The sequence below is a fragment of the Brasilonema sp. UFV-L1 genome, from assembly GCF_012912105.1.
Lineage (GTDB): Bacteria > Cyanobacteriota > Cyanobacteriia > Cyanobacteriales > Nostocaceae > Brasilonema.
This window is the reverse complement of record NZ_QMEA01000012.1, coordinates 1-57,671: the sequence shown is the minus strand read 5'-3', so window position 1 is coordinate 57,671 and position 57,671 is coordinate 1. Positions and strand designations below refer to the sequence as shown.

Below are 57,671 nucleotides of genomic sequence, written 5' to 3'. Positions count from 1 at the left end.
TCTTTATTTAGTATATCCTGGATATTTTATAATGGCTACTGGAAAAGGTCAAAAAAGAGTTAGGAATTCACCAGCTTTTTACGATGAGTTGAAAAAAGTTCATGAATTAATGTTCACTCCTACGGCATGGCAGAAATTACAGAATAAGGCTAAACAGCAAGGTGTTAGCGTGAGTGAGTTGATTGAAATATGGGCAAGAGGTTTTGACGCTGAATAAATTCAGCAAGACTTACGCAAAGTCGATAATGTCTACTGTAGACACTTTGCGGCTTCACGCAGGGTGCGAAACGGAGTGTAGCGTCGTTTTTTTTGTTGATCGCTTTTGGCGACTCCGTAAGCGCAAAGCGCAGGCGCAGCCAACGCGCAGCGTCTCCAGTAGGAGAAGGAGTATCGCGAGTTAAAAACGCTTGTTCGTAAGTTACAAACAAGTGTTCGTGAGTTACAAACACTTGTTCGTAAGTTACAAACACTTGTTCGTAAGTTAAAAACGCTTGTTCGTAAGTTACAAACACTTGTTCGTGAGTTAAAAACGCTTGTTCGTAAGTTACAAACACTTGTTCGTGAGTTACAAACGCTTGTTCGTGAGTTACAAACGCTTGTTCGTAAGTTAAAAACACTTGTTCGTAAGTTAAAAACACTTGTTCGTGAGTAAAATCTTTTGCTGTCATCTCTCAATACGCTTGGTGATAAGCACCCGAACAGAAACCCGGTTTTTCCTAGAAACCGGGTTTCTAAGCACCGAACTACCCTTAACCAAACCGTATTGGGTACACTCTATAACTATTGACACTCTTTCATTTTCCGTAGCGTAGAGTGTCAATTGTGTGAATGAACGCAAATGATAAGTGGCCTAAGATCCACAATCAATCTCGGGAGCGCAAGAATAAGTTTAGGCTCTATGAACTAAAACCACGCTCCCTTTTGACTTGCTTAGAAACCGATATTTTAAGACACGTTGCAGCGGGTCGGTCTATCGGTAGCATACAAGACTGCATGAGACACGTTGCGACTTTGCACAGGATCAGCGCTTTTGTGATTTGGCTCTGATTTGGCTATTGTTACTCAACTGTTGATGTTGTTGAAGCACCTTCGGTGGATTGAGGTAAGGTGGGCAACTCCAAGCAGTAACCCGCACCGTATACCGTTTTAATGTAGCGGGGATGGCGCGGGTCTGGTTCTAGTTTGGTTCTCAGGTGACGGATGTGTACGCGAATGGTTTCGATATCATCATCTGGATCATAACCCCAGACTTCCCTGAGAATTTCACTTGGGGAAACTGTCTGACCGTGGCGTTGAAGTAAGCAGTGCAGAAGTTCAAACTCTAGATGAGTCAGTTTCACAGTCTGAGTGAACCATATCGCCTCAAACCGTTCTGGAACCAAAGTCATTGGTCCGTAGTTTAGAATCTCACTGTGCTTTGCAGCTTGAGGAATTCGGTCGGTACGTCGCAAGAGTGCCCGCACTCGTGCCAGCATTTCTTCAACTTCAAAGGGTTTGGTGAGATAATCATCCGCCCCAGCGTTAAAGCCTTCGACTTTATCCTGAGTTTGACTCAAAGCCGTTAACATCAACACGGGAATCTCGGCAGTACGCTCATCTCTCCGCAGCCGTTGGCAAACAGTAAATCCATTTACCCTAGGCAGCATCAAGTCGAGCATAATCAAATCTGGCTGTAGCTGGAGAGCAAGCGCCTGACCTTTGATGCCATCTTCAGCTTGGCTGACATCATAACCAGCCATTTCTAGGTTGACGGCAACGAGTTCTGAAATTGCGGCGTCATCGTCTATGACAAGAATCCTCGGCATTATTAAAAGTTTATTACTACTTATTAAGGATAAATAAGAACCTTTGGTAGATACAAAGATTGCTGTATTGATTATAAAAAATATTTTAAATCTAACATAAAGATTAAAATTGAAGGATTGTAGGACTAAACCCAAACTATACTAAATATCGGTCTGAATGTGTTACCCCTCTTACAGTCCACCGTGGTTTTTGCAAAACGGCATCGTCCAGACTGTCTACACCGCTTTGTGGGCTAGTCGTCATTGGGAACGTACAACACAAAACCCTGAGCCGCCTTACAAGGAGCAAATCTTTACGGGTGCCAAAGGGGTTCCTATTTTTGCTTTGGTAGCCATCCCTAAGGATGCTCATGGCACAATTGTCGGCACTTACGGCATTACAGGCGATTTGGACAACCAATGGTACCTCAGGCTGCTGGGACGTAAAGCATATGCTCAAGGCTATGCTGTGGTTCTGTTTGATTGGCGTGCCCACGGTAAAACAGCTCAGCTCTCACCAACGTTAACAAGTGATGGACTGTACGAGGGAGAAGATTTTGTTCGCATTGCAGCAAGTGCTAAAGCAATAGGATGCCCAGGGAAGTTTTGGTTTACAGGGTATTCTCTGGGTGGACAATTGGCGCTATGGGCTTTAAAAGCTGCAGTGGAAGTCACAACAGAGGATGCGGATTTAGGACTAGAAGATAGTGAGATCGGCGGTAGTGCTGTCATTTGTCCGAGTTTGGACTCCCGGCGATCGCTCCAGTTTCTAGTCACACATCCTGTGGGAAAATATTTTGAGAAGGCGATCGCACGGCAGTTGAAAAAACTCGCCTGGCAAATTCATGATGCTCATCCTGGAACTATTGATCCTGAAGCGATTGAAAGAGCGAACAGTATCTGGGGTTTTGATGATGAACTCGTGATTTCACGCTTGGGTTTTCCCACAGTGGAAGCTTACTACGACGTCAGTAGCGCTTTATCGCTGTTGCCTAGTCTTTCTAAACCAACTTTGCTTATCTACGCTGAAGACGACCCATTTTTTGATCCCGCTATTATACCTGATTTACAAGCTGCCTGTGCAAAAAATCCCGCGATAGACTTGTTACTGACTCATGATGGCGGTCATGTTGGCTATATCAGTGGTCAAAACTGTCAGCGTCAAGCACAAGATCCCGATCAGTGGTGGGCGTGGAATCGGATTTTAGATTGGATTGATCAACAACACCGAAAGTGTACTGATAACTGATAACTGACAACTGATGCAAGTCAATCAGCCGACTTTAGAATTAAATGTATCAAAGCATCAATCAGGCGATCGCTCTCCATTGGTATCATTTCCTTTGCGCCCATCATTTCCTGAGTCATCACAAAATGAACCAATGACCCAACAATAATTCGCGCCGTTGCCTCAGGATCTGGTATCTTTAGTTCAGGATGAAACGCCAGGTACTGGCCTAAAGTTTCAATTGTCGGCTTTACTAAGGAAATTGTACAAAGCCGGGCTAACTCAGGAAAACGACCAGACTCTCCAATGATGACTCGCTTAAACGCATGAAACTCTTCATCTTTGAGCATCTGATTCAATGCTTTGGTTAACAATCGGCGTAGTACTCTTTTCGGGTCTCCCTCAAGCCGTTCTGTTCCAAAGATAGAGTGAAACCGTTGTTGAGCTAGTTTTTCTATCAGTGCTTTAAAAAGACCTTGTTTGTCTTGAAAGTGGCTGTATACCGTGGCTTTTGAAACCCCAGCACACACTGCTATCCTATCCATGCTAGTACCAGCGTAGCCATGAAGGAGAAATTCATGCATCGCTCCTTGCAGGATTTGTTCAACCTTATCTAATGAACTGTCACGCTCAATCTCAGTAACTCTTTGATTTACCATTTTTTTAAACACTTTTTTAAAAAACAATGTCCGATAAACAATCCTAATAAATACACAACTTACGCAAAGTCATGAAAAAACGTTCGTCTGATTCCTGCGCTCTACGCTTAAGCTGTTTGTTTTCCATAAATTAATTTTGGGTACGGGGGACAACGGCGTGAACAATGCTTATATTTGTATCATTAGTTGCTTCTTATTACGAGTAAATACTTAGTAAAGAGTGGCTGAGTTCTTTCTTCGGACAAAGTTTTTCACTTATTTTTCAGATAATCTATATTTCCATTGTGTATTCAGAATAAGCAGTTTCTCATTTGATCACAATTTGAAAAATCAGGAGCACAAGCTTGTTGTGCGTTGATATATACAAAGAAAAACTGCTAGGAGCAAAACTAAACTAATCGGTTTAGTTTAGATTTATTATAAGACTAAACGGTTTAGTTTGACGCAGAATGGAAGCATACTATGTTAGAACACTCCCATCTAGAAGGTTCATCTCCCCTAAAACCGATATTTCGTCCACCTTTTCTGATCGTGATACTGGCAACTGTCATATCAGGTGGCATCGGTCTATACACGATAAAAAAAATTCAGAGTCAGGCAGCAGCGACAAAAGAGCAGGTGGCCCCAGTCGTACAAGTAAAAACAGTGACAGCTTTGGGGCGATTAGAACCCAAGGGAGAAATTGTTAAACTTTCTGCACCATCATCAGCAGAAGGGAGTCGGGTGGAACAATTGCTTGTTCGGGAAGGAACTCAGGTGAAGGAAGGGCAATTGGTTGCGATTTTAGATAGTCGCGATCGCCTAACAGCAGCACTAGCAGAAGCACAAGAAGAGGTACGAGTCGCCCAAGCAAATCTTGGCAAGATAAAAGCGGGTGCAAAAAAAGGTGAAATAGACGCGCAAAAAGCAGCGATCGCTCGCCTGCAAGCAGAACAAGACACAGAAATTCAAGCACAACAAGCAACGATTGCCCGTTTAGAGGTAGAAAAGAATACGGAAGCAGAAGCACAACAAGCTACTATAGCTCGTTTAGAGGCACAAGTAAACAACGCCGAAGCGGAATACCAACGCTATGACAAACTGTATCAACAAGGGGCGATCGCCATATCATCACTGGATAGCAAGCGCTTAACTCTTGCGACTGCACAGCAACAACAAGCCGAAGCAAAAGCAAACCTCAGACGCATTCAAGCATCCAAAGACCAACAACTCACAGAAGCAAAAGCAAACCTCAGACGCATTCAAGCATCCAAAGACCAACAACTCAAAGAAGGTAGAGCAACCTTAGATAAAATAGCAGAAGTTCGCTCTGTAGATGTTGCAGCAGCACAAGCAGAAGTTAATCGTGCTATAGCATCTGTCAAAAAAGCAGAGGCAAATTTAAGACAAGCTTTCGTGCGATCGCCCCAAAAAGGCGAAATCTTCAAAATTCATACCCGTCCTGGAGAGTTAGTGTCTGATAATGGTATCGTCGAGATTGGGCAAAACAGTCAGATGTATGCTGTCGCAGAAGTTTACCAAAGTGATATCAACAAAGTACGTTTAGGACAACGAGTGCGGCTAATGAGTGATTCCATAAGTGGTGAATTATTCGGAACTGTGGATCGCCTTGACTCGCAAGTGCAACGGCAGAATATCCTCAACAGCGATCCCACAAGCAATATAGACTCCAGAATCGTGGAAGTCCATGTACGACTTAATGTACCATCTAGCCAGAAAGCTGCTAAATTCTCTAACTTGCAAGTCAAGGCGGTGATTGAACTGTGATTGGACTCATAACCCAACAACTACGCCGGCGAACACCACTCGGATGGCTACAACTAAGTCATCAAAAGGGACGCTTTTTAGTCGCATTAGCAGGAATTGCCTTTGCCGATGTTCTCATGTTTTTGCAACTGGGGTTTCAAGCTGCCCTGTTCAATAGTAATACTAGACTGCATATTGCTATGCAGGCAGACATTTTTTTAGTCAGTCCCCAAGCACGTAACCTGGCATATTTGACAACATTTCCTCGGCGGCGACTATTTCAGGCGATGGATATACCAGGGGTAAAGTCAGCGGAGGGAATGTATATTGGCATTATCGACTGGAAGAATCCCCAAACGTCTAAGAAGACTGGACTACTCGTGATTGGAATTAACCCTAATCAGCCAGCCTTTGATTTACCAGAGGTTAACCGTCAATTAAATGTTGTGAAGCTACCAGATACAGTTTTATTTGATCGTGGTTCTCAAGGAGATTACGCCAAGATCATAGCCCAAATTGACGAAGGCAAATCTGTTACCACCGAAATAGAACGAAGAACAATCACTGTAAGTGGTTTATATAAAGTCGGGGCTTCCTTTATTGCTGATGGTAGTTTGATAACCAGCGACCAGAATTTTTTGCGACTATTTCCTAGACAACAAGCAAATAGCGTGAATCTTGGTTTAATTCAGTTACAACCAGGTTCTGATCCACAGAAAGTGTCAAATCTTTTAAAATCTTATTTAGGAAACAATCAGGATGTCAAAGTCTTTACAAAAGAAGAATTTATTCAATTTGAGAAAGACCACTGGCAAAAAAGTACTCCCATCGGTTTTATCTTTAGCTTAGGTGCAGCAATGGGATTTATGGTGGGGGTGATTATTGTCTATCAAGTCCTTTCCACCGATGTGAATGCACATATGAAAGAATACGCCACATTCAAAGCAATGGGGTATAGAAACGCCTACTTGCTGGGAGTGGTGTTTGAAGAAGCAATCATTATGGCAGTGTTAGGTTTTCTACCTGGTATAGGTGTATCTGTAGGCCTTTATGCTCTTACTCGGAACGCCACTAGTTTACCACTGTTCATGACAATAGCACGAGCTATTCAAGTACAGATACTGACCATCATCATGTGTATAATTTCTGGGACGATCGCCACTCGTAAAGTCCAATCTGCTGATCCTGCTGACATGTTTTAAATTCACGCATTCACGCATTTACGCATTCAAAAGTTTTTACTCATGATCATGATGAATGAGCCTGTTATCTCTATTCAAAATCTCAACCACTACTTTGGTAAAGGTCAACTCCGCAAACAAGTGCTACATGACATCAACTTAGAGATTAACGCCGGTGAAATTATCATTATGACCGGTCCCTCTGGTTCTGGGAAAACCACACTTCTGACCTTAGTAGGTGGGCTGCGTTCTGCCCAGGAAGGTCATTTGCGAGTTTTAGGACGAGAACTCTGTGGTGCGAGTGCAGAACAACTCACACTAGCGCGACGCAGTAACGGCTATATTTTCCAAGCACACAACCTGCATGGTAGCTTAAGCGCACTGCAAAACGTCAGGATGGGCTTGGAACTCCACAAAGGTATAACTCCAGCAGAAATGAAAAGACGTTCAGCCGAGATGCTAGAGGTGGTAGGATTAGGGAAGCGTCTGAATTACTACCCAGATGATTTGTCAGGGGGACAAAAACAACGGGTTGCGATCGCCCGTGCGCTGGTGGGTCACCCCAAAATTGTTCTCGCAGACGAACCGACTGCTGCTCTTGATAGTAAGTCAGGTCGAGATGTGGTGAACTTGATGCATAATTTGGCGAAAGAGCAATTTTGTACGATTTTGTTGGTGACTCATGATAATCGGATCTTAGATATAGCCGATCGCATTGTTTACATGGAAGACGGTAAGTTAGCAAAAGCCCCTGCTAGTGTTGGATAATAAATACATTCACAAGTAAAAAGTCAAAAATAAAAAGAGAATCCCCATAAATAAATTCAGGTGCTATTGCTTCAATTAACCTACGGTCAAGACCTTGGATAATTAGCGCATTACGAAATCTCACCAATGTTGCTTGAGAAAATGGTGCCTGTTCACAATCAAGACAATCAACTACCAATTGCCAACGTCTATCCATTATTAATGCTTCTATTGCCTCTGCATCTGATGCTCCTGTATAAGCTTGTAATATCGTTGTATAGATTTTCATAAAAAAACCACAGATGCACACAGATAAATGCCATTTGTGTTTATCTTTGTTCATCTATAGTTTTAATTGTCATGTCTAACTGCACTTTCGTGCCATTTACTTAATATAAGGTCAGATAAAACACTCAAGCTCACAAAAATCAGAACACCTAAGCCTGTTGTGAGAAATAGTGCGGCAAACATCCGGGGAATTTGTAAATTGTAACTGGAGATGAGAATGCGATAGGCAATTCCCGCTTTTGCCCCACCTGTACCAGCAACAAATTCAGCCACGACTGCACCAATTAATGCTAAGCCACCGCTGATTTTTAATCCACCTAGAAAATAGGGCATGGCACTGGGTAAGCGAAGATACAGAAGTGTTTGCCAGCGTGAAGCTTTGTAAAGTTGAAACACATCAAGCAAGTTGCGGTCAACGCTATTGAGTCCTAGTGTGGTGTTAGAAATGATGGGAAACAAGGCAACTATCCAAGCACAAACGACTAGGGCGGCGAAAGTATTATTTTTTAGCCATATGATAATGAGAGGGGCGATCGCCACAATTGGTGTTGTTTGTAAAATCACTGCGTAAGGGAATAAACTTCTCTCAATCCACTTGCTTTGTGCGAATAAAATTGCAATCAGTAAGCCAGAAATGGCGGCAGCAATGAAGGCAACAACAGTAATTTGCAGTGTAATGAGTAAAGAGGAAAAAAGCTCATTCCAATCAGTAATTAGGGTTTGAAATACTAATATTGGACCAGGAAGAATATATGGAGGCAAATTTATGAGCCGTACAAAGATATCCCACAGAAGCAGTGCCAATAAGCCAACAACTACTGGTGCTAAAACATCAATAGAAATTAATTTTACGAGTTTTTTTTGTATCTGAAAGCGACGGATAAATAGCATAAGCAATTGAAAATTCAAATGAAAATTCAAAACTGTAAGATTGAATTTTTGGGGTTGCCCATCGCTGCTGCTAAATGTTTAGCCACTAGGCGGCAATATTCGTTGTATGCTAACGACATCCGAAACGCTTCACTACGCGGGTATGGTGCATCAATCATAATATCTGCCACAATTCGCCCGGGACTGGTTCCCATAACAAGTACTCTATTTGATAGATAGACTGCTTCATAAATATTGTGAGTCACAAAAAGGACTGTCCAATTGTACAGAGACCACAAATCTAATAAGTCGCGGTTGAGTTTGCTGCGGGTGATTTCATCTAATGCCCCAAATGGTTCATCCAGTAGTAGGATATTCGGCTGAGTGACTAATGCCCTCGCAATTGAAACTCGCATTTTCATTCCACCCGATAACTCGCGGGGATAGCTTTTTTCAAATCCTTCTAACCCAACCAGTGCAAGCGTGTTCTGCACCAGAGACATTGCATCTTTCTTGGGTATTCCTGCTAATTTCAACGGTAGGCGTACATTTTCTCTAACATTTGCCCAAGCCATAAGTGAGGCGTCTTGAAACACAAAGGCTAGTTTTCGTGCTTGCTGAGGGATACCCCAATCAAAATGACCAGAACTCACACGCCCTAGTCCTGCAATAAGCCGTAACACGGTACTTTTACCGCACCCAGAGGGACCAACGATGCTGACGAACTGTGACTGGTGGATAACGACGTTTACATCTTGCAAGGCAAGGGTGCCATTGGCATAGACCTTACTAACATGACTTAAAGTAATAGCAGGGGGGTTATTCATGTGGCATTTTGGATCTATGTCTGATAGTGCTTATGACTTGTAATATTCAACCCCTTTATTGACGAATTGCAAGGTGAAGGCGTCTTTATAGTTAAGGTTAGCATCGTAAACACCTGTTTTGACCAAATTGTCGAACAACAATTGCCATCGTTCGTGCGACATTGCACCGATGCCCAGCTGTTGTGCATCACCTCCAGTGATTATGACATTTTCTTTGAGCTTCTTAAGCGTAAAGCTTAATTGCTCATCAGTCATGTCTGGATTATCTTTTTTAATGAGATTATTACCCGGAATTGGTTCTTCAAGGTAGCTATACCAGCCTTTAATTGAAGCATCCACAAATCTTTGTACCAAATCCGGGTTTGTTTCTACCAGTTTTTTTGTCGTTTCAATCGTAAAAGAATAGGCATTATAACCATAATCTGCTAACAGCAGAACTACTGGGTCAAACCCTCCTTTCTTTTTTATCTCGAAGGGTTCAGCTGTTAAAAGACCTTGTTGAATTATGTTTTTATCTTTAAGGAATGGTTGAACGTTAAAGTTGTAAGGGCGCTTTTGGTCATCTGTAAAACCGTACTTCGCCTTCAAAAATGGCCAGTATGTGGCTTCGCCGCCAGAACCAACAAGAATCGGCTTTCCTTTAAGTTTTTCTATAGAGTCGTAGCCCTTACCTGGGTGAGTGATTAAAACTTGAGGGTCTTTTTGGAAAATAGCAGCGACTGTAATCATGGGAACACCATCTCTGATGGCTCCAATGGCATCACCACTATGCCCCATGATTAAATCAACAGATCCCCCCATCAATAATAAAGTGTAATTTCCCCTTGGTCCACCCGGTTTGATGATCACATCCAAGCCATGATCTCTATAAATGCCTGTGGCAACAGCTTGATAAAATCCACCATACTCTGCTTCTGCCACCCAGTGGATGCTAAAAGTGACTTTATCTAAATTAGTGTTGGTTTTGGAGTTAGAAGCGGAAGTTACGGTTGATTGTTTATTATTATTTGTACAAGCTACCAGCATTCCAGTACCAACTGACATTGAGCTATATTTAATGAATTTACGGCGATTCATGCCATTTACGCTTTCAGATACATGTTGCTTACTCATCTAAGCCTTCTCACTCTGGTTGTTGAGAGTATTTCAATATACATAGGTTTTTATTGATTATATTCTAGGATTTTTATACATATCTGCTAATATTTTTTCTATGTTTCCTCTGTGTGGTTAATATTTTACTGAAGAGATGATCACTTAAATAATGTGTTATTTGACTTATATTTTCTTGTATTAAAAATTAACATTTAAAATACTATGAGTCTCTGTATCAATCGCCACTGCTCAAACCCCTCAAATGCTGACACTCAATTATTTTGTCAGAATTGTGGTTCTGAATTGCTGTTGGAAGGGCGTTATCGAGTAGTTCGCCTTTTGGGGGGTGGCGGCTTTGCAAAGACTTACGAGGTGATTGAACGCAACGGTACAGTAAAAGTTTTGAAGGTTCTCCATCTCGATTTGCCCAAGGCAGTATCCCTGTTTCAGCAAGAAGCCCAAGTCTTGAGTCAGCTGGATCATCCAGGAATTCCCAGGGGAAATGGATACTTCACCTTTTTGCCAAATAACAGTCAGGAGCCTTTACACTGCCTGATTATGGAGAAAATTGAGGGACTGAATCTAGAGCAATATCTCCAACAGCGCAGCTATCGCCCCATTAATCAAGACTTAGCACTTGAATGGTTGACCCAATTGATGACTATTCTGCATCAAGTGCATCAGCAGAACTTTTTTCATCGGGATATCAAACCATCCAATATTATGCTTAAGGCGGATGGGCAACTGGTATTAATTGACTTTGGGACGGCAAGGGGAGTTACCCCAACTTACATAGCAAAGCAGCCTTTAGGGCAGGTAACAGGCATTAATTCCCCTGGCTACACGCCACCAGAGCAACTTAATGGTCAAGCCGTTCTGACATCGGATTTCTTTGCCACGGGTCGCACCTTTGTCTATTTGGTGACAGGCAAGGCACCAAATGACCAGGATATTTATGATCCTAACACTGATGAGGTACACTGGCGCAATTATGCCCCTGGCACTTCGCCCTTATTAGCAGATTTAATTGATGATTTGATGAGGCGATCGCCTAGTCAACGTCCCCAAAAAACCGATGTGATTTTGCAACGCTTAGCAGATATTGAAGGCGCGTTGAAAAAGCAAGCAAAGTCAGGATCTAGCAAAAATTTCTCAAAATCGAGAACAATACAGACACACCGTCGTTTTAACTTGAGTTTTGGCAACAAATCTCTGGTGATGGTCATTGTCGGAGTCATTGCTGCTAGTGCAGTGATTATGTTGCTAATTCCGTTCGGAAAATCCGGAAAATCCAACTCAGCAGAACAATGGGCTAAAAATCTTTCTTTGGTCAATACGTTGAGGAGTCATTCAGAAGCAGTTTCGTCTGTGGCGATTGCTCCCAACGAACAAATTCTCGCCAGCGCGAGTCATGATAAAACTATCAAGTTGTGGAATCCGCAAACAGGCAAACTCATCCGCACCATTTATGGGCATTCACTCCCAGTTTTATCTCTCGCTATCAGCCCCGATGGGCAAAACCTTGTCAGCGGTAGTCTTGATGAAACAATCAAGCAGTGGAATCTCGGTAATGGTCAGCAGGTTCGTAGCATCAAGGCAGATGGCTATGTCGCCTGGAATAATGCCATAGCCATTAGTAAAGATGGACAGAACCTTGCCAGTGGTAGTGCAGATAAGACCATTCGGTTATGGAATTTCACCAATGGTCAAAGGTTACGCACTTTTTATGGGCATTCACTCCCGGTTTTAGCGGTCGCCATCAGTCCCAGTGGACAGACCCTTGTCAGTGGTAGTACAGACAAAACCATTCGTTTGTGGAATCTCAGCACTGGTGAGCAATTACACACCTTGTCTGGACATACAGGTTGGGTAACTTGTCTTGCCGTCAGCCCCGATAATCAAACCGTTGTGAGTGGTAGTCTTGACAAAACAATAAAAACATGGGACATCAAGACTGGGGCATTACTCCGGACTTTATCAGGGCATTCATACTCAGTTTTATCTGTTGCGATCAGTCCGGATGGTCAAATCGCCGCCACTGGTGGTTTGAATGGGGAAATCCGACTGTGGAATCTGGAGACGGGAAAACTACTGCACACAATCGCCGGACATACAAAGCAAGTTGTCTCCCTAGCTATCAGTCAGGATGGACAGACCCTTGTCAGTGGCAGTGCAGACGATACAATCAAGGTGTGGCACTCGCCCTAAAGCCAGCGCAAAATTGCTCATAACTTGTAGAATGCCACACCTTTGTTAATAAATTGCAGTGTAAATGCATCTTTATAATTCACGTTTGGCTGATAAATTCCTACACTGACCATTTTGTCAAAAAATGACTTCCAATTTTCTTCTGTCATCGCCCCAATTCCTTGCTTTTGAGCTTCACCAGAAATGATCACGCCGTATTCTTTAAGCTTTGTTATGCCATAAGTAAGCTGCTCGTCAGTCATCTCTGGGTTATCTTTTTTGATAAGTTCGTTACCAGGAGTTGGGTTATCTAAGTAGCTATACCATCCCTTAATTGAGGCATCGACAAACCGCTGCACTAAATCTGGATTTTTCTGGACGAGTTCTTTTTTTGTCTCAATTGTTGTGGCGTAGTTTGTATAACCATAATCTGCTAATAAAAACACCACCGGCTTGAACCCACCCTGCTTTTCAATGGCGAAGGGTTCTGAAGTCACATAGCCCTGCTGGGCAGAGTTTTTGTCAACCAGAAAAGGTCCTGGATTGAAATTATAAGGGCGTTTTTGTTCGTCGGTAAAACCGTACTTAGCTTTGAGAAAGGGCCAAAAGGTGACATTGGCAGCAGCACTCAGATATATAGGCTTGCCTTTGAGGTCGGCAAGAGTCTTCACTTTTCTGTTAGGGTGAACAATTATACATTGAGGGTCTTTTTGAAAGATTGCCGCTACTGTCATTTTGGGGATTTGTTGAGCAATGGCATTGATAGCATCAATCCCAGTACCCATAAAGAAATCTACCGCACCACCCATCAACAACTGAGTTCCACTGGGAACTTGGGGACCGCCCATTTTAATGGTGACATCAAGACCGTAGTTTTTGTAGATGCCGGTGGCGATCGCCTGATAAAATCCCCCATGTTCTGCTTCCGCTACCCAATTAGTGCCAAAAGTGACTTTATCCAAGCCAGAGTCTTTAGGCTTTGATTGGTTACTATTTGCTTGGTTACTATTAGTACAAGCAGCAATCATGCTACTACTGATTAACACCGAACCGTACTGAACCAACTGGCGACGAGTTAAGGTATGAATTGTTGTTGATGAGCGTGGTGATAAATTCATATCATCATTTTGCTTTCTCCTATTTGTTGTCTTAGTTCAATCGGAGAGTGCATTCCAAAATCAATTTTTGATTGACTTGAGAATAAGGCTGAATTTCCAAAGCACGGTGGAATGCTCTGATAGCTTCAACATACTCTCCCATTGCGGCAAAACACAAACCCATACCATGAAGTGCGCCGAAATGTACTGGATTAATCTTGACAACCATTTGACAGTCCGCTAGAGACTTTCGATATTCGCTGTTAGTGTAGTAAAGAAAAGCACGACGATTCCAAGCTTCGGCAAAATCAGGTTGATCGTTGATAAGTTCTGTCAGTACAGCTTCAGCTTGGGTTATTTTTCCAGAGTCTATTAACTTTTGACTGCGTTCAATCATTTCCAGTCCACGAGCTCCCTTTTGCTGAAACCAAATACGCCAGATTTTCCTAGTCGCTTCGTCACGGACGGTTTCATCGGGATTTTTTAAGTCTTCAAGTAAGGAACTGATAAATAAAGAATCCATGAATTCAAGGCCATTGATAGTTGCTTTGGATCAAATTTCGCACATTATTATCTTAATAGTCACTATAAAGTGGTGACTATTAAGTAAATTTTTCAAAAATAACCGAAAAAAGAACTCATACCAATTCTATGTAAGGCTGCGCTTGATTCAGGAGGTGAAATCTTAGAAAAAACCAGACACCTATGGCGTTGGCCCACGCGCTCGTCCCAAGGGGACACAGCGGTTGGGACGCTATCACCCACTCGTTGGAATTCAAGAATTTATTTTTGAGGGTTAAGTCACAACGATTGAAAAATCTGCCTAGCCAGAGGAAAAATCGCCTCTGTGAAAAATCTTAACATTGTATTCCAGTTGACAATTAGAACGATTTTTCCATCAATAAGTTGGTTCTAAACCTGTTACTTGTAATCAGGTAGCTAACTCGGCAAATCCTCTGGATATATTTTGAATTCCTCAAGGAAGTATAGGGATGCATTTCTAGCTGCGGAGTTCTGACCTATGTGTTTTTCTTAATCAGTATTCATTAGTCAAAAAATAAAACTTGTTAATTCAAATTAGCAATTAATTTCCGAGCTTCTGTAGTCTGTAATACGATTAATACCTAACTTGATATTTAGAGTCTTTAGTAATAGCTCATAAATGTGCCATACTTTTACAAGTCACAACTCTGGTAGTAGTTGTAGAGAAATCGCTAATGACTAAAAATTGAGAAAAAGTAAGAGAAAAAGAAACGACTATGCCAAAGCAAAAAAGCGTTTCCGGGCATATTGTTCTCACTTCGCATCCTACTCGCTTTGGTCCTAAACCTATTCCCATCCAATGGGGAGCAGCGGATCCGATGCAACGTGGTCCAGTCATTGCTACGCTGGCCAAGCAGGGACATCGGAATGTGATTGGTACCCATTCTGGTGGTTATGCGATTTATCGTGCCTTAGCGGTGGCTAGCGGAGTTCTTCAGTCAGATCACAAGGCTGATCTTACCAACACATCTCCAGTAGAACATATTGGACCACACCCAAGCTGGGCTGACCCAGATAAAATTGTCTCGCTTGACCCGTTTGGGGCGACTGTTGGTGAGGTTTTTGCATCATACTACACACAGGAATATGACATTCGTCCCACAATCGCCATCACAAAGGCGCACATCAACATCCCTGAATTACAAGAGGCAGTGATTGCAGGACGCTTGCAAGTTGATGGCAAGATTATGAAACCGACTGGCGATTTAGTAGTCACAAAAGCTGCAATTGAGCCAGTTTGGTACTTACCAGGAATTGCCAAACGATTTAATATTAAAGAAGGAGAGTTACGCCGCGCCTTATTTGAACAAACTGGAGGAATGTTTCCAGAATTAGTGACACGATCTGATTTGGAGGTGTTTTTACCACCAATCGGAGGTCTGAGTGTGTATATCGTTGGAGATGTCGCAGCTATTACTGACCCGGATAAGCCTTTGGCAGTGCGAGTACATGATGAATGTAATGGTTCTGATGTGTTTGGGTCGGATATTTGCACCTGTCGCCCCTATCTGGTACATGGTATTGAAGTCTGCGTACAAACCGCACAAGAAGGGGGTGTAGGTGTTATTATTTACTGTCGTAAAGAAGGGCGTGCTTTGGGAGAAGTGACGAAATTCCTCGTTTACAACGCCCGCAAGCGTCAAGAGGGTGGCGATCGCGCTGATGCCTACTTTACCCGCACTGAGTGTGTGGCTGGCGTGGAAGACATGCGGTTTCAAGAACTGATGCCCGATGTGTTGCACTGGTTGGGCATTACTCGTATCGACCGTATGGTATCAATGAGTAATATGAAGTACAACGCCATTACTCAGTCGGGAATAGAGATTGTAGAACGAATACCAATTCCAGAAGAGTTAATTCCCGAAGATGCGCGGGTGGAGATCGAGGCGAAAAAGGCAGCTGGTTATTACACAACAGGAGAGGTGTTGGACACCAACAGTTTGAGTGCTGTTAAAGGACGTTCTTTAGCAGAGTAAATTGAGTTCCAAGGGGATAGGGGGGACAAGGAGAAGAACTTTCTTCTATCTCCCCATCTCCCCCTCCTCTTACGGGGTGTATCAATACAGGAGTGAGTCAGAATGGAGATAGAAACAACAGAGGCGCAGAGTAAGCAGAGGAAAGAAGGCAAAGAGTTGGTTGCTTATTTGCGATCGCCTGGTTCTATCCGGGAGCGTTGTCACCAATTATTTGAGTTGGCTATTGAAGGTCAGTCGCATCACTTTAGTTGTGATTTGACACTGTTGCCAAAAGTGGCTGAGTATGTTATTGAAGTCATGCGGGAAGAATACCCAAATTTACAGATTCCATTTCACAGCCGGTGGCGACATTTTGAGGCTGGGAATGTGCAGCGTCTGTTTGAGTTGGATAAGAAATTAGCAAAACTCACACCTCAACAAAAAGCTGTTGCTAAGTTTGATTTGGCGGTTATCAGTGTTTTACTAGATGCTGGTGCGGGGGAAAATTGGTCTTATCATGAATCAGATACTCATCTAGATTTTAAGCGTTCTGAAGGTTTGGCAGTTGCCAGTTTCCAAATGTTTTGTAATGGAACTTTTTCTGATGATAAGCAAACAGCACCTTTGCAAGTCAATGCTCAAAGATTGCAAGCCTTAACAGAAAAAGAATTGGCAGATGGTTTTGGTGTGAATGCAGAGAATCCTTTGGTGGGTATTAATGGGCGATTAAAATTGTTGCAAAAATTGGGTCAAGTTCTACTTTCTTCACCTCATCTATTTGGCAAACAAAATCCTCGCCCAGGGAATTTGGTAAATTACTTTATAGAAAACTCAAGCAATCAGCAAGTAGCTGCAGCAACTGTGTTGGGTGCAGTGTTAGAAGGGATAGGTGATATTTGGTCTGGACGAATTGAGATTGCTGGGATTAATTTGGGGGATGTTTGGTTTCACTCACGTGTTGCTGATGATGGCTTAGTACCATTTCACAAGCTGTCTCAATGGTTAACTTATTCTCTGCTTGAACCTTTACAAGAACTTGGCTTAGAAATAACTGGTTTGGATGCTTTGACTGGATTGGCAGAATATCGTAACGGTGGATTATGCCTTGATTTGGGACTTATTAGCCCTAAGCGTCCGGAAATATTGCTACAGTCTCATTCAGTTGCATCAGAGATCATCGTTGAATGGCGTGCCCTCACCGTGATACTGTTGGATCGCATCGCCGCAACAGTACGCGACAAGTTGGGTATGAGTGCCAAAGAACTACCACTGGTAAAAATCTTGCAAGGTGGAACTTGGACAGCTGGGCGCAAGATTGCGGCTGAACACAGAAAGGGTGGTACACCCCCCATACAAATAGAAAGCGACGGCACAGTATTCTAGGTGTCAGCAGTCATTGGTCATTGGTGGTTATTAGGAGCCACTGCGAAGAAAGCGCTTTGCCAACAGTTGGTGCAAGTGGCGTTCATCAGCTTTGGAAAAAGCAACCTAATTCTCTAGGATCCCAACTGAATTCTGCATTCTTTTGAATGAGACCTCTTTTCTCTGCGTCTTATGGGGCAGAGATTTTGTCTGTCAAGTCCTTTTTAGCTCACAACATAATAAAACATCTAAGACATATGCACAGTCAAATTATCGTCATCAAGCATCCATTGATTCAACACAAACTGACATTGATGCGTAAAGCCGAAACTAGTACGGTAAAATTTCGAGTTCTTCTCAAAGAAATTAGCCTGCTCCTGGCGTATGAAATAACGCGAGATTTGCCTGTGAAATATGAAGAGATTGAAACTCCTCTTGCGCCAATGAAAGCCCCAATGCTTGCTCCTGAAAAAAAGCTGGTTATTGTTTCCATCCAACGCGCAGGACAAGGGATTTTAGATGGAATGCTCGAACTCATGCCATCAGCAAGAGTAGGACATATTGGATTGTACCGCGAGCCTAAAACTCTGATTCCTGTCGAGTACTATTTTAAGGTTCCTCAGGATATAGACAAGCGAGATGTGCTGGTGGTTGATCCGATGTTAGCGACTGGTAACTCAGCTGTCGCAGCAGTTGAACGGCTTAAATCAACGAATCCAATGTCGATTAAGTTTATTTGCATACTAGCTGCACCAGAAGGTCTTGAGCATTTCACTGAAGTTCATCCAGATGTACCTATTTATACAACTGCTATCGACGATTATTTAGATGAAAATGGTTACATTATTCCAGGATTGGGAGATGCAGGGGACAGGTTGTTTGGAACAAGATAAGCTAACGTGGTTAACTATTATCTCACCCTACTGAAAGAAAACTCCACAATTCGTCAAGAATTTGATTGAAGAAATTTTGACATTTCTCCCGGAAGGGGGATGCTAAAAGAATATTGCTCCAGGGTTTGGAAGACCGTGGAGCAACATTTACGAAAAGAGTATCAAAAAGCTACTTAGAGGTTTTCACTTGACGCGCCATGTCTAGGAAAGAAGTCATATTTGCTCCTGGACGTCGGCGACCATTGGTACTATTAGGTACAGCGAGATATTTTGGCGCAAAAGTGCTTTCAGCTGGTTGCTGTTGAATCACTGCTTTGGCTTTTTCTGGTTTAGCAGGTTCTGGCTTGACACCACTTGCAGTTTGTACTAGCTCAACTTTAGCTGGTTTTGACTTAGTAGCAGTTGCAGCATCTTTTGTTCCATTATTGTCTGCTGCTTGTGTGGCCACAGACTTAGCCGCTTTCTTTGCTTTCGATGCTGCTGGTTTAACTGCTTGTTGAGCTTTCGATGCTGCTGGTTCAACCACTTCTTGAGCTTTCGATACTACTGGTTCAACCACTTCTTGAGCTTTCGATACTACTGATTCAGCCGCTTCTTTAGCTTTTGACGCTGCTTGTTTAGCTGCTTGTTTTGTTGCTTCGGCTGCTTCATCAAATTCTAGGTAGTAGCCGCCGTTCTTCTTCTTACCGAAAAGCCCAGTAATGAAATTCACAATCCCATTGATTAAATTTTTGATAAAACCGATCATTACAACTTCTCCTGCCTCTTATACTTAGGAACGTGACCGCAATTCTTAGAAAATCACGGAATATTTTTAATTTTTATCAAGATTTTCTTGATTTTCCTATTTGCCTGTAAACCAGTTACGGTGACAGCTTTCATAGGTTTATTTCTTAACAAAGTAGCTTTGACGCCAGCGTGCAAATGCTCTTAACTCTTTACTCTCACACACTCGCCACTTGTAAACAGTCAGACTTAATTATTAAATTTTACCGTAACTTGAGGCAATATTTTGAGAGTGTGCTTCACAAAAGTTAACTTGTACTTTCAGATATGCGTATTGAGTTTTGAAAGCAGTGTTGCTCAAACCAGCGCGGGGAGTGTCATAGCCTTTTGGTAAAGGTCATGATACTTGACTAAATTAGGTAAAGATAGAACTTAACATTATTTTGTAAATGAATCATATCGAGGAAAAACGAAATCCCGTGCTGTTAGTACACGGTATTTTTGATACAGGTAGAGTTTTCGATCAGATGATTGCTTATCTCAAGCAAAGAGGTTGGATGGTGTATGACCTAGATTTAATACCAAATAATGGCAATTTAGGTCTTGACACGTTAGCTGAGCAAGTTGCTGATTATGTCGATGCCACTTTTGAACCAGAACAATCCCTGGATTTAGTAGGCTTCAGCATGGGAGGTATCGTCAGCCGCTATTACGTCCAACGACTGGGAGGAATCAACCGCGTACAGCGGTTTGTTACCATCTCAGCTCCCCATCATGGGACTTGGATCGCCTACTGTCGTCAAGGTGTTGGCTGCATTCAAATGCGTCCTGATAGTGTTTTGTTACAAGACTTGAATCAGGATGCTGATATGTTAAGACAGATTAATTTTACCTCTATCTGGACACCTTATGACTTAATGATTGTCCCTGCAAATAGTTCGCAAATGCCTGTAGGACGCGAGGTGATAGTGCCAGTTTTGAATCACTCTTGGATGCTGAGCGATTCAAGAAGTTTGGCTGCGGTAGCAGAGGCGTTGACAATTCAAAATTCAAAATCGCGCAGGATCTATCGCGAAGCGAAGGATCTAATTCAAAAGACACAATTGAGTACTAGAAAGTATTCTGTCTCTTGACAAAATGGGATGAAAATGCATTAACAGCTTAAAGGCGATCGCCAATTTGTGTATACTCGGCACTGCCAAAAATTGCTTCAGGGTGACGATAATACTTAAACTCCATGAAGTTGTAAAAAGGATCTTCTAAAAAGAAAGTGCGATGCTCTAAGGGAGAATCGACAAAGCGGTGTTTGGGTTCTTCTTTAAAAAGGAGTTGTCGCTGTTGCGCCCTTGCTAGTAAGTCCTCCCAATCATGTTCTGAAGTAAAAATTATCCCAAAGTGTCTTGGGTATATTCCACGCTGAGGTGTCAGTGGTTCTTTTGTAACATGAGCGACTAGTTGATGACCGTAGAGATTGAGAATTAAGGCGTTGCGGTTTTCCCGTCCAGGAGTGCAGCCTAAACCATCGACATAATATGCTTTTGCTTGGGCAATATCTGTGACGGGAAAGGCTAGATGGAATAACGTTTGGTTCATTGCTTGTGTGGGTTAAGATTGGTCTACATTTTGGGACATTTTGTGGAATCACTTACTCATTAATTCAATGGTGTTGCACCAATCGCCTAATGCAGCCTAATCAGTTAATAATGTATCCAGGTTCAAGATATCTCGTTTCAGCTCAACCCAACCCTGAGGTTGACACCTCACAAACCCACAAGCTTCACAAACAACAAATTGAAGGGGTAAATCTCCCCAATTTACAAACTCAATTGCATTGATAAGCTGAACACTACCATCCCACAGTTGTGTAACGGAAACTACAGACTGACCAGAAGATGTAAAGTCCAATTCTGCTTTTCTAGTTGTAGGATCTGTTAATTGCCACATATTTTCTCAATACCTAAATATGTTCCATCAGGCAAGGGTTCTACAAGAGTGAAAGTAAGCACTAATGGTGTATCACTTCGATTATTTCCGTAGTTTGGATTTTGTTGACGACCACGTTTCGCTTCTCCCATGACTACCCTTATGATAGGTTTGCTGCTGGTGGTAATTCGGCTATATCATCGCTGGATGGTTTGGGACTTGGTCTGAGTGGAATAGGACTTGGGGAAGAACCGCCACTGTCATCTTTGTTATCAATACCTTCGCCCAATATAAAACGCCTGAAACGATGAACTTGAATGAAACTACCGAGTTGGGCTGTGTTCTGCTGTAGCAGATCTTTGACTGTGATATGAGGATCGCGAATGTAAGGTTGATCTAGCAAACTCATTTCTTGTAGACGTTTTTCAATTCGTCCTTGAACAATCTTTTCTTTGATGTTCTGTGGCTTGTTTGCCAAATCATCCCGCCCCATTTCGATATCCTTTTCCTTTTGAGCAACTTGAGCGGGAATTTCGTCTACGTTCACGTACTCAACGTTTGGGCAAGCTGCAACTTGCATGGCTACATTCCGTGCCAGAGTTTGAAACTCGCTACGATCTGCGACTGAATCATTCTCAGTGTTCAGTTCGACTAACACACCAACTCGACCACCAGTATGGATATAGCTGTCTACTACCCCTTTTGTACCTTCTGCCAGTGCAAATTTGGCGAAGCGACGCAGTTGGATATTTTCACCAAGTTGACCACTAGTTTGCTTGATGAAATCTTCTACCTTAACACTTTCATCTTCAATGTAAGGTTGAGCAAGCATGGCCTCAACACTCTCAGCAGTCGTTGCTTGCTTCGCCAGATTTTGAACCAGACCTTTGAATGCTTCGTTACGAGCAACAAAATCTGTTTGGCAGTTGACTTCTATGAGCACACCAACCCGACCTCCGGGTTGAATGTATTTATCCACCAGACCCTCTGCTGCAATACGTCCTGCGCCCTTATCGGCTTTGGCGATGCCCTTTTGTCGCAGCCACTCAATAGCTTCTTCCATGTCACCATCAGTTTGTCGCAGTGCCTTTTTGCAGTCCATCATACCAGCACCAGTTTTTTGGCGTAGCTCTTGGACGAGTTTTGCAGATATTTCCGCCATGTTGCCCCAATTCCTACCATTACGCTCACAAATATAGTTTTGTGAAAAGGCACTCTTTACTCAGTTTAACCTCAACACCAATTTTCCAATGTATTTGCTTTGTGCGAAATGCAAGTTCTATTCATTGTGCAAAAGCTGATCTGGAAGTTGCTGCAAAACCCTTTCAAATGGCACGGTGTTATTGAGTCCCCGCGTTAAAACGAGCGCACCTTGAACTTGGATCACCGCATCCTCTGCTCGTTGACGTGCTTGTGTTTTAGGCAAACCTGCTTCTTCTAACACCTGCGCTAAACCATCAATCCAAGCATTAAGCATTTGATTTACTTGCTCATGAAATAAATCGTTGGAATCGCCAAGACTAAATATCGCTAACAGACACGCATCGCGCCCACAATTGTAAAATTGCTTGAGACTTTCATTCATAGCCTGAATGCGCTTTCTTGGTTCACCCGAACGGTGTAACGGTTCGAGGATTGCTACTCCAAACCACTGACTCACATATTCCAGCACCGCCTCTGCCATCTCCTGTTTTCCTTTGGGGAAGTGATGGTATAAGCTTGCTTTACCTAACCCAGTTGCTTGAGAGATTCGAGACAAGGTTGCTCCTTCATAACCATACTGACGAAACACGTTGACTAATCGCCGAGACGCTTCAATTTTGTCCATCGAATTTTTTCTTTAACCTGTTGACATTATACCGAATAATCGGTACAGTAGAATTGTACTGAATGTTTGGTACAAAAAGATAAAGATATCAAGCACATTGCGGAAAACATTTATTTCCAAGCAATATTTTGTTGTGTGTCCTGTTATTGTACCGAACGTTATATTAAAAATTTGAAATCAGGAGAATTTGAGAGCTATGTCCACATATCGCACAATTGAGATTGATAGTCTCCATATTTCCTACCGTGAAGCAGGTTCACCACTATCTCCAACAATCGTTTTGCTTCATGGCTTTCCAACTTCATCGCATATGTTTCGTAATTTGATGGGTGCTTTAGCCGACAAGTTCCATCTGGTTGCACCTGATTACCCTGGCTTTGGTAACAGTTCGATGCCAACGGTAGATGAGTTTGAATACACCTTTGATCATTTGGCTGAGGTGATGGAGAAATTTATTGAAGCGCTTGGATTGAAAAAGTATAGCCTTTATCTAATGGATTATGGTGCCCCAATTGGATATAGAATTGCAGCTAAGCATCCAGAGCAAGTTGAAGCGCTCATTGTGCAAAATGGAAATGCTTATGAAGAAGGACTTCGCGAGTTCTGGGAACCGCTTAAGGCTTATTGGAAAGAACGTACACCTGAGAATGCTGACAATTTGAGACAACTTCTCACCTTGGATGCAACCCAATGGCAATATACTCACGGAGTCCGCAATCCTGAATCGATTAGTCCTGACAACTGGAATATCGACCAGCCGTTACTTGACCGACCTGGAAATCGTGACATTCAGTTGGCGCTATTCTACAGTTACGGTTCTAATCCACCGTTGTATCCCCAATGGCAGGAGTACTTCCGCAATTATCAACCTCCAACATTAGTCGTTTGGGGCAAGAATGACCAGATTTTTCCTGCTGATGGTGCTTATCCTTACCTACGGGATTTGAAAAATATTGAATTTCATTTGCTTAATACAGGGCATTTTGCTCTAGAGGAAGACGGTGAAACCATTGCTTTGCTGATTACCAATTTTTTGACGAAACAACTGCAACTCTTAGCTGCTTAATTTTCACTCTCTACCGGAACAGTATTACAACTTACGTATTGACAGGAAAGACAATAAGTGCATAAGAAGAAAGTAGAAAAAACAGATGCGTGCTGTTCGCGTAAGCGCAAAGCGCCCGTTTCATCAAACCCGGAAAAACTGCGGTGCCTCATTACAAGTAACGGGTTTAGAGTCAACGTTGAAGCGGAAAAATCGCCCAAATTGTCAACTGGTATACAAAAATCACAACTTTTCATGGGGCGATTTTTCCGGAGGCTGGCAGATTTTTCTAGGTAAAAGCCCAACCCCGCAAGGGGTACGCGCAGCGTGTCCCCTTGGGACTCAGCGTAACCCTTAGACTTCTGAAGCCGAGCATGGGGGGTGACTCCCATGCTTAGGTTAACGGTTTCACTTGTCACTTCTGCTGCACGTACTTCTGCCTTCTCGTCATTGATCTGTTGCAAGCGACACAACCCTCGTTTTTGTGTCTACGTATTTCTCTACTCAAGCATTTTCAGGTTTCGTACCGCGCCAGTATCCGCGCTAGTCGCCAGCAGTGCATAAGCCTTGAGCGCCGCACTCACCCGACGCTGCCGGGGCAGCGCAGGCTTCCAGGCATCTTTGCCCTTCGCTTCCATTGCAACACGACGGTTGGCTAATTCCTCCGCCGATAGATCCACATTGATGCTGCGATTGGGGATGTCGATCCGGATGCGATCGCCGTCCTTGACCAGAGCAATGTTGCCGCCCGCTGCCGCCTCCGGAGAGGCATGACCAATCGAGAGTCCCGAAGTACCGCCTGAGAAGCGGCCGTCGGTCAATAATGCACAAACCTTGCCCAGACCCTTGGATTTAAGGTAACTGGTTGGATAGAGCATTTCCTGCATACCAGGCCCACCACGCGGACCTTCATAGCGAATGATCACCACGTCGCCTGGTTCCACTTCATCCCTAAGAATTCCTTTGACAGCGGCATCCTGACTTTCATAAATGCGCGCCCGACCTTCAAACACATGAATGCTTTCGTCTACGCCTGCGGTCTTGACAATACAACCGCGCTCAGCTAGGTTGCCGTATAGCACAGCAAGTCCGCCCTCGGTGCTGTAGGCGTTTTCGAGGCGGCGGATACAGCCGTTTTCCCGATCCAGATCGAGTGAGGGCCACCGGGTCGATTGACTGAAAGCTTGCTGAGTTGGAATACCCGCAGGACCGGCTTTGAAGAAGGTGTGGACGGCTTCGTCATCGGTACACATAACATCCCAGTGAGCGAGCGCTTCCTTCAGCGTTTTACTGTGGACTGTCGGCACGTCCGTGTGGAGCAGTCCGGCACGATCCAGCTCCCCGAGAATACTGAGGATGCCGCCGGCACGGTGGACATCCTCGATATGATATTGGGGTGTGTTGGGTGCTACCTTGCACAGTTGTGGAACCTTGCGCGAGAGGCGATCAATGTCGGTCAAGGTGAAATTGACATCAGCTTCGGTGGCGGCGGCCAGCAAGTGCAGAATGGTGTTGGTGGAACCGCCCATGGCGATGTCCAGCATCATGGCATTTTCAAACGCTTTGAAACTGGCCACGGAGCGTGGTAGTATCGATTCATCGTCCTGCTCGTAGTAGCGGCGGGTAATGCTGACAATGGTTCGCGCGGCGTTGAGGAACAGATCCTTACGGTCGAAATGGGTCGCAAGCACGGTGCCGTTGCCTGGCAAAGCCAGACCGATGGCTTCGGTTAGACAGTTCATTGAGTTGGCGGTGAACATGCCGGAGCAAGAGCCACAGGTCGGGCACGCAGAACGCTCATATTCTTCGACAACCTCGTCGCTGATAGTGTCGTTTGCGGCAACCACCATGGCGTCCACCAAGTCCAGTTTGTGCTCCGAGAGCTTCGTCTTGCCAGCTTCCATGGGACCGCCGGAGACGAATACTGCGGGAATGTTGAGACGCAGGGCTGCCATCAACATACCGGGGGTGATTTTATCACAGTTGGAAATGCAGACCAGGGCGTCGGCACAATGGGCGTTGACCATGTACTCGACTGAATCGGCGATGATCTCGCGCGAGGGCAGACTGTAGAGCATCCCGTCATGGCCCATAGCGATGCCATCGTCCACTGCGATGGTGTTGAATTCCTTGGCGACACCACCGGCGGCTTCAATCTCACGGCACACCAATTGGCCCAGATCCTTCAGGTGAACGTGGCCGGGTACGAATTGGCTAAAGGAGTTGGCGATCGCAATGATTGGCTTCTCGAAATCCGCAGTGTGCATTCCGGTGGCGCGCCAGAGTGCGCGGGCACCGGCCATATTGCGTCCCTGGGTGGAGGTTTTGGATCGATAGGTCGGCATGGCACATCCTATTTGTCTAAGAATTCTTAATAGTCTAGACTTTATTGATATCAGATATTTGCCTGCTGCCTTTGATACAATGACCAGTACAAACCTTTTTGCCGCAACAAATCCAAATGATTTCCGCGTTCAGCGATAACTCCCTTTTTGGTAATAGTGACATTCAGTTGGCGCTGTTCTATAGCTACGGTTCTAATCCACCGTTGTATCCCCAATGGCAAGAGTACTTCCGCAAGTATCAACCTCCAACATTAGTCGTTTGGGGCAAGAATGACCAGATTTTTCCTGCCGATGGTGCTTATCCTTACCTACGGGATTTGAAAAATATTGAATTCCACTTGCTTAACACAGGACATTTTGCTCTTGAGGAAGACGGTGAAACCATTGCAATGCTTATCACCAACTTTCTGACGAAACAATTGCAACCCTTAGCTGCTTGAGTTTTTTGTAGGGTGGCATTGGTCACCAATATCTCAAAGGTCTACTACATATATAGGCAATGCCCATCTAAGATCTTGCATCATTCTCAAAACCCTATGGCTGACGCCATAAGCATCTGGCGTTGGGCATTCGCACTCAGAGACAGCTTGTGTGTGGGTTTTAACATCACCTATAGCAGTCCTAAATCATATGCCCTACGGGCACGCTACGCGCTCCGTGAAACTAAGTCAAACTCTTTTATTCTCCTGTGCGCCCTCTGCAAAGGCGTGCGGTTCATTAAATCAAAATCTTTTTCACAAATCAAATAGAATTGCTATATCAGATCGCCATTTTGCTAATCTAGGAGTGGTGCTGGGTCAAATGGATGAGTTAAATGCTGAAAACAAAACCTGTGACAACCAACCTTATCAGCCCGAGCGAACTCAACCAACGGTTGAATAAATCTCTGGTGTTATCCAGTCGGCAAATTGGCTGGAAAGGGATCTTGGTTGAACAGTATCAGAATCCTCCGACTCCAAGTGAAACTGAACTTCCTGCCCTGTCAGATCATTGGCTCAACTTACCCCTGGGACACCCCGTCCATTTGACCCAAAAGCGTGACGATTGCCTGCATGAATCAATCGTTCAAAAGGGTGACAGCATCTTTGTTCCTGCTGGACAACCCAGCTACTGGCGCTGTCGGGGAAGTGGTACCTACCAGCCAGCGCTGCACATTCACTTGAAACCGGAGTTGATCACGCAAGTTGCAGAAACATCTGAGTTTGATAGGGATGGGATCAACCTCGTGAACTGTTTCTCTAAGCAGGATTTACACCTTCAGCATGTCGCTATGCTGCTCTTGGCTGAGTTAAAGTCAGGCGGGATGATGGGTCAATTATATGTGGAATCATTGACTCAGGTATTAGTCATTCATCTTCTACGACATTATTCCACCTTCACGCAGACAATTACGTCCCAGAACAGAAGCTTAACTCACGCTCAATTGCAGCAAGCGATCGACTATATTCACACTCACCTTGACCGAGATTTATCACTGGTTGAAATTGCAGGAGTCATTAATATCAGCCCCACTTACTTTGCCAGTTTGTTCAAACGCGCCACAGGTATTTCTCCTCATCAGTATGTCATTAAACAGCGGGTGGACCAGGCAAAGCTGCTGCTGTTGACAACGGATTTGGCGATCGCCGACATTGCATTACAAGTGGGTTTTTCCAGTCAAAGCCATCTGACTCAACACTTTAAACGCCTCACTAGAATGACACCGAAACAGGTTCGCTAAAACCATAAGAATCTGATAAAGCGTTGTAAGAATCTGAAAGAAGTCGAGCATTGGAACTCAGTACACTTCAGACAGATAGGGCATTGTTAGACATTTCAGGAATAAACCACTGTAGCTTCCTTGCCCGTTCCTTCAACTCTTCATAACAAGGTTATGGAATACATCCGCCATGTTTTTTAAACTAATTTTAGCTGTTATAACCGCAGTAAGGACTTAGACATAATGAGAAAGCAACTTATTAATCCGCCACAACTCTATGATGGAAGACCACACGGAATGTCCCATGCTGTTATCGATACCGCATCGGCTACCGTTTACATTTCTGGTCAAGTTGACTGGGACGTGAACTATCAAGTCTCATGCCATACCGTCGAGGGGCAACTCTCGAACGTGCTAACGAACCTAAAGGTCGTCCTAGATGCATCGGGAAGCTCCGTAGAGAATCTGCTTAGCCTTCGCATCTATGTTCGTGGTGAACTTGGAGAATTTATGGGGACTATCGCACCAATTATCGCGCAATTTCTGGCAGAATCGCGCCCCGCTCTTACTGGCATTGGTGTTTCCTCACTTGCCTCTCCAGAAACATTGGTTGAAATTGAGGCAACAGCAGCACTTAAGTGACCAACTGATTTCCGAAATTCGTGTTTATTTAGATGGCAAGCTACAAGTGTTGTTAAAGGCACCGGGCTATGCACTCAACGAGATCGATCTGGTTCTGATTACCCATATCCATACTGATCACATCGGCAGTCTGGTCGAAGGCGGTCAACTGATGTTTCCTGCTGCCACGGTCTATGTCGGCAAGTCTGATGTCGATTTTTGGCTTAATCCTGCCAATGCAGAACGATCGCAGTTCGACCGCAAATATTTCGACGAAGCGGTCAAAAGATAGGACATTTTTAGACATCTGAGGAATAAACCACTATAGCTTCCTTGCCCGTTCCTTCAACGCTTCATTAGGAGGTTTTTAGCGATGCAATTTTTAGGTGAAACAAAAGAACAATCTACAGAACAATCTACGGCGGCTCAGGTTTTTGCTGACCATCTCGCACTGATTACAAAGGATATTCAAGCCTGGGTAGACCTATTTGCCGAAAATGCAGTCGTTGAATTTCCGTATGCTTCTGCTCTCGGTTTACCAGAACGTAAGATAGGCAAACTTGCCATCTACAACTATATGAAAGACGCTTTAGGACAGATGCAAAATTTGGTATTCACGAACATTCGTGCCTACCCAACGTCAAACCCTAATGTTCTATTTGCTGAGGTGCATGGGGAAGCCGTAATTGTCGCTACAGGTCGTCACTATCAGCAAGATTATGTGATGCGACTGGAAACCAAGGATGGCAAGATCATCCACTACCGTGAATACTGGAATCCTGTCCCCGTTCTTGATACGTTCGGTAGCACACAAAATTTGCGTCAATCTTTTCATGCAGAGTAATGCAGAGGAGAGGATAGATATGAAAATTGTGATTGCAGCCGCATCCGGCAATATTGGACGACGCACCGCAGAGAAAATCATCCAGGCTGGAGCTGAAACTATTCTTCTAGCACGACATCCAGAGAAGTTGACTGATTTAGTGGCTCAAGGTGCCACGGTGAAGCCAATCAGCAGCGATGATACTCAAGGGTTAATCGAGGCAACGCAAAATGCGGATGCTTTGTTTTGGCTGACTCCACCAAAACTCGATGCACCAAGCTTACGCGACTGGTGTATTCAGACCGCAATGGCTGCAGCTAAAGCAGTGCGTGAAAACGGTGTCAAGCGAGTCGTCAACATTTCTGGCATTGGTGCGGGTTCAGCATCAAACTTGGGTACAGTTTCATTTGGTGGAAACGTCGAATCGATCTTCAACCAAACTACAGCAAATGTGGTGCATTTACGTCCCGGCTATTTCATGGAGAATTTTCTAGATCAAGTTGAATTCATTCGGCGAGACGATACCGTCTACTTTCCCTATGCCAGTGACCACGATATTCCCTGGATTACTACTGACGATATCGGCGATGAGGCAGCAAAATATCTACTCAATGATGGTTGGGCAGGTCATTGGACTCGGAATTTAATGGGACCGGAAAATTTAACGCTGTCTGAAACAACTGCTGTTCTTTCACAAGTGCTCAATCGCCCGATCAAATATGTCCAGGTGACTATTGAATCGATCCAGCAGCGCCTTGCATTGAGGGGCGCAACGCCTGATGTACAACGAGAGTTGAGCAATCTGTTTCGTGCCCTTGGCAATCCTGATGGAGTTTATGCGACAGTACGAACACCTGAAGCAGTGACACCAACGACGTTTGAGCAGTTTGTAAAAAACAAACTATTTCCAAACAATCTTCTCAATGCCACTACCTAATAATCAGGAGGTTCAGCGTTATGGTTAACACTATGAACGTTCATTCCAAAACTTACAAGGTGGGTGATGTCACCATTACTCGTGTTACCGAGCAGGTAATCAATCTTGCACCGGAAGTTCTTTTGCCTGATTGGAACCCAGCAGTGGTGCAGGAACATCAAGACTGGCTGGTTCCGGGCTGCATGGACGAGACTCATGAACATTTTATTCTGAGCATTCACACTTGGGTGGTAAAGACCCAACGTCATACGATCCTGATCGATACTGCTTCCGGCAACGACAAGGAACGTCCGCTCAATCCGATTTTTCACCATCTTCAGCTGCCCTATCTGGAGCGGCTTGAGGCTGCTGGTGTCACGCCAGAAGCCGTTGACTATGTCCTCCTGACGCATTTGCATGTGGATCATGTCGGCTGGAACACGCGGCTCGTCGATGGTCGCTGGGTTCCGACGTTCCCAAATGCCAAATATGTGTTCCCGAAAGTGGAGCAAGACTATTACTCCAGCCCCGCCAGCCATAACGACGTTAATATACCGAGCCTCGGCGTTTACGAAGACAGCGTTCTGCCTGTTATTGAGGCCGGGCTGACCGAGACGATCAGCAGTGGCGGCGGTGAGTTTATCGATGGACTGTCGTTTCTCCCCACACCCGGACACAGCATCGGGCACATGTCGATCAGTCTTACATCGCGCGGGGAAGAAGCGCTGTTCAGTGGTGACGTGATGCACCACCCGATTCAAGTCTACCGCCCGGAATGGAACTCTGTTTTCTGCGAATTTGCTGACCAAGCACGCGCCTCGCGGCTCTGGGCACTCGAATATGCCGCCCAACGGGGCGCTACCTTCTTCAGCACCCACTTCCCCAAGAGTTCTGCCGGGCTTGTGACGCGCAAGGGCGATCAGTTCGATTGGCGCTTCATCTAACTCAACATCTGCACGCACGCCGGTTCTATATAATTTGACAAATCAGCGAAAACGTGGTATTAGATATTTGCCTGCTGCCTTTGATACAATGACCAGTACAAACCTTTTTGTCGCAATAAATCCAAATGGTTTCCGCGCTCAGCAATAATTCCCTTTTCTAAGACTAAAATTAAATCAGCCCGCTTGAGAGGGGCAAAACGGTGGGCGATGAGAAACACGGTGCGGTTAGCGGAAACTTTTTGTAAGTTTGCCAGCACTTGCTGTTCTGTTTCGCTATCTAAAGCACTGGTTGCTTCGTCTAAAATTAGAATTGGTGCTTGGCAGAGAAATAATCTTGCCAAAGCTATACGTTGACGTTGTCCGCCAGATAAAGCTGTACCTCGTTCCCCGACATTGGTTTCGTATCCGTGGGGTAATTCACTGATAAAGTCGTGAGCAACGGCATTTCTTGCAGCTTCTACGACTTGTTCTGAGGTGATGTCGGGATTACCAAGAGTTATGTTATCTAAAATAGAACCGTTGAATAAAAAGTCTTCTTGCAGAACAACAGCAATTTGTTGGCGCAGTGAAGCTAAATCAGCGCTTTTAATATCGAAACCATCAATGAGGATGCGTCCTGATTCAATTTGATAAAGGCGTTGCAACAATTTAGAAAGGGTACTTTTGCCAGAACCACTGCGTCCAACAATACCAACAAACTGTCCTGATTGAACTGAGAAGGAAATTCCTTTTAAGACAGGTTCTGTACTTTGTCGGTAGCGGAAGAAAACTTGCTCAAAGCTGACTTGACCTTTGAGGGATGGTAAAACTAAACCAGTGCCTGGTTCAGCTTCTGGGGCTACGTTCAGAATATCACCAATCCGGTCTACCGAAAGCAGCACTTGTTGAAAAGTTTGCCAAAGCTGCACAAGGCGTAAAAGTGGTGCTGTGACTCTACCTGAAAGCATTTGAAATGCTACCAGTTGACCGACTGTTAACTTTTGATCTATAACAAACTTGGCTCCAAACCAAAGAATCAGCAAGTTAGAAAAATTCGTGAGGAAGTCAGCGATGTTGCTGCTGATGTTAGAGGTGGTAGAGGCTTTAAAACCTGTGCGGACGAAGCGAGCAAATAAACCTTCCCAGCGATCGCGTGCTGCTGGTTCTGCTGTATGTGCTTTAACTGAATGAATTCCGGTAATTGTTTCGACAAGAAATGATTGACTATCAGCACTGCGGTTAAAAGTTTCGTTCAACCAGTTACGAAGGATTGGCGTTGCAACAACCGTCAAAGTGGCAAATAATGGTAGAACTGCCAAGGCTACAAACGTCAACGGGATATTGTAGTAAAACATTAACCCCAAGTAAACCACAGCAAAAATGCTATCCAAAACCACAGTTAACGCCGTACCTGTGAGAAACTGGCGGATTTGTTCGAGTTCCTGAACTCTTGCAACTGTATCTCCTACGCGGCGAGATTCAAAATAAGCTAAAGGTAACCGCATCAGATGGCGAAACAGCTGTGCTGATAAACTTAAATCTAGGCGACGGGCGGTATGGGTAAAAATAAATAGTCGCAGAATGCCGAGAATTGCCTCGAAAATTGCTGTAAGCAGAAGTGCGATCGCCATAACATCAAGAGTTGGCAAACTCTCCTGCACCATCACCTTATCAATGACGACTTGAGTAATCAGTGGTGTTGCTAACCCCAAAAGCTGTAATGTGAAAGACGCCAGCAACACTTCTGTCAATAATCCTCGGTACTGCCAAACGGCTGGGGTAAACCAGTTGAGGTTAAATTTTTCTTGCTTTTGAATGACTTCTACTTGCCATAACTGCCCATTCCAGCTAGACTCAACAACTGAGCGTGGTAAGCTTTCGCAGGTATTGTTCGGATTTAGGGGATTTGCGACAATCAGGCGATCGCCTTTAATCGCATACGCTACCACCCAACTTCCTTCTTTCTCTTCTGATGTTTCCCAGCGTAGTAAAGCTGGAAATGATAATTGTCGTAATTCACTCCAACTGACTTGCAGGCGTCGCAGCACAAATCCTAACTTTTCTGCGGCTTCCACAAGATGTTTTGGTTGCTGTCCTCGCAGTTGACGTTGTACCCATTCCAGTTGTACAGGATTGTCTAACTGTTGCGCCACCATTGTTAAACACGCAGCACCCGTGTTCCAGTTAGAGACGAATGGGTATGTTGACACAGCAGAAGAGAGAGTGGGAGAGTGAGAAAGTGAAAGAGTGTTAGCCAAGCGAGCTGTAGGCTGGGAAGATTTTTCTTCTCTTCCTCCCTCAGAGGCTCTTTTACTCCCATTGTCCTTCTTGTCTTCTTGATTCCCTAACCAAAATCCTTCAATTTGTGGCGTGGAAAGTTCTGCCCATGTAGCTGTTGTCCAGCGCACCACGACGACTTCTTTGCTAGCGGCAATAGCTTTGCACTCTACAGAAAACTTGTTTAAGTCACCGAACCAATCTCCTGGCTGTAGCGTTACCAAAGACTTACCGACGCTTTCTTCCCGCAAACGGATCTTACCAGAAATAATCAAGAACTGGAAACCACCCGTTTCTTGTGACCAGATTTTTTCTCCCAATTTGTAGCGAAGAGTTTCTGACACCTGTTGCATTTGGCTTTGGTGTTCAGGAGTTAGCCAGCACAGTGGTGGTTGATTCCAAGGTAAAGATGCTAGCACGCTATTTTTTGAAGATTCCTCATCTAAAAGTTTTAATTCACCTGCAATTTTACCGTTAGTTTTTGAATTTTCTCTGCTAGCCATTTCTCAAACAACTCATTTTGTAGTGCTTGCTTTAGTTGAGTATCTTCCAACGATGCTGGCAGAAATTGTTCCACACGAAACAATCCATAACGTCCTTCCAGTTCTATTGGTCCTACCAACTGTTGGGGACTGGCGATATCAATAACTGCTCTTAGTCTATCTGGCATTGTTCCCCGACTTACTGGTCCCATCATACCGTTCACAATTTTGTCATCTGCAAGTGAATATTCTCGAGCGAGTTGCTCAAAGCTTGCTCCTTCTTCGATTTGAGTCTGTAGTTCTTCAGCCAATTCCTGACTTTCAACAAGAATTCGCGAAACTACCACTCTATCTAAATAAATTTTACGTTCAATGAAGTATTCTTGTAGCTTTGATTCTGTGATAATAGCTTTTAGCTTTTCTACCTTAAAACTATAAGCAACTGATGAGTGAAAGGTATCATAATTCGTTCCATTACTTAGTAACCATTCTTGAAATTTTTCAGGGTTTGTCAATTTCTTTTTGAGCCGGAAATCAATTATTGTCTGTTCGGTTAACGCAGAACTAATGAGTATATCTTCTCGTGTTTGTAGTTCTTGTTCGATAATGTATTGGCGAAGAATGTCTCCTATAAATTGCCCTAATTTTCCTGATGCTTGCAAATATTTTACTGCCTGTCCATAAGCAATTGGTTTGTCATCTATGGTTAAAAACGATGAAAATTCCATGAACTTAAAAAGTTAATGAACGAAAAAACAACATACAGCTTTTCTTAAAAAGAAATTGCATTTTAGTTGACATTTTTGGAGAAAATATTGTGCGGTCATCCTCAGTAGTCTTAAGTCAAGGTGATTATTCGACGGTAAGATGACTAGTGCAAGAACTCAGAAATCAGAAGAACACATAAATCAGAACGCACCAAGTCAGAATACATCCTTATAAATAGAGAGAACTTTGAGCACAGAGCAGCGCCTTGCAGAGCCAGTGCTCTTTTGAAGAGTCTAGTACAGCGCCTCCAAATAAAGCTACTATCCAGAAAAGTCAAAACCCTTGCTTATCAAACTTGTTGAATTTCTCCGGATTGCGAATTTTGACTGACTCGATAGTGGTACTAGTGATTTCTGTTGTCCTGCACGAGAAAAAACTCAAGATTTTAAAAACAAATTAAATGATATTTGCCCATATCCAGGCAAATAAAATTGCTGTACTTGCACCTATTAATGTGTTGAAAATGTTCACCACTTCATTCGTCAGCCAGGTATAGCGGGATTGTAGTGTTGCACCAATCACACTTTCCAAATTAGTGGCAATAAACGCCGCTACAACACACCAAAGGACGCCGAACAAATCTATCAAACCCACTCCCCAACCGAGGAGTGCCTGGGCAAGTGACGCGATCGCACCAGCTAAAGTTCCCTCCAAACTAACAGCTCCTTCTGTTCCCCGTGGTACTGGTTGTAGTGTGGTAATCAGAAAAGTGCTTTTACCATAAGCTTTACCTATTTCGCTGGCACAGGTATCAGAAAGCTTTGTACTAAAACTCGCTACGTAACCTAGCAACAACAGGGTAACAAATGTGGAATATTGATTTTGAGACATAGGAAGAATTCCCGAACTGATCACCCATACTCCTAACGCACACAAAGCCGCAGTTAAAGCAGAACCCCAGACATTTTCTGGTCCTCTAGCACCAGAACGTTTTTCTGCTATTCCCTGTGCTTCTTTTTGCGCCATACCTACGCGCGTGATCAAAGAACCAACAAGAAAGTAGAACATAACAACTACATATCCCTGCCATCCGAGTGTTCCCCAAATCAAGACGCCAAGTACAACAGCGTGAAATAATCCGGCTGGAGTCAGCAGCTTTTTGGGCACAATCCAAGCCAACAGTAGCAAAATAGAGTTCAATCCTACTCCAACTAGCCAAGGACTCAAAGAATTCATAGGGAAAAACATTGTAGCAACTAATCTTTGTTATGAGTATTTTGTCAAAGTACCAATAGAATAACTAATTTAGAGCAAGTTTGATGACTGACTACAATCTTTGTTTTCCACCTTGTTAACTACCGTACAATCAAAGTATCATATTTTACTCTTTTTTGAAGAGACAAATTCTATTAATTTTTCAGCAAAAACACTCTTTAAATCGATTTCAATCTATGAAGAATCAGTAAATTTTTTCTATTTTTTCAGTAAATTTCTACATAAATAAAATTTTTACCTGAAAAGAAATACGATAGTAAGGTTGATGCAATATATACAGTTGGTATACCCATTAACCTATGTTAACGACTTTTTCTAAAGGCTTTTTAGAAACTGCTCAAAACTTAAATATAGGTGTCAATCTTCAAGTATCTAGTGATACATTAATTCCTGGTCATAGCAATTTCTACAGCTTTACTCTGAAAGGTCGTAGTAGTTTTAACCTTGATTTAGAAGATTTGCACGAAAATGCACAAGTAGATTTGATTCGAGATCAAAATAGTAATAGTTTGGTAGATGACGATGAAGTCATAAATAGCTCTATTTTTAGTACCATAAACGCTCAAGCAATTAACCAAACCTTAGATGCGGGTTTGTATTATATCCGAGTCTCTGTTGATGAAGGTTTAGAAACTGATTACAAATTGGCTTTTTCAGCAACGCCGATTGACTATGCTGGAGATTCCTTGCAAGCTGCACGATATATTAGTGCTAAGTCCAAAACGAAAAATTATGATGACTGGGTAGGTTTATCAGATACAAATGATTACTACAGATTGAAACTGAAAACCACCAGTGCTTTAAAATTGGGACTTAGCAGTCACAATGATGATGCAGCGCTGCAATTACTAGATAGCAATGGCAACAGACTCACAACGTCCCTGAACGTTGGCAGCACAAATGAACCAATAAATCTCACCTTAAACGCAGGTACATACTATATACAAGTCAACTCGTACGAGAACAGTGAGACTTTCTACAAAATAAGCTTGTCAGCAACCCGCGTATCCGATAGTCAAACAACACCGACTCCCACTAGCACATCATCCTCCAGTTCTGGGGGTACACAGCAGCTGACTCCTTGTGTGATCACATACCAACTCCTTGATAGCAAAACGCAATATGTTAAAGGAACTCTCCGGGCAGATACCTTTACTTATCAATCTGCATATAATCGGACGGTATACTCTGGCAATAGCAACGTTGACTATGGTAGCGGAGGGCGAGACTTACTGAATCTATCTACATTTTCTTCTGCGGACGCCACAATTAAGTTGGTAGAGTATACAGGAGGTGTGTATACGGGGGGTGTCAAGTATAACTCAGGTAATGGCGATCGCCGATTTGATGCCATAAGATTAAGCAACGGCAAAGAAATTTTGTTTGAGGGCATTGAAGCCATTCAATTTAAAGACAAAACAATCAACTTATCAGTGACACCTAACGATCCTCTGTTTGGACAGCAATGGAATCTACATATGATGGGTGTTCAAAGTGCGTGGCGTTTGACGAAAGGTTCCAACAATGTACTGATTGGAATTGAAGATACGGGTTTGGCTGCGAATGGTAATAATATTCACCCCGATTTACGTTCCCCAAATTTATTAAGTAATAACTACTTGGATGAAATGAGTTACACCACAGCTCATGGTACTTCAATTCAAGGAGTGATTGCTGCGACAAGCAATAATGGCGTTGGGATAAGTGGTATCAACTGGTATTCTGATGTTTTCCATATCGATGTTATGGGTGGTAACACTGGAGATTACAATTTGGTGAGTGCGACACAAGCATTGATTAATCAAGCAAAGAGTAAAAATCAGCGTCTGGTTGTGAACCTCAGCTTGACTGGTGGTAACTCAGCGCAATTTGAGGAATTGATTGACAAGAACAAAGATACAGCCTTGTTTGTCATTGCTGCGGGAAATAATAATGGTAATACTCTTGAAAGTCCTGCCAACTTAGCGACAAAGTATAGTAATGTTGTGGCGGTAGGTGCTTCTTGGGGACTCAAAGACTGGAATGGAAATTCAACAACACCTGGAACACGTATCTCTTATCAAGGAGCATGGGGTTCCAACACAGGAAGTGGTTTAACTCTGACAGCTGCATCTGAGTATATTACAACAAAAGCTACTAAGTCCTCTAATGGTTTTGAGTTCGGTTTTACTAATAATGATGAGCGTTTCTTTGGCACTTCTGCAGCAGTGCCAAATGTGGTAGGAGTTGCTTCATTAGTATGGAGTGTGAATTCAAATCTCACTGCGACTCAAATCAAGTCGATTTTGTCACAAACAGCTTACGACTTAGGTACACGGGGCTATGATACAGAGTACGGTTCTGGGTTTGTGAATGCTGATGCTGCTGTGAGAAGAGCAATAGCTCTTGTATAGGGTTCCAAAATGTGTTCTTTTCATATGTTGCTAGCGATGTCAGCCGCTAATTAAAGGCTCATATCTTTTACTAACGTGTTAATACTGGAATTTTACGTTTTTAATAAACATATATTTTTTTCAAATAAACAAAAAATAAGGATTATTAGTCTTAACATCACGGTTTTGTTTGTGTATATTTACACGAATAGGGTGTAGATGCAAGATATGAGCCTCCGACTAGCGGCGATTTTGGCTGCTAATAACAAATGAAAGAAGCACATTTTTTTCACTTTCTGGAAGCCTTGCTACATAAGGGTGATAGGATGTGTATCTTAGGAGTTAATGGCATTTTTTCGGAAATGCCATTTTTACTTTTGTAGCTTTATCCATGTCTGAGTGAATTTCATGAATGTGAAAACAACTAAAGAAATGCACATTAACATTTCAGATAATTTGAAAAAGCAGTTTCATACTACCTGCGTTATGCAGGGGAAAAAGATGAATCAGGTCGTCCCTATCGTTAATCCAGCAATGGCTTAGGGCAAACGAAGTTTTACAAACTGATAGTGAAATAGGTAAGAAGTTACCACCTAAATCCTGTTGAATAACCTCGCAAATAACAAAGTTAATTATGTCATAAAAACTTTTCAAGAGAAATATAATATAACTGGAGCTAATTAATTTATGCAGCAAAAAATCTTGATTTTAGCAGCAAATCCTAAAGGCACAACACCGTTGCGTTTGGATGAGGAGGTGCGTGAAATCGATGCTGGACTTAAGCGAGCGTTGCATCGCGATCAGTTTTTCTTAGAGCAGAAGTGGGCAGTGCGACCGAGAGATATTCAGCGAGCGATGCTGGATATTAATCCGCAGATTATTCATTTTTCTGGGCATGGGACGGGAGATGAAGGTCTGGTATTTGAAGACGAAACAGGTTCGGCAAAGCTAGTTGATGGAGAAGCTCTAGCGGGATTGTTTGAGCTATTTGCAGAGCAAATTGAGTGTGTTGTTCTTAATGGCTGTTACTCAGAGGTACAGGCAAACGCGATCGCTCAACACATTAACTATGTGATTGGTATGAGCAAGGCAATCGGAGATAGAGCTGCAATTGAATTTGCTGTGGGCTTTTACGATGCTCTAGGAGCAGGAAAGCCTGTTGAATTTGCCTACAAATTTGGTTGTGCTGCAATTAGGTTAGCAGGTATTCCAGAGCAACTAACCCCAACTTTAAAGAAGAAGCCTTTGAATGGATCTAAAGACCAGCCTCAAATCAGCGGTATTTATCAAGACGTGCTTGGACGAGAACCTACAGATTCTGAGGGTAAGTACTATGTTGATTTGTTAGAAAAGGGAGAAAAATTAAATTCGATTCGTGATTGGATTACCAAAACTTCTTCACTTCTACAAGATGGTAATATTATTTCATTAGAATGTCTAGGGAACCTGCATACTGGTTTTAAATTTTTAGATTCTCGCATAAAAAATAATAATGTAAGCTTAGCTTCTAATATTGATGCTCATACTAAATGGAAGGTACACGTTATTAATGATGAAGTAGTTGCCTTAGAAAACCAGGGAGTAATTAATGGTTCAAAATGGTTAGATGGTATAACACACAACGACTCTGTTAATTTAGCTCCTAACACAGAAGGTGGCTATACAGGCACAAAATGGAGAATCAATATAATTGGTGATGGAGAAGTTGCCTTAGATAATCAGGGAGAATCAAGATGGTTAAATGGTTTAACAGAGAACGGCTCTGTTAATTTAGCTCCTCGCATAGGAAATGACCATACAGGTACAAGATGGAAAATTTTTAAGCACTAGTCTAAACAGCTGCATGAAAGGGTATTTTATACTAGCGTTGGCTTTCAGTTTTGTGGATTCGATAGTTCATTGTATGACCCTGCTTTACTTCTCTCGCTCTTTGTAAGGAGTTCCAGAATGAGCAGAACAGGAATATACGAACCCTTTTGTAAGCCATTAATAACCAGTAGAAAAGATGGTAAAATCTAACCTAAATCCACTGAAAATTTCCCTAAATTTTCCTTGCGCCACTTAGCATCTGCTTTACGATTTGTCCGCAACTCTAAAACTCGAATTCCTTTGCTTGGGAGTGGGTTTAATCTAGAGAGCAACTGCTCCCAAGAAGTTATCAATTCATGCTCAACATTGTAAGTCGCACAGAGTTGAGCGAAATCAATATCTTGCGGAGTTGCAAAAAATTCTTCAAATGGTGGCTCAAATTTGGAAATAGATAACATTTCAAAAATTCCACCACCATTGTTGTTAATCAACACAATAGTTAAATGTCCAACAAACTTATTTCTGATTAAAAAACCATTGGTATCATGTAATAAGGCTAAATCACCTGTCAACATGACACTACTTTGTTGGTGATGAGCAATCCCCAAAGCAGTGGACAATGTGCCATCAATGCCATTCGCACCTCGGTTAAAAAAGGGTTGCACTTGTGAGTGAGTTGGTTTCCAGAAAAATTCAACATCCCGCACCGGCATACTATTGGCAATAAAAAAGGGTGTTCTTGGTGGTAAAGTCTGAGAAAGTAACCAAGCAGCTTTGCCTTCAAATAACTCCTCTATTGTTGCCAAAGTTTGATCAACACTTGCTCTAACTTTTGCTTCTGCTGTACACCACAGTTGAAGATACTCACAAGAAGATGAGGAAGCAACTCCTAATTTTGTTAGCGCAGCGGGACGCAGTCCATTTTGAATTTTGTTAGCGCAGCGGGACGCAGTCCATTTTGAATTGTTTTCTCCCCATCTCCCCAATTCTTCTATGCTCATTCGTAAGTGAATTGTCTTACCATGAAGAGGGTCGAGATTTTGGTCGCTGTTGTCAATGATCCAGCGTTGTGCTTGGGTAGAAGTTAACCAGTTACGTAATTCCTTACTTGTGGGTAATTCACCAATTTGAATCACGACTTCTGGTGCGAGCTGTTTTGCAAATTCCTGATTGCGTAAAATCAGGTCATAGGTAGAAATGATATAAGGATTAAGGTCAGCATAGTTTCTCACAGGAGAGAGTCCTTCTGCCAAAACTGGAAATTTTAAGGTTTTGGAGAGTTGGGCGATCGCACGACAATACTCTTGTGGTTTTTGTGGTTTCGCAACACCAGCGATGATAATTCCTCGTTGAAATTGTAACCACTCTTGAAAAGCTAGAGGTGAAGAAATGGGAATGTAGGAAGATTGCGAAGTGCTTGTGATGTGAGAGAAGAAATCTTCTGTGTCAAATTGAGACTGTAATAATTGTAGAGACGTTGTATGCAACATTTCTACATCAGGGATGGGTGCGAGGGGATCGCGAAACGGAACATTGAGATGCACCGCCCCAGGTACAGGAGTTTGTGAACGTTCCCAGGCATAAATCATCATTTGTCGTAGATAAGCCAGCATTCCTATATCCACAGAAGGAATTGCTAACTCTGTCTGCCAATTTGGATAATTGCCGTATAATTTTACTTGGGTTATGGTTTGACCAGAATGGCAATCTCGTAACTCAGGCGGTCTATCTGTGGTAAACACCAACAGAGGTACGCGACTTTCTTTTGCTTCAATCACCGCTGGGTAAAAATTCGCTCCTGCTGTCCCAGAGGTGCAAACAAGTAGCGTAGGGCGTCCGGTCACTTTTGCTTGACCCAAGGCAAAAAAAGCTGCGGATCGTTCATCAAGAATCGAAATTGCTTCAATATCGGGTGATTGTTGGGCAAAGGCGACTGCTAGAGGTGTGGAACGGGAACCCGGACAAATCACGACACAAGTTAATCCTAGGCGCTTTAATGTCTGGGTAGCAATCGACGCCCATACAGTGTTAATGTTTCTAAAATCAATTGCCATCAACCTTGAAAGTCTAAATGTCCTGAGTTTTCAGTTCTAAGAAGAGGGTGTTATTTGAAATTGTCTGGTGAGTTATCTCATCATTCTCATTTTCTGGTATATTTCAACCAACCTTTCTATCGTAGATTAATCAGGAAAGCCAATACGCTACTGAATACAGAAAGTACTAACTCAGGACTGTTTTTTTATGGACTGCATTCATTTGACGGGAATTCGCTGCTATGGCTACACTGGCTATCTGCAAGAAGAACAGGTGCTAGGACAATGGTTTGAGGTAGATTTGAGATTATGGCTGGATATCTCAAAAGCTGCCAAAACTGACGCGATAGAAGATACTATCGATTACCGTAGCACTATCAGCTTGGTGAAACATTTGGTAAAGACATCAAAGTTTTCTCTGATAGAACGATTAGCAAGCACTATTGCTGATTCTATATTAGAATCGGGCGATCGCGTGACACAAGTTCAAGTTATTTTGAGGAAACCTGCTGCACCTATTCCAGACTTTGATGGCACAATCAGCATTGAATTAACTAGAACTAAATCTCATGCTGTTTAACCACAATTAATTTTTTTTGTCAAGACTACCTACACTTACACGCCTAAAATGGGAGAATTGATTTTTGAAAGCGGTAAGTAAATATCTTGGACTATTCTCAACAAGAGTCCAAAAACCGGGTTTGGATAACCATATATTAAGGTTTTGACGAGCAGGCATTCTCAAGAAACCTGGTTTTTCACTTCATGCAAGATGTGAGCAGCCCGACTAGCGGCGCGCCACCCGCTACAAATGAAACAAACACCTTTTTCCCTGACCCCGAATATCTGAGTTGAATCGGTTGATTTATAAGGCAATTTCCTGTTTCTTTACCTACTGAATGTGATACCAAAACGCAGTATCTGTAGCAATCAATTGAGCGTAGCAAATTTATTATTTTTTCGTAGTTTTTAAAGTTGGCATTTTGGCAGTTCCTTTGAAACAGGACTGCTATACATAGTATTAAATTTCAGTTATGAGCTTGCTTAAAAACACATATATAGATAGACTACAATATGTCTCAATTGATTTTTGCTACTTATTTATTTTTAGATTTAGAATGTTGCGACTTTCAAAAACTGCTCTATTTTCTAGATAAAATTTCTTTGGCACCTACTGGTTTTATCGTTATTTAAATATCAAGGTATTAGCTTGACATGAAAAGTACAAAAAATGAAATTCTTTTGCTCATCAAGTAAAAAAATGTGATTTGAAAAAGATTTCAGTTAACAAATAATCCTTCCTAAGGGAGATCCATAAAAATAAATCTCCAGGTTTATTAAAACAAATAACCGACTACGCTCACAGTGAAACTACGCTCGTGTGGAGATTTATTTGACGCGCTATGTGCTTAAGAGGATGTTTAAAAAGTCTGATTTTATACTCAACTCGATGAGTGTAAGTTGCGGCTAGACAAATAAAACCTTAACCAGTAGCTTTGAAAAGCCTAGTACCGCTACCGAGTAAGTCAAAAGACTTATAACATAAGCTTTTTGGTAATTCTTAATGGTAGCTTTATTTGGGTCGCGCTGTACTAGTTTTAGGTTTAGGTCACAGAGGTGAGCTTTGTTTGTGTAGTAGCGAATTCTATTCGTCCAATAGTTTCCAAATATTCTCTAAGTATTCGAGATTAAAATACAGTGGTTTTGAGGATTATCCATAACATGAAAAAATATAACCCTATTCATAGGAATATTTCAAATGTCTAATCCAAAAATATTAGTAGTTGAGAAAGAAAACAAACTAGCATTAGATCTAAAAAAGACATTGCACAACCTAGGTTATTCTGTTCCCGAAATCACTAACTCTGGAGAGGATGCGATCAAAAGAATGGAAGAGATTAATCCAAATATAGTCTTAGTTGATATTTGTTTTTCAGAAAGAATTGATGGTGTAGAGGTTGGAGATCTTATTATGAATAATTTTCAAGTTCCAGTTTTATATTTAACAGAAAATTGCTCAGAAGTAAAAAATATAGCTCAAAATCAATTAACAGAACCTTTTAGCTACATTACTAAACCAGTCGCTGAGCAAGACTTATATATTGCTATTGAAATGACTCTTTATAAGCACCAAACAAAAAGGAAGTTACAAAGAGAAATGCAAAAGTGGATAGCAGTTCTAAAAAGTATGGGCTGTGCAGTGATGATCACAGATACCTGTGGTTGTATTTATATGATGAATCCAGTAGCAGAAGCACTCACAGCATGGAAGCAAGATGAAGCGGTTAGGAAAAGTTTAACAGAAATATTAAGATTAGTTGACAAAGATACAGGAGTAATTATCAAAGATTTGGCGCAACAAACTATAGAGACGGGTGTCGTTTTGAATTTACCAGAAACCTTAACATTAATTGCTAAAGATGGTGGAGAAATCCAAATTGGGGGAAGTATTGCACCTATCTATGATGATGAGGCTAATCTTATCGGGACAGTTTTAGTTTTTCAAGACATCACGCAACGTAAACAAACAGAAGCAAAACTTTTTCGGAATGCTTTTTACGATGCACTTACAGGACTGCCCAATAGAGTTTTATTATTTGAGAGACTAAGCCAAGTGTTTGAGCGTGGAAAAAGACGAAAAAATGACCGCTATGCTGTCTTGTTTTTGGATGTGGATGGTTTTAAAACAATTAACGATAGCTTTGGACATACTGTCGGTGATAATTTGTTGATAGAGATTGCTCGACGTTTAGAATTATGCTTACGCAGTGGCGATACAGTTGCACGATTTGGTGGTGATGAGTTTGCTATTCTCATTAAAGATATAAAAGATATTTCCGATACGACAAACGTTGCTAAACGTATTCAAGAAAGCTTGGATTTACCAATTTACGTGAATGAACATCAAATATGCATTTCAGCCAGCATTGGTATTGCTTTAAATTGTAGTAGTTATGAAAAACCAGAAAATCTGCTACGGGATGCTGATATCGCTATGTATGATGCAAAACAACAGGGGAAAGCTCGTTATGTTGTCTTTGATTCTCAAAAGTCATATGATACGACTAGACATGTTCATAAATAGCAAGTACAAGTCTGTGACCGACTCTAGGCAAGCACAGATATTGAAAACTAGTCTTTGTATAATTAAAAAGGAGAGTTTGATTTCTTTTCAGTGAAGACAAAAAGAAAAATATAGAATGAATCATATATCTTCTTTGAGTCATAGGTAAGTTCTTCTATATTAGTCAAATTAACTCGTTAATTTGTTAACCTGATTAATCATCTAATAATTATGAAACCATTTCTTCCCATTTTTGGATATTCATGAGAATCAAATCCGCTCATTATCTCAAGGAAAAATAATTGATTATGCAAGAAACAGAAAAACAAAAAATGCTGGCAGGCAAACTGTATTTTTCTACCGATATGGAATTAATTACTGAAAAACAGTTTGCACTTCATTTATTGAGAATGTATAACTCTACAACCGAAGAACAACTAGAGCAGCGAACACAAATCTTACAGAAATTATTTGGTCAAGTAGGACAAAACCCTAAGATTTTTCCACCTTTTCAGTGTGATTATGGTAAAAATATTTATGCCGGTGACGGATTGTATATGAATTTTGGCTGTGTCATTTTAGACTGCAATACAGTTCATATTGGTGACAATGTATTGTGTGGTCCTTACGTTCAAATGTACACGGCATCTCACCCAACAGATCCAGAAATTCGCCTTTCTGGTAGAGAATTTGCTGCGCCAATTAGCATTGGTAATAATGTCTGGATTGGTGGCGGTGCAATTATTTGTCCAGGTGTCACAATTGGTGAGAATACGACCATTGGTGCTGGTAGTATCGTTGTTAAAAATATACCTGCAAATGTTGTTGCTGTTGGTAATCCATGTAGAGTGATTCGGGAATTGTAATTTTTTAGCACATCGCGTGAAGGTATCACAATCGATGACGCCGTCTTCCGATTCAACTTGTGGGAGAATAAATAACAGTCGGGCGATCGCCTTTGTTGATGCACACTAGTCATTTGACTTAAGCAATTTATGACCATAATCGTCTTTGGCAGCATTAACATAGATTTAGTAGCAACAGCACCCCGCTTACCAGTTGCAGGAGAAACGCTGCTAGGACAAAGTTTTTTGCAAGCACCAGGCGGTAAAGGTGCTAATCAAGCAGTCGCATCAGCACGATTGGGAGTTTCAACGTATATTGTAGGACGCGTAGGCGCAGACAGTTTTGGTGCAGAACTTGTCAACAGTCTCCAATCTTCAGGTGTCCAAACAGATAACGTGTTTGTAGATGAAACTGTTAGTTCTGGTGTTGCCATCATTATTGTAGATGTGAAGGGTGAAAATCAAATTATTGTCGTTCCTGGTGCGAATGGACATGTCAATCAACAAGATGTGGAACGATTATCACATTTATTACCAACAGCTAAGGCGCTACTTTTACAATTTGAAATCCCTATGGCTACGGTTGTTTGGGCTGCCAAAGCTGCACAAAAAGCTGGAGTTACAGTCATTCTTGACCCAGCGCCTGCGCAGAAGGATGTGCCAGATGAACTTTACCCTTTGGTAGATATTATCACACCAAATGAGGTAGAAGCAGGACAACTGGTGGGTTTTCCTGTAGATGGAGAAGAGTCAGCAACAAAGGCAACCCAGGTGTTACGACAACGAGGTGTGAAAAATGTCATTGTGAAACTGGGAGCCAAAGGTGCTCTGTGTGCCACATCCGAAGCCAGCTTTTTTATACCAGCGTTTCCAGTTCATACGGTTGACACAACTGCTGCAGGCGATGCGTTTAATGGGGGTTTGGCTGCGGCGCTTTGTGAGGGACTTTCTTTGCGTCAAGCGGTGGTTTGGGGTGCAGCAGCAGGCGCTTTAGCTGCAACCAAATTAGGGGCGCAACCTTCACTTCCCCAGAGGATGACGTTTGATGCGTTTCTTAAGGAAAAAGTTTAGCAACTGCTTGATTATTTACCAATATCCTCGTTCCACAGTTCGGGCTTTTCTTCAATAAACTCGCTCATCATTTGTTCGCATTCATTCAGATTAAGATCAATAACTTCCACGCCGTGGGATACCATAAATTCTTTGGCACCTGGGAAAGTTCTTGATTCTCCAGCGATGACTTTTTTAATCCCAAATTGTACAACCGCCCCAGCGCATAGATAACACGGCATTAAAGTTGAATAAAGTGTTGTCCCCCTGTAGCTGCCGATTCTACCAGCATTGCGAAGGCAATCGATTTCGGCGTGGGTGACTGGATCGGAATCTTGCACGCGCTTGTTGTGTCCTTTACCGATAATCTCGCCATCTTTGACGAGAACAGAACCGATGGGAATTCCACCTTCAAGTCTACCTTTTTTTGCTTGTGCGATCGCAGCTTGCATAAACTCATCCATACTCAAAACAGTTCCTGATAGTGGTATTTATTTGGAAGATTGACATTTGTAAAGACATTGCAGTGCAACGTTTTTACGCGACTCATAAATTAGAGGAGAGTGAAAAGTAATAACGTGACACTCTTGGTGCTTCTTTGATGATTTTATTTCAAAGCTGCTACTAAAATTCGCATGACTTGCTCTAAATCTTCAGGAACTCGATAGCTATTTATCCCCTGTTCAAAATGCTTTGTGTTGCGGTCGAGCCTAGCAAATTGCCATATTGTGCCTGTAGAAATAACACCAATGAAAATTGGCTGTTGGTCAACTGTAGTGGCTCTGTCCCACTGATCGAGTGCTACCAATTCGGCGACTAACTGCGTAAAACCTCGCGTTAAATCCTCATATTTCGCCTCAATGACTAAGAGTTGATTAACAGAATTTGCTCTGAGTAAATAATCTAAATTGCCCTGAAGCCAATTAGAAACCTTCAAAGTATATTCAATTCGTAATTCCGCCTGTGTGTAATGGATTAACTCCGTCACCACCCGCGAGATGAGAATTTCTCGTCTTGCGAGTTCGTTAGTCAACGGTACAAATGGTAATACTTCCTCAAGGCGATCGCGCAATTCTCCCAAACGGTCAAGTTCATCAGAAAACTGGGGTAAATTGAGCATTTTTCGAGTTAAACTATAGCCAAATTCTTGAGCGAGTTCGCTCGCTTCAAAACCAAGCTCAAAGTATCGGCTGAAAGTATAACTTTGATTGGAGTCAAGAATTGACATACGCTAAGTTGCACATGACATTTTTCTTATATCACGGATAGATGAGCAGTGCTTTAGCGAAAGCCCGGTTTTTAAAAAACTTTGAGCAACAAATCATCATGAAAAACCCGACACAGGCGATTGAAAGCTTGACTCACTCCCAGTCTACGGCGACCTACGATCCACTTCGTTAACGCTAGCCCCGTTCGGAGGCGCTGCGCAAACGCGCTTCACTCCCTCCCGGTAGGATGTGAGCCTTCTTGTTGAAATAGGTAAAAATATCAAAGTTTTGATAACCATTTCTTGGGCTAACATTCAATAATTAAGTAAGTCGGGATAAATAAATGTCATGAGTTATGAGTCATTAGTCAACAACTCTTAGACTATAGACTCATGCCTTCAGACAGTTACCGACTGTTGTGCAAGTTTCCATAAGGATAGCTCAAGTGACTCTGACTAACTCAGATTTTCTCACCTCTAGCGACCCTGCTGTCGCGGAGTTAATCAACCAAGAACTACAGCGTCAACGTGATCACTTGGAATTGATTGCAAGTGAAAACTTCACTTCTGCTGCTGTTCTTGCGGCTCAAGGTTCCGTACTGACAAACAAATATGCAGAAGGATTACCCGGTAAACGTTACTACGGTGGCTGTGAGTTCATAGACAAAATTGAACAATTGGCAATTGACCGTGCTAAACAGTTGTTTGGTGCTGCTCATGCTAATGTACAACCTCATTCTGGCGCACAAGCAAATTTTGCAGTGTTTTTGACGTTGCTGGAACCAGGTGATAAATTCATGGGAATGGATTTGTCTCACGGGGGACACCTGACCCACGGTTCACCTGTCAATGTCTCTGGAAAGTGGTTCCAGGCTTGCCACTACGGTGTCAGCCAAGAAACAGAACAGCTAGACTACGACCAAATTCGGGAGCTGGCGCTTAGGGAGCGTCCAAAGCTCTTGATTTGCGGTTATTCTGCATATTCCCGCTTTATTGATTTTGAAAAGTTCCGCAGTATCGCTGATGAAGTCGGTGCTTACTTATTGGCAGATATTGCGCATATTGCCGGATTGGTTGCTAGCGGTCTGCATCCAGACCCTATCCCTTATTGTGATGTTGTCACCACAACCACACACAAAACTTTACGTGGTCCAAGGGCTGGCTTAATCTTAACACGTGACCCAGAACTCGGTAAAAAGCTGGATAAATCAGTTTTCCCTGGTAATCAAGGTGGACCATTAGAACACGTGATTGCTGCTAAAGCTGTTGCTTTCGCTGAAGCCCTCAAGCCAGAGTTTAAAACATACTCTGCTCAGGTGATTGACAATGCTCGCGCCTTGGCTACCCAACTTCAAAACCGAGGTTTAAAGTTAGTCTCTAATGGCACTGACAATCATCTGATGCTAGTAGACTTACGAACTATTGGTATGACAGGTAAGCAAGCAGATCAGTTGGTAAGTGGTGTAAATATTACTGCCAACAAGAATACAGTACCGTTCGATCCAGAATCACCATTTGTGACCAGTGGTTTGAGGTTGGGTTCTCCAGCAATGACAACGCGGGGCTTGGGAGTCGAAGAATTTACGGAGATTGGCAATATTATTGCAGATCGTCTGTTAAATCCAGATTCACCAGACATTGCTGAAGATTGTCGGCGACGAGTCAAAGCGTTGTGCGATCGCTTTCCTTTGTACCCTCACATCATGATTCCTGTACCAGCTTTAGCATAATATCGTAGTTCAGAGTTATGAGTTAGGAATTATTAATGAATAGTTCCTAACTCATAATTTTTTCATGTTTTCTTGAGCAGTGGTATTTTCAAATTTCCAAGCCAAACTTATGAGACAATAATAAACTGTGAAAAAGCGACAAACCTTTTCTACAAAATCAAGAAAATAACTACAGGAGTTATCAAGTGTCCATCCCTGAAATTACTCAAAAGCTTTTGGCTGCTAAAAAGGAAAAAGGACTGACCTTTGCTGATTTGGAAAAGGTTTTGGGACGTGACGAAGTGTGGATTGCATCTGTTTTCTACCGTCAAGCTAGTGCTTCTGAGGAAGAGGCGAAATTATTGGTTGAAGCATTGGGAGTTGATGCGAATTCTATTGAAGAATTAACTGATTACCCAGTAAAAGGTTTGGGTCCTGTTGTTCCTACTGACCCCTTAATTTATCGTTTCTACGAAATTATGCAGGTCTATGGAATGCCGATAAAAACGGTTATTCACGAGAAGTTTGGCGATGGAATTATGAGTGCAATAGACTTTACCTTGAATATTCAAAAAGAAGAAGATCCTAAAGGCGATCGCGTAAAAGTGATTATGTCTGGCAAATTTTTACCATACAAAAAGTGGTAATGTTTCATCAATGCCAGGACTTACGCAAAATAATGAAAAAATAAACCGCATAGACGCGCAGCGGCTTCCCGCAGGGTAGGACGCATTAGCGTAGCGTGCCCGCAGGGCATAGAGCACGAAGTTAAGAGAGTTTAAAAGAGTTTTTGCGTAAGTCCTAAATGCTAAAAGTCAAATTCTTGTTATGAGTTAATTTTCCGAAAAGTGTGATTACGTTTTAGCTCAGAAGCGATGCTTTTGGAGCGAGTCGTCTAAGGGAAATAAATGCAGAGCGCCCGCCTCAAAGGGCGATGCTCCCTCAGAAATTAAAGGGCGATAAGCCGGAGGCTTTAGCTTGTGCGTATCGCCTAAAATAAAAATAAACCTATCATCGTATTGCTAAAACGTTATAACTCTTGATACACGAACAACAAATACCACAAAAAATACTAGATTTTTCTCCTTACTATTCTCAAAAAAATGGAAAAGCATATCTAGGTGATAGCCTACAACTACTGACATTTATAGAGGATAACAGCATTAACTTAATTCTGACCTCACCTCCATTTGCGCTCACACGTAAAAAAGAATATGGCAATGAAAGTGCTGAAAAATATATAGAATGGTTTCTGCCTTTTGCTTATGAATTTAAAAGAGTTTTAACAGATAATGGCTCTTTTGTTTTAGATTTAGGTGGTGCTTATCTGCCAGGTTCTCCAGTGCGGAGTATTTATCAATACGAGCTTTTAGTGAGGTTGTGTAAAGAAGTCGGCTTCTTTCTTGCTCAAGAATTTTATCACTATAATCCAGCACGACTACCAACTCCTGCTGAATGGGTGACAATCAGGCGAATTCGTGTAAAAGATTCAGTGAATATGGTTTGGTGGTTGTCTAAAACACCTCACCCAAAAGCTGACAATAGAAAAGTTTTAAAGCCTTATAGCCAAAGTATGAAACAATTACTGAAAAATGGCTATAAAGCAAAAGTACGCCCCAGTGGTCATGATATTTCTGATAAATTTCAAAAAGATAATCAGGGTGCTATTCCACCAAATTTACTAGAAATTGCTAATACAGAATCTAATAGTGCTTATCTACGGCGTTGTAAAGCAGCAGGAATTCAACCTCATCCTGCACGTTTTCCTCAAGGTTTTGCAGAATTTTTCATCAAATTTTTGACTGATGAAGGTGATGTTGTTTTAGATTCATTCGCGGGTTCCAACACAACGGGTTTTGTGGCAGAAATTTTACAACGCCGATGGATTGCTTTTGAAATCAATGAAAATTATATTATCGGTAGTCGATATAGATTTGAAGATTTAGAAATTTAAATGAACCGTCAAAGACACAGAACAGTAAGCTGTTACGGCATTTGCCTGGAAATAAAATACCAGCCGTGTTTAACGGTAACGGGTTGGTGTCGAGGGATCTAGGTCTGACGGCTGGTATTTTATTTTTGTGGTCCCCCCTACACTTACAAGTCCACTATGGGGAGTGACAGACTGAAAGAAAGCATTTGACGGTTTTATTCAAAGTCAAAAAATGCATTTTATAAGCGCAACAGCTTAGACTGGAGTTTAGTCAGCAGCACGCTCGTTGATAAGATGCACACATCAAACTAGAAAAACCACTCATGTCAAGCTGAGGAGAACATATCCGGCGTGCGCGCTTACGCTTCACTCAGCACGATAGTCAAACTGCACATTTGGGATGCTTTCTCTAATCTTGCATTTTTATAATTGACTTGACAGGTGATCATATTTTATGATTGGAATTTCCAATTTCAAAAGGCTCTCACCTATATGATATGGCTGAACTCAAAAACGATGAACACTTCAGTATAAATTTTGAGTAAATGGATTTAACTATGGTACGAGGCGGTAAAGCTTAATTCAATTCATACTCTGGGTAGAAGCATGACATTTTAATTGCTCTTAGCGCTTCATAGAAAGCAGTCTTTTCCCCAGATAAGCAGCCTCCATTGATTTAAGCAGTTTTCATTTTTCTTGAAAACTGCCATAAGCAATAGGTCAAAAATTTAAAGAGATGATAAATACCATCTCACTAGACTTTACAAAAATGCGGGTATCGAGAACAATAATGAAACAATTCTCTAAAAACTTTCCTGAATTCAAAGAATTAATGCTGTCAATTATAAAAAGCAGTGTGCCAAGAAGAAATGTAAAGACGAAGAGCCTTTGTTTGTTGACAGCAAGTTTGTTAACAGGATTGGTAATACCAGCATTTGCTCTTGCACATCTGTCCAATGTCAACTCAGGAAATAGTAAATTCATCTCAAATTTAAAAGATGCTTTCAAGTCAAATATTAGTAGCCAAAAAATTTATAGTGCAGAAATCGTTTCACCAGAGTTGAGTCCCTCTTTGTCGTCGTCAAATTCCATTGAATCGTATCAAGATCCAAATACTCAATTCGTTTCTCATCAAATTACATCAGGAAATCAACTTTACTACGACAGGTTAGCTGCGCTGAAATCTGGTCAGATATATCCAAGTTCACCGGAAAACAGTACAAAGTCATCGTTAATTTCGACGACGAAAACTCAACTGACATATGAGGATTGGAAAAGCTTGTTAGTGATGGAAGCTGAAGCAATGGCTCAAAGTCAAGATGAGAATCGTCTCGGAATTCTATTGGGTGATTCTTTAAGTTTGTGGTTTCCTCAAGAAAATTTTTCTGTAGATAGATTGTGGCTGAATCAAGGAATATCTGGAGATACTTCCGGTGGGATTTTAAAAAGAGTATGGATTTTAAGTAAAACCAGACCGAATTTTATTTATATTATGGCTGGAATTAATGACTTGCGAAAGGGTACGGCAGATGAAATCATTCTACGCAATCACCGCCAAATTGTTCGCAAGCTGCGACAGACTCATCCAAAAACTATAATTTTTATTCAATCGATTTTACCAACTCGTTTATCTGCAATCCCTAATACTCGCATTCGTCACCTGAATCATCAACTTTCCCTTATTGCTAGACAAGAAGGAGCTTATTATTTAAATCTTTATGATAAGTTTGCAGATGTTAAAGATAACTTGCGCATAGAATTGACTACAGACGGACTACATTTGAGTCAGGCAGGTTATGACTTATGGCGATCGCTACTAGATGAATCAGAATATGACGTTCATGAGAAAGAATTAGTCAATCTTGAAAAAACTTTGGAATATTGAGTTCTGACTATTGACGATGAATTAATTCTTCTCAATTGAATTTCCCAATTCCTTCTCTAATTTCTTTTCTTCTGTGGGAACGACAAGATCAGGAGAATCAGACTGCTTTGATTCTCCAGTTGGTGGCTGTACTGGTATAATAACAGGAGCGTTATTTGATTGGTTCGCTGGTTGTGACGAGTCAGAAGCGCCAACAGAAGATGGTGAGTTATTTCTTGAAGCTGGTGAGGATGTTCTGCGAGATTCGCGGATTGCCCGGAGTCGTTCTGTGAGTGACGGCGATGAAGTTGTACGAGGCTGAGGAGTTTCCTGAGAGTCTTGTTGATAAGAGTCTTGTTGGTATCGACGATAGCGGGATCTTCTGGAGTAGGTTCGAGGCGATTCTTTTGTCACATTGCTGCTATCGGATTCTTGTGTCACATTAGTGCGATCGCGAGTTTCTTGAGTTGATACACGACGGATACGCCTACGCCGTGTTGAAGTGGAAGTCGGTGCAGATTCAACTTGTGGCGAAGTCTTGTTCTCTTTCTGTGGAGTGTTTGTTTCTTTACTTGAAGGCGATGGTGTGAGGTTTACTACAGGTTGTTCCTCGTTAGCATCAGGCTTAGCATCAGGTTTAGCATCAGGCTTTTCGACAACAGGCTGTGGTAATGAGCGTGTCTGAGTTTTAGTCAACAAACTTGTGACAGCAAAACCACCTGTTGTAGCCATCAGGGCTATACCCATAGCAATGAGTACCTTAGGTGACGAGATAATTTTGTTGAATTTGACATTCTTTGAAGGTGTTGAGGTTGGCGCGCTGACAGCCGCCACTTCTTTTGGCAAATCTGGATATGGTTGAGCAGATAAATCAATAGTTGGTACGACTTTTGTAACGACTGATTTGTGTGTACCACTTTCTTTATTTTCAGGTAACAACAGCAACCATTCTGCAACTGTTTGCGGACGAAAGCGAGCCTCTATTGCCATACCACGCATGATAGCTTGATTGATAGCAGCACTCAAATGAGGTTGTAACTCGCGCGGAGTTGGCATTTGCTCGCGATCGCGTAGCAGTGAGGGCATAGGTACTTGTGCTGTCAACAATGCATACAGTGTTGCTGATAAACCATAAATATCAGTTGCAGGGGTGCGGGTTGCTTGCGATAAATACTGTTCTATTGGGGAATACCCCTCAGAAACTATACCCGTGTGAGTTTGCTTGACTCCATTGTTAAATTCTCGCGCAATTCCAAAATCAATGAGTACCACCTCTTGAGTTCCTTGACGAAGGATGATATTCTCTGGTTTGACATCCCTGTGCAGTAACCCATTTTGATGTACGACTTGCAACGCTGCTCCGACTTGACGGATATAGTGAATTGCTGTCTCTTCTGGCAAAGGTCTTCCTGGTAAGACATATGCCTCTGCTAAAGTTTCACCCCTGATATATTCCATCACCATGTAGGGTAGTCCGTCTTCAACAAAAAAGTCGCTGACTCTAACTATATTGGGGTGGATACAAGTTGCTAATCGTCTTGCTTCATCCTGGAATTGGCGCTCAAACTTTACAAAATCAGGATGCTGTCGCAGCTTTTCATTGAGAGTTTTAATCACCACAACCTGATTGAGGAAGTGGTGAGTTGCTTTGAACGTAACGCCAAAGCCACCTCGACCGATTTCTTGATCAATGGTGTATTTACTACCCTGCAAAGTTTTACCAGCTAGCATAGACAATCCTGAGTATTGAGGTGCAAAGTCAAGTAAATATATTAGTACTGCTTTCTTCTAAACAGAAGCGGAAACTGTGAAAGCTCCCATTTTAAGTTTTGAGTCTAACCTGAATTTTGAGTAATATCAAATCAAGTCTGGTATGAAAGATTTCTCAAGGATTTCACCTCACAGATCATTCTTGTTTTTCCTCATCATATACTCATGACTGTGAACTCTGCACTTTTAAAAGCGATGACCAATACCAAAATGAAGTCGGCTTTCTCCTTGATCATTGAGCCCAAAGTCAGCCCTAATTAAGCCTAAAGGTGAATCAAAGCGCACCCCGGCACCATAACCAAAACCAGTACCAGGTTTACCACGAACTCCTCCAGGGTTGCCCAATATACTTTCACCAGAACCCAAGTCTGAGGCAAAATCAGTAAACACGACACCTCCTAATGCTTGGATAATAGGAAAGCGGTATTCTGCCGACGCTAACACATAACTACGACCACTACCGACATCACCACCATCGTAACCCCTAACTGAATTGGGACCGCCCAAGTTAAAACTTTCATAAGGTGGTAAATCACCAAGAACTGTACCAGCTTGGACGTTCAAGGCAAAGACTTGTGGTTTTTTAGACTCAAATAATTGCACTGGCATAAATTGGCTATAATTTGCCTTGATGCGGTTCATAGAAATTTGTCCTTCCCCAATAGGAATCGATTGTTCGGTACTGAGTTTGAGAATAGTACCTTGAGTTGGGTTGAAAGGATTATCCCGTTCGTCTTTGCTGGCGCTTAAGGATACAGTTGTCAGATCATCAATACCAGTTCCACTAAAAGACAGAGGATTTCCCTTTTCATCAGTTCGGACAATTGTCCCGTCGCGATCGCGAAGACTGACACGAGTATAGTTAAATCCTAATGAAGTATCCCAACCATCTATTGGGCGTTCTAAACTCACACCTCCTCCAATTCGGGCTTCACGAACGCGATCGCCATTTGCCAACTTGATGTCACCATCAAAAGTGTCAGAAAGTCCTCGCTTGCGGAATGCATTCACACTATAACCAAAGCCGCTTGGATTCGTTTCCCGGTAGGGACTCGTAAATTTACTATCAAATTGAAAGTCACGACGACCGACTTCAAGATTCAAACCTAAATTATTGTTAACGCCACCGACATTTTGATCTCGGTAAGATAAAGTAGCAACTATTCCTTGGTCGGCGTTATAATTCCCACCCAAATTGACAGAACGCGCCCCTATTTCTTTGACTTCGTAAATCACATCCAGTTTGGTTGCATCCCCTTCAAAAGCAATGTTGACGTTCTGAAATAATCCTGTTCTATACAGTTGCTGTAAGTCTTGTCTGACTAAATTTTCTTGATAGATTTGTCCTGGCTTAAGCTTGATTTGTTGCTGCAAGAAATCAGTTTTTGTACGCCCTGTTACTGGTTTACCCTTGCTATCAACTGTTTTGCCTTCGTCGTTAACAAAACGAAACTTGATATTATTGACTATACCTTCAGCAACATTCAAAGTTAGGATTCCTTCAGTGCTGGGTCTGATTGATACAACTCGTGCAACTTTATAACCTTTGTCAGTGTACCATTTATTAATTTGTTGTACTGCTTCTTTAAGAGCATTGGGACTGATAGCTTTTCCGACTTGAGGTTGAAAACGTTCCCAGGCGACTTGATAAGTTAGCGCCTTTGCTCCTAAAAGTTGTAGAGAACGCACAACGACTGGTTGTACTTGGTATTCTACACTTAAGCCAGTTGGTGTAGAGCGGCTATTGACACGAGCATTTGTAAATAAACCAGTCTCCAAAATTGCTGCGACATCTTGCTGTAACTGACTTTGACTAGTTTCTCCACCGACTTGAGTTTTGATCACACCGCGAATCACTTGCTGCAATTCTTCATTTGCTCCTACTATCTTAACTTCTGTCGCACTGACTACTAAGTTATTGTCAGTAGCAGGAGGAGATGAGGGGGTTGGGGAGGATGGGGG

The 57,671-nt window shown here is 42.4% G+C and carries 50 protein-coding genes and 1 pseudogene; 28 read left to right on the top strand and 23 right to left on the bottom strand.

Annotated elements, in window-relative coordinates; translation table 11 throughout:
- Positions 1-164: 164 nt before the first annotated feature.
- Complete coding sequence (locus DP117_RS06105) at positions 165-668, bottom strand: hypothetical protein (RefSeq protein ID WP_169217435.1); 504 nt, start codon at positions 666-668, stop codon at positions 165-167.
- Between the two features lie 390 nt (positions 669-1,058).
- Positions 1,059-1,805 (bottom strand): response regulator transcription factor, encoded by a 747-nt coding sequence (locus DP117_RS06100; protein ID WP_169217434.1) that lies wholly within the window; start codon positions 1,803-1,805, stop codon positions 1,059-1,061.
- 157 nt (positions 1,806-1,962) lie between these two features.
- On the opposite strand from DP117_RS06100, the gene DP117_RS06095 reads away from it, so the two are divergent.
- Positions 1,963-3,033 carry an alpha/beta fold hydrolase gene (locus tag DP117_RS06095; protein ID WP_169217433.1) on the top strand — a complete coding sequence of 357 codons (1,071 nt, stop codon included), beginning with the start codon at positions 1,963-1,965 and terminating at the stop codon, positions 3,031-3,033.
- A 20-nt stretch (positions 3,034-3,053) separates the two neighbouring features.
- Here the strand turns inward: DP117_RS06095 and DP117_RS06090 are convergent, their stop codons facing one another.
- Complete coding sequence (locus tag DP117_RS06090) at positions 3,054-3,671, bottom strand: TetR/AcrR family transcriptional regulator (RefSeq protein WP_169217432.1); 618 nt, start codon at positions 3,669-3,671, stop codon at positions 3,054-3,056.
- A 462-nt stretch (positions 3,672-4,133) separates the two neighbouring features.
- Between DP117_RS06090 and DP117_RS06085 the strand changes: the two genes are divergently transcribed.
- The 3 genes from DP117_RS06085 to DP117_RS06075 are packed head-to-tail and all read left to right on the top strand — an operon-like array spanning position 4,134 to position 7,366.
- Positions 4,134-5,438: an ABC exporter membrane fusion protein gene (locus DP117_RS06085; protein ID WP_169217431.1), complete on the top strand. Its 1,305-nt coding sequence runs from the start codon at positions 4,134-4,136 to the stop codon at positions 5,436-5,438.
- Entirely contained in the window at positions 5,435-6,619 is a 1,185-nt protein-coding gene (devC, locus tag DP117_RS06080; RefSeq protein ID WP_169217430.1) for an ABC transporter permease DevC, read from the top strand. The genes DP117_RS06085 and devC overlap by 4 nt, the downstream gene beginning before the upstream one ends.
- 48 nt (positions 6,620-6,667) lie before the next feature.
- Positions 6,668-7,366, top strand: coding sequence for a DevA family ABC transporter ATP-binding protein (locus tag DP117_RS06075; RefSeq protein WP_169217429.1), 699 nt, complete (start codon positions 6,668-6,670; stop codon positions 7,364-7,366).
- 70 nt (positions 7,367-7,436) lie between these two features.
- On the opposite strand, the pseudogene DP117_RS06070 reads toward DP117_RS06075, so the two are convergent.
- The 4 genes and pseudogenes from DP117_RS06070 to DP117_RS06055 all read right to left on the bottom strand — a co-directional run.
- Positions 7,437-7,619, bottom strand: a pseudogene (locus DP117_RS06070) (transposase); the annotation flags it as partial.
- 77 nt (positions 7,620-7,696) lie between these two features.
- Positions 7,697-8,524 (bottom strand): ABC transporter permease, encoded by an 828-nt coding sequence (locus tag DP117_RS06065; RefSeq protein ID WP_169217428.1) that lies wholly within the window; start codon positions 8,522-8,524, stop codon positions 7,697-7,699.
- Between the two features lie 26 nt (positions 8,525-8,550).
- Positions 8,551-9,330 (bottom strand): ABC transporter ATP-binding protein, encoded by a 780-nt coding sequence (locus DP117_RS06060; protein ID WP_169217427.1) that lies wholly within the window; start codon positions 9,328-9,330, stop codon positions 8,551-8,553.
- Between the two features lie 30 nt (positions 9,331-9,360).
- A complete protein-coding gene (locus DP117_RS06055; RefSeq protein WP_248277545.1) occupies positions 9,361-10,443 on the bottom strand; it encodes an ABC transporter substrate-binding protein in 1,083 nt (360 codons plus the stop codon).
- Positions 10,444-10,647: 204 nt separating this feature from the next.
- On the opposite strand from DP117_RS06055, the gene DP117_RS06050 reads away from it, so the two are divergent.
- The gene (locus DP117_RS06050) at positions 10,648-12,633 is read left to right on the top strand and encodes a serine/threonine-protein kinase (protein ID WP_169217426.1); all 1,986 of its coding nucleotides are present in this window, start codon (positions 10,648-10,650) and stop codon (positions 12,631-12,633) included.
- A gap of 17 nt (positions 12,634-12,650) precedes the next feature.
- On the opposite strand, the gene DP117_RS06045 is transcribed toward DP117_RS06050, so the two are convergent.
- A complete protein-coding gene (locus tag DP117_RS06045) occupies positions 12,651-13,730 on the bottom strand; it encodes an ABC transporter substrate-binding protein (protein ID WP_169217425.1) in 1,080 nt (359 codons plus the stop codon).
- 31 nt (positions 13,731-13,761) lie between these two features.
- Entirely contained in the window at positions 13,762-14,232 is a 471-nt protein-coding gene (locus DP117_RS06040) for a tetratricopeptide repeat protein (protein ID WP_169217424.1), read from the bottom strand.
- Between the two features lie 736 nt (positions 14,233-14,968).
- On the opposite strand from DP117_RS06040, the gene DP117_RS06035 reads away from it, so the two are divergent.
- The 3 genes from DP117_RS06035 (at position 14,969) to upp (ending at position 18,462) form a co-directional block, all read left to right on the top strand.
- Entirely contained in the window at positions 14,969-16,228 is a 1,260-nt protein-coding gene (locus DP117_RS06035; RefSeq protein WP_169217423.1) for a GTP cyclohydrolase II, read from the top strand.
- Between the two features lie 102 nt (positions 16,229-16,330).
- Positions 16,331-17,590 (top strand): URC4/urg3 family protein, encoded by a 1,260-nt coding sequence (locus DP117_RS06030; RefSeq protein ID WP_169217422.1) that lies wholly within the window; start codon positions 16,331-16,333, stop codon positions 17,588-17,590.
- A gap of 236 nt (positions 17,591-17,826) precedes the next feature.
- On the top strand, positions 17,827-18,462 hold the full coding sequence (gene upp / locus DP117_RS06025; RefSeq protein WP_169217421.1) for a uracil phosphoribosyltransferase: 636 nt from the start codon (positions 17,827-17,829) through the stop codon (positions 18,460-18,462).
- A gap of 169 nt (positions 18,463-18,631) precedes the next feature.
- Here upp and DP117_RS06020 read toward each other — a convergent pair whose 3' ends face one another.
- The gene (locus DP117_RS06020; protein ID WP_169217420.1) at positions 18,632-19,210 is read right to left on the bottom strand and encodes a hypothetical protein; all 579 of its coding nucleotides are present in this window, start codon (positions 19,208-19,210) and stop codon (positions 18,632-18,634) included.
- Positions 19,211-19,637: 427 nt separating this feature from the next.
- Here DP117_RS06020 and DP117_RS06015 point away from each other — a divergent pair, with 427 nt between their 5' ends.
- A complete protein-coding gene (locus DP117_RS06015; protein ID WP_169217419.1) occupies positions 19,638-20,321 on the top strand; it encodes a triacylglycerol lipase in 684 nt (227 codons plus the stop codon).
- Positions 20,322-20,349: 28 nt separating this feature from the next.
- Here DP117_RS06015 and DP117_RS06010 read toward each other — a convergent pair whose 3' ends face one another.
- The 4 genes from DP117_RS06010 to DP117_RS05995 all read right to left on the bottom strand — a co-directional run bounded on the left by DP117_RS06010 (position 20,350) and on the right by DP117_RS05995 (position 22,939).
- Positions 20,350-20,781 carry a VOC family protein gene (locus DP117_RS06010; protein ID WP_169217418.1) on the bottom strand — a complete coding sequence of 144 codons (432 nt, stop codon included), beginning with the start codon at positions 20,779-20,781 and terminating at the stop codon, positions 20,350-20,352.
- Between the two features lie 96 nt (positions 20,782-20,877).
- Positions 20,878-21,132, bottom strand: a complete 255-nt coding sequence (locus tag DP117_RS06005; RefSeq protein WP_169217417.1) for a hypothetical protein — start codon at positions 21,130-21,132, stop codon at positions 20,878-20,880.
- Positions 21,133-21,271: 139 nt separating this feature from the next.
- Positions 21,272-22,273, bottom strand: coding sequence for a translation elongation factor Ts (tsf, locus tag DP117_RS06000; RefSeq protein ID WP_169217416.1), 1,002 nt, complete (start codon positions 22,271-22,273; stop codon positions 21,272-21,274).
- Between the two features lie 117 nt (positions 22,274-22,390).
- Entirely contained in the window at positions 22,391-22,939 is a 549-nt protein-coding gene (locus DP117_RS05995) for a TetR/AcrR family transcriptional regulator (protein ID WP_169217415.1), read from the bottom strand.
- 196 nt (positions 22,940-23,135) lie between these two features.
- Here DP117_RS05995 and DP117_RS05990 point away from each other — a divergent pair, with 196 nt between their 5' ends.
- Entirely contained in the window at positions 23,136-24,005 is an 870-nt protein-coding gene (locus DP117_RS05990; RefSeq protein ID WP_169217414.1) for an alpha/beta hydrolase, read from the top strand.
- A 479-nt stretch (positions 24,006-24,484) separates the two neighbouring features.
- On the opposite strand, the gene ilvD is transcribed toward DP117_RS05990, so the two are convergent.
- Positions 24,485-26,329, bottom strand: coding sequence for a dihydroxy-acid dehydratase (gene ilvD, locus DP117_RS05985; RefSeq protein ID WP_169217413.1), 1,845 nt, complete (start codon positions 26,327-26,329; stop codon positions 24,485-24,487).
- A gap of 116 nt (positions 26,330-26,445) precedes the next feature.
- Between ilvD and DP117_RS05980 the strand changes: the two genes are divergently transcribed.
- The 7 genes from DP117_RS05980 (at position 26,446) to DP117_RS05950 (ending at position 31,332) form a co-directional block, all read left to right on the top strand.
- A complete protein-coding gene (locus tag DP117_RS05980; protein WP_248277544.1) occupies positions 26,446-26,769 on the top strand; it encodes an alpha/beta hydrolase in 324 nt (107 codons plus the stop codon).
- Positions 26,770-27,143: 374 nt separating this feature from the next.
- A complete protein-coding gene (locus tag DP117_RS05975; RefSeq protein WP_211175945.1) occupies positions 27,144-28,049 on the top strand; it encodes an AraC family transcriptional regulator in 906 nt (301 codons plus the stop codon).
- Positions 28,050-28,271: 222 nt separating this feature from the next.
- Positions 28,272-28,670 carry a RidA family protein gene (locus tag DP117_RS05970; RefSeq protein ID WP_169217412.1) on the top strand — a complete coding sequence of 133 codons (399 nt, stop codon included), beginning with the start codon at positions 28,272-28,274 and terminating at the stop codon, positions 28,668-28,670.
- The gene (locus tag DP117_RS05965) at positions 28,645-28,941 is read left to right on the top strand and encodes an MBL fold metallo-hydrolase (RefSeq protein ID WP_248277543.1); all 297 of its coding nucleotides are present in this window, start codon (positions 28,645-28,647) and stop codon (positions 28,939-28,941) included. Before DP117_RS05970 ends, DP117_RS05965 begins: the two co-directional genes overlap by 26 nt.
- Before the next feature lie 81 nt (positions 28,942-29,022).
- Entirely contained in the window at positions 29,023-29,493 is a 471-nt protein-coding gene (locus DP117_RS05960) for a nuclear transport factor 2 family protein (RefSeq protein WP_169217411.1), read from the top strand.
- A 19-nt stretch (positions 29,494-29,512) separates the two neighbouring features.
- A complete protein-coding gene (locus tag DP117_RS05955; protein WP_169217410.1) occupies positions 29,513-30,409 on the top strand; it encodes an NAD(P)H-binding protein in 897 nt (298 codons plus the stop codon).
- Positions 30,410-30,429: 20 nt separating this feature from the next.
- On the top strand, positions 30,430-31,332 hold the full coding sequence (locus tag DP117_RS05950; RefSeq protein ID WP_211175944.1) for an MBL fold metallo-hydrolase: 903 nt from the start codon (positions 30,430-30,432) through the stop codon (positions 31,330-31,332).
- 59 nt (positions 31,333-31,391) lie between these two features.
- Here the strand turns inward: DP117_RS05950 and DP117_RS05945 are convergent, their stop codons facing one another.
- The 3 genes from DP117_RS05945 to DP117_RS05935 form a co-directional block, all read right to left on the bottom strand.
- Positions 31,392-34,091 (bottom strand): type I secretion system permease/ATPase, encoded by a 2,700-nt coding sequence (locus DP117_RS05945; RefSeq protein WP_169217409.1) that lies wholly within the window; start codon positions 34,089-34,091, stop codon positions 31,392-31,394.
- Positions 34,040-34,798 carry a peptidylprolyl isomerase gene (locus tag DP117_RS05940; RefSeq protein WP_169217408.1) on the bottom strand — a complete coding sequence of 253 codons (759 nt, stop codon included), beginning with the start codon at positions 34,796-34,798 and terminating at the stop codon, positions 34,040-34,042. Before DP117_RS05940 ends, DP117_RS05945 begins: the two co-directional genes overlap by 52 nt.
- Before the next feature lie 436 nt (positions 34,799-35,234).
- Positions 35,235-36,026 carry a TIGR00297 family protein gene (locus tag DP117_RS05935; protein WP_169217407.1) on the bottom strand — a complete coding sequence of 264 codons (792 nt, stop codon included), beginning with the start codon at positions 36,024-36,026 and terminating at the stop codon, positions 35,235-35,237.
- Between the two features lie 326 nt (positions 36,027-36,352).
- On the opposite strand from DP117_RS05935, the gene DP117_RS05930 reads away from it, so the two are divergent.
- Both DP117_RS05930 and DP117_RS35985 read left to right on the top strand, forming a co-directional pair.
- Entirely contained in the window at positions 36,353-38,446 is a 2,094-nt protein-coding gene (locus tag DP117_RS05930; protein WP_169217406.1) for a S8 family serine peptidase, read from the top strand.
- Positions 38,447-39,112: 666 nt separating this feature from the next.
- A complete protein-coding gene (locus tag DP117_RS35985) occupies positions 39,113-40,255 on the top strand; it encodes a CHAT domain-containing protein (protein ID WP_248277542.1) in 1,143 nt (380 codons plus the stop codon).
- Positions 40,256-40,440: 185 nt separating this feature from the next.
- Here the strand turns inward: DP117_RS35985 and menD are convergent, their stop codons facing one another.
- The gene (gene menD / locus DP117_RS05920; protein WP_169217405.1) at positions 40,441-42,288 is read right to left on the bottom strand and encodes a 2-succinyl-5-enolpyruvyl-6-hydroxy-3-cyclohexene-1-carboxylic-acid synthase; all 1,848 of its coding nucleotides are present in this window, start codon (positions 42,286-42,288) and stop codon (positions 40,441-40,443) included.
- 187 nt (positions 42,289-42,475) lie between these two features.
- Here menD and folB point away from each other — a divergent pair, with 187 nt between their 5' ends.
- The 4 genes from folB to rbsK all read left to right on the top strand — a co-directional run bounded on the left by folB (position 42,476) and on the right by rbsK (position 47,247).
- Complete coding sequence (gene folB, locus DP117_RS05915) at positions 42,476-42,847, top strand: dihydroneopterin aldolase (RefSeq protein ID WP_169217404.1); 372 nt, start codon at positions 42,476-42,478, stop codon at positions 42,845-42,847.
- A 1,179-nt stretch (positions 42,848-44,026) separates the two neighbouring features.
- Positions 44,027-45,352, top strand: a complete 1,326-nt coding sequence (locus DP117_RS05910) for a diguanylate cyclase (protein ID WP_169217403.1) — start codon at positions 44,027-44,029, stop codon at positions 45,350-45,352.
- Positions 45,353-45,639: 287 nt separating this feature from the next.
- Positions 45,640-46,197 carry a sugar O-acetyltransferase gene (locus DP117_RS05905; protein ID WP_169217402.1) on the top strand — a complete coding sequence of 186 codons (558 nt, stop codon included), beginning with the start codon at positions 45,640-45,642 and terminating at the stop codon, positions 46,195-46,197.
- 129 nt (positions 46,198-46,326) lie between these two features.
- Entirely contained in the window at positions 46,327-47,247 is a 921-nt protein-coding gene (rbsK, locus tag DP117_RS05900; RefSeq protein ID WP_169217401.1) for a ribokinase, read from the top strand.
- Positions 47,248-47,258: 11 nt separating this feature from the next.
- Here the strand turns inward: rbsK and DP117_RS05895 are convergent, their stop codons facing one another.
- Together DP117_RS05895 and DP117_RS05890 are read right to left on the bottom strand one after the other, a co-directional pair.
- Positions 47,259-47,690 (bottom strand): nucleoside deaminase, encoded by a 432-nt coding sequence (locus DP117_RS05895; protein WP_169217400.1) that lies wholly within the window; start codon positions 47,688-47,690, stop codon positions 47,259-47,261.
- A 143-nt stretch (positions 47,691-47,833) separates the two neighbouring features.
- Positions 47,834-48,454: a hypothetical protein gene (locus DP117_RS05890; RefSeq protein ID WP_169217399.1), complete on the bottom strand. Its 621-nt coding sequence runs from the start codon at positions 48,452-48,454 to the stop codon at positions 47,834-47,836.
- Positions 48,455-48,495: 41 nt separating this feature from the next.
- Between DP117_RS05890 and DP117_RS36880 the strand changes: the two genes are divergently transcribed.
- The 5 genes from DP117_RS36880 (at position 48,496) to DP117_RS05870 (ending at position 53,960) form a co-directional block, all read left to right on the top strand.
- Positions 48,496-48,627: a hypothetical protein gene (locus tag DP117_RS36880; protein WP_282440256.1), complete on the top strand. Its 132-nt coding sequence runs from the start codon at positions 48,496-48,498 to the stop codon at positions 48,625-48,627.
- A 252-nt stretch (positions 48,628-48,879) separates the two neighbouring features.
- Positions 48,880-50,163, top strand: coding sequence for a serine hydroxymethyltransferase (gene glyA, locus DP117_RS05885; protein ID WP_169217398.1), 1,284 nt, complete (start codon positions 48,880-48,882; stop codon positions 50,161-50,163).
- A 185-nt stretch (positions 50,164-50,348) separates the two neighbouring features.
- A complete protein-coding gene (cynS, locus tag DP117_RS05880; RefSeq protein WP_169217397.1) occupies positions 50,349-50,789 on the top strand; it encodes a cyanase in 441 nt (146 codons plus the stop codon).
- A gap of 395 nt (positions 50,790-51,184) precedes the next feature.
- Positions 51,185-52,096: a site-specific DNA-methyltransferase gene (locus DP117_RS05875; protein ID WP_169217473.1), complete on the top strand. Its 912-nt coding sequence runs from the start codon at positions 51,185-51,187 to the stop codon at positions 52,094-52,096.
- Positions 52,097-52,967: 871 nt separating this feature from the next.
- Complete coding sequence (locus DP117_RS05870; RefSeq protein WP_248277541.1) at positions 52,968-53,960, top strand: GDSL-type esterase/lipase family protein; 993 nt, start codon at positions 52,968-52,970, stop codon at positions 53,958-53,960.
- 21 nt (positions 53,961-53,981) lie between these two features.
- Here DP117_RS05870 and DP117_RS05865 read toward each other — a convergent pair whose 3' ends face one another.
- Positions 53,982-55,670 (bottom strand): serine/threonine-protein kinase, encoded by a 1,689-nt coding sequence (locus tag DP117_RS05865; protein WP_169217396.1) that lies wholly within the window; start codon positions 55,668-55,670, stop codon positions 53,982-53,984.
- 225 nt (positions 55,671-55,895) lie between these two features.
- Positions 55,896-57,671, bottom strand: a 1,776-nt coding sequence (locus DP117_RS05860) for a BamA/TamA family outer membrane protein (RefSeq protein WP_169217395.1), incomplete at its 5' end; no start/stop codon positions are given.

Coding starts and splice junctions, on each gene's coding strand:
- DP117_RS05905 (WP_169217402.1), top strand. CDS start 45,640: ATGCAAGAAACAGAAAAACAAAAAATGCTGGCAGGCAAACTGTATTTT.
- DP117_RS06105 (WP_169217435.1), bottom strand. CDS start 668: ATGACAGCAAAAGATTTTACTCACGAACAAGTGTTTTTAACTTACGAA.
- rbsK (WP_169217401.1), top strand. CDS start 46,327: ATGACCATAATCGTCTTTGGCAGCATTAACATAGATTTAGTAGCAACA.
- DP117_RS05865 (WP_169217396.1), bottom strand. CDS start 55,670: ATGCTAGCTGGTAAAACTTTGCAGGGTAGTAAATACACCATTGATCAA.
- DP117_RS06040 (WP_169217424.1), bottom strand. CDS start 14,232: ATGGATTCTTTATTTATCAGTTCCTTACTTGAAGACTTAAAAAATCCC.
- tsf (WP_169217416.1), bottom strand. CDS start 22,273: ATGGCGGAAATATCTGCAAAACTCGTCCAAGAGCTACGCCAAAAAACT.
- DP117_RS06010 (WP_169217418.1), bottom strand. CDS start 20,781: ATGAACCAAACGTTATTCCATCTAGCCTTTCCCGTCACAGATATTGCC.
- DP117_RS05950 (WP_211175944.1), top strand. CDS start 30,430: ATGGTTAACACTATGAACGTTCATTCCAAAACTTACAAGGTGGGTGAT.
- DP117_RS06005 (WP_169217417.1), bottom strand. CDS start 21,132: ATGTGGCAATTAACAGATCCTACAACTAGAAAAGCAGAATTGGACTTT.
- menD (WP_169217405.1), bottom strand. CDS start 42,288: ATGGCAATTGATTTTAGAAACATTAACACTGTATGGGCGTCGATTGCT.
- DP117_RS05940 (WP_169217408.1), bottom strand. CDS start 34,798: ATGGAATTTTCATCGTTTTTAACCATAGATGACAAACCAATTGCTTAT.
- DP117_RS06100 (WP_169217434.1), bottom strand. CDS start 1,805: ATGCCGAGGATTCTTGTCATAGACGATGACGCCGCAATTTCAGAACTC.
- DP117_RS06065 (WP_169217428.1), bottom strand. CDS start 8,524: ATGCTATTTATCCGTCGCTTTCAGATACAAAAAAAACTCGTAAAATTA.
- DP117_RS06055 (WP_248277545.1), bottom strand. CDS start 10,443: ATGAGTAAGCAACATGTATCTGAAAGCGTAAATGGCATGAATCGCCGT.
- ilvD (WP_169217413.1), bottom strand. CDS start 26,329: ATGCCGACCTATCGATCCAAAACCTCCACCCAGGGACGCAATATGGCC.
- DP117_RS06095 (WP_169217433.1), top strand. CDS start 1,963: ATGTGTTACCCCTCTTACAGTCCACCGTGGTTTTTGCAAAACGGCATC.
- DP117_RS05955 (WP_169217410.1), top strand. CDS start 29,513: ATGAAAATTGTGATTGCAGCCGCATCCGGCAATATTGGACGACGCACC.
- DP117_RS06090 (WP_169217432.1), bottom strand. CDS start 3,671: ATGGTAAATCAAAGAGTTACTGAGATTGAGCGTGACAGTTCATTAGAT.
- DP117_RS06015 (WP_169217419.1), top strand. CDS start 19,638: ATGAATCATATCGAGGAAAAACGAAATCCCGTGCTGTTAGTACACGGT.
- DP117_RS05975 (WP_211175945.1), top strand. CDS start 27,144: ATGCTGAAAACAAAACCTGTGACAACCAACCTTATCAGCCCGAGCGAA.
- DP117_RS05890 (WP_169217399.1), bottom strand. CDS start 48,454: ATGTCAATTCTTGACTCCAATCAAAGTTATACTTTCAGCCGATACTTT.
- DP117_RS05980 (WP_248277544.1), top strand. CDS start 26,446: ATGATTTCCGCGTTCAGCGATAACTCCCTTTTTGGTAATAGTGACATT.
- DP117_RS06020 (WP_169217420.1), bottom strand. CDS start 19,210: ATGATCGGTTTTATCAAAAATTTAATCAATGGGATTGTGAATTTCATT.
- DP117_RS05970 (WP_169217412.1), top strand. CDS start 28,272: ATGAGAAAGCAACTTATTAATCCGCCACAACTCTATGATGGAAGACCA.
- DP117_RS06045 (WP_169217425.1), bottom strand. CDS start 13,730: ATGAATTTATCACCACGCTCATCAACAACAATTCATACCTTAACTCGT.
- DP117_RS05930 (WP_169217406.1), top strand. CDS start 36,353: ATGTTAACGACTTTTTCTAAAGGCTTTTTAGAAACTGCTCAAAACTTA.
- DP117_RS05945 (WP_169217409.1), bottom strand. CDS start 34,091: ATGGCTAGCAGAGAAAATTCAAAAACTAACGGTAAAATTGCAGGTGAA.
- DP117_RS05935 (WP_169217407.1), bottom strand. CDS start 36,026: ATGTTTTTCCCTATGAATTCTTTGAGTCCTTGGCTAGTTGGAGTAGGA.
- DP117_RS05960 (WP_169217411.1), top strand. CDS start 29,023: ATGCAATTTTTAGGTGAAACAAAAGAACAATCTACAGAACAATCTACG.
- DP117_RS06085 (WP_169217431.1), top strand. CDS start 4,134: ATGTTAGAACACTCCCATCTAGAAGGTTCATCTCCCCTAAAACCGATA.
- DP117_RS05895 (WP_169217400.1), bottom strand. CDS start 47,690: ATGGATGAGTTTATGCAAGCTGCGATCGCACAAGCAAAAAAAGGTAGA.
- DP117_RS05990 (WP_169217414.1), top strand. CDS start 23,136: ATGTCCACATATCGCACAATTGAGATTGATAGTCTCCATATTTCCTAC.
- DP117_RS05910 (WP_169217403.1), top strand. CDS start 44,027: ATGTCTAATCCAAAAATATTAGTAGTTGAGAAAGAAAACAAACTAGCA.
- DP117_RS05995 (WP_169217415.1), bottom strand. CDS start 22,939: ATGGACAAAATTGAAGCGTCTCGGCGATTAGTCAACGTGTTTCGTCAG.
- DP117_RS06035 (WP_169217423.1), top strand. CDS start 14,969: ATGCCAAAGCAAAAAAGCGTTTCCGGGCATATTGTTCTCACTTCGCAT.
- DP117_RS35985 (WP_248277542.1), top strand. CDS start 39,113: ATGCAGCAAAAAATCTTGATTTTAGCAGCAAATCCTAAAGGCACAACA.
- upp (WP_169217421.1), top strand. CDS start 17,827: ATGCACAGTCAAATTATCGTCATCAAGCATCCATTGATTCAACACAAA.
- DP117_RS06030 (WP_169217422.1), top strand. CDS start 16,331: ATGGAGATAGAAACAACAGAGGCGCAGAGTAAGCAGAGGAAAGAAGGC.
- DP117_RS06050 (WP_169217426.1), top strand. CDS start 10,648: ATGAGTCTCTGTATCAATCGCCACTGCTCAAACCCCTCAAATGCTGAC.
- DP117_RS06075 (WP_169217429.1), top strand. CDS start 6,668: ATGATGAATGAGCCTGTTATCTCTATTCAAAATCTCAACCACTACTTT.
- folB (WP_169217404.1), top strand. CDS start 42,476: ATGGACTGCATTCATTTGACGGGAATTCGCTGCTATGGCTACACTGGC.
- DP117_RS36880 (WP_282440256.1), top strand. CDS start 48,496: ATGAGCAGTGCTTTAGCGAAAGCCCGGTTTTTAAAAAACTTTGAGCAA.
- DP117_RS06060 (WP_169217427.1), bottom strand. CDS start 9,330: ATGAATAACCCCCCTGCTATTACTTTAAGTCATGTTAGTAAGGTCTAT.